At 69.8% G+C, this 55806-nt stretch carries 49 protein-coding genes and 6 tRNA genes (2 of these 55 only partly in view); 22 read left to right on the forward strand and 33 right to left on the reverse strand.

The window, feature by feature from the left end; translation table 11 throughout:
* The 3 genes from tssH to ABIC63_RS20230 all read right to left on the reverse strand — a co-directional run.
* Positions 1-259, reverse strand: partial view of a type VI secretion system ATPase TssH gene (tssH, locus tag ABIC63_RS20220; protein WP_354321105.1) — the beginning only. Its footprint begins 2456 nt before the window's first position; 259 of the gene's 2715 nt are visible here — the first part of the coding sequence; the start codon lies at positions 257-259; its stop codon lies off the left edge, out of view.
* Between the two features lie 441 nt (positions 260-700).
* Entirely contained in the window at positions 701-1534 is an 834-nt protein-coding gene (locus ABIC63_RS20225) for a shikimate dehydrogenase family protein (RefSeq protein WP_354321106.1), read from the reverse strand.
* A gap of 38 nt (positions 1535-1572) precedes the next feature.
* Positions 1573-2484: a shikimate dehydrogenase family protein gene (locus tag ABIC63_RS20230; protein WP_294370064.1), complete on the reverse strand. Its 912-nt coding sequence runs from the start codon at positions 2482-2484 to the stop codon at positions 1573-1575.
* Between the two features lie 288 nt (positions 2485-2772).
* Here ABIC63_RS20230 and ABIC63_RS20235 point away from each other — a divergent pair, with 288 nt between their 5' ends.
* Positions 2773-3525, forward strand: coding sequence for an IclR family transcriptional regulator domain-containing protein (locus tag ABIC63_RS20235; protein WP_354321147.1), 753 nt, complete (start codon positions 2773-2775; stop codon positions 3523-3525).
* Between the two features lie 3 nt (positions 3526-3528).
* Here ABIC63_RS20235 and ABIC63_RS20240 read toward each other — a convergent pair whose 3' ends face one another.
* The 6 genes from ABIC63_RS20240 to ABIC63_RS20265 all read right to left on the reverse strand — a co-directional run bounded on the left by ABIC63_RS20240 (position 3529) and on the right by ABIC63_RS20265 (position 10989).
* Positions 3529-4665 (reverse strand): acyltransferase family protein, encoded by a 1137-nt coding sequence (locus ABIC63_RS20240; RefSeq protein WP_354321107.1) that lies wholly within the window; start codon positions 4663-4665, stop codon positions 3529-3531.
* The gene (locus ABIC63_RS20245; protein ID WP_354321108.1) at positions 4662-5624 is read right to left on the reverse strand and encodes an NAD(P)H-dependent flavin oxidoreductase; all 963 of its coding nucleotides are present in this window, start codon (positions 5622-5624) and stop codon (positions 4662-4664) included. The genes ABIC63_RS20240 and ABIC63_RS20245 overlap by 4 nt, the downstream gene beginning before the upstream one ends.
* A 106-nt stretch (positions 5625-5730) precedes the next feature.
* Entirely contained in the window at positions 5731-7521 is a 1791-nt protein-coding gene (locus ABIC63_RS20250) for an acyl-CoA dehydrogenase (protein WP_354321109.1), read from the reverse strand.
* A gap of 145 nt (positions 7522-7666) precedes the next feature.
* Positions 7667-8599, reverse strand: a complete 933-nt coding sequence (locus tag ABIC63_RS20255) for an electron transfer flavoprotein subunit alpha/FixB family protein (RefSeq protein ID WP_294370180.1) — start codon at positions 8597-8599, stop codon at positions 7667-7669.
* 32 nt (positions 8600-8631) lie between these two features.
* The gene (locus ABIC63_RS20260; RefSeq protein ID WP_294370181.1) at positions 8632-9381 is read right to left on the reverse strand and encodes an electron transfer flavoprotein subunit beta/FixA family protein; all 750 of its coding nucleotides are present in this window, start codon (positions 9379-9381) and stop codon (positions 8632-8634) included.
* Positions 9382-9654: 273 nt separating this feature from the next.
* Entirely contained in the window at positions 9655-10989 is a 1335-nt protein-coding gene (locus ABIC63_RS20265; protein ID WP_354321110.1) for a mechanosensitive ion channel family protein, read from the reverse strand.
* A 142-nt stretch (positions 10990-11131) separates the two neighbouring features.
* Between ABIC63_RS20265 and ABIC63_RS20270 the strand changes: the two genes are divergently transcribed.
* The gene (locus ABIC63_RS20270) at positions 11132-11467 is read left to right on the forward strand and encodes a hypothetical protein (RefSeq protein WP_017761807.1); all 336 of its coding nucleotides are present in this window, start codon (positions 11132-11134) and stop codon (positions 11465-11467) included.
* An 11-nt stretch (positions 11468-11478) separates the two neighbouring features.
* On the opposite strand, the gene ABIC63_RS20275 is transcribed toward ABIC63_RS20270, so the two are convergent.
* The gene (locus ABIC63_RS20275; RefSeq protein WP_354321111.1) at positions 11479-12438 is read right to left on the reverse strand and encodes a histone deacetylase family protein; all 960 of its coding nucleotides are present in this window, start codon (positions 12436-12438) and stop codon (positions 11479-11481) included.
* Positions 12439-12515: 77 nt separating this feature from the next.
* Between ABIC63_RS20275 and ABIC63_RS20280 the strand changes: the two genes are divergently transcribed.
* The 6 genes from ABIC63_RS20280 to ABIC63_RS20305 all read left to right on the forward strand — a co-directional run bounded on the left by ABIC63_RS20280 (position 12516) and on the right by ABIC63_RS20305 (position 19843).
* Entirely contained in the window at positions 12516-13436 is a 921-nt protein-coding gene (locus tag ABIC63_RS20280; RefSeq protein ID WP_354321148.1) for an AAA family ATPase, read from the forward strand.
* Between the two features lie 18 nt (positions 13437-13454).
* Positions 13455-14423, forward strand: a complete 969-nt coding sequence (locus ABIC63_RS20285; RefSeq protein WP_354321112.1) for a DUF58 domain-containing protein — start codon at positions 13455-13457, stop codon at positions 14421-14423.
* Positions 14424-14430: 7 nt separating this feature from the next.
* Entirely contained in the window at positions 14431-16431 is a 2001-nt protein-coding gene (locus ABIC63_RS20290; protein ID WP_354321113.1) for a transglutaminase TgpA family protein, read from the forward strand.
* A 33-nt stretch (positions 16432-16464) separates the two neighbouring features.
* Positions 16465-17577: a lytic murein transglycosylase B gene (mltB, locus tag ABIC63_RS20295; protein ID WP_502935895.1), complete on the forward strand. Its 1113-nt coding sequence runs from the start codon at positions 16465-16467 to the stop codon at positions 17575-17577.
* Positions 17578-17594: 17 nt separating this feature from the next.
* Entirely contained in the window at positions 17595-18236 is a 642-nt protein-coding gene (locus tag ABIC63_RS20300) for an HD domain-containing protein (protein ID WP_354321114.1), read from the forward strand.
* Positions 18237-18403: 167 nt separating this feature from the next.
* On the forward strand, positions 18404-19843 hold the full coding sequence (locus tag ABIC63_RS20305; protein ID WP_354321115.1) for a sensor histidine kinase: 1440 nt from the start codon (positions 18404-18406) through the stop codon (positions 19841-19843).
* Between the two features lie 22 nt (positions 19844-19865).
* Here the strand turns inward: ABIC63_RS20305 and glpD are convergent, their stop codons facing one another.
* Complete coding sequence (gene glpD, locus ABIC63_RS20310) at positions 19866-21476, reverse strand: glycerol-3-phosphate dehydrogenase (protein ID WP_354321116.1); 1611 nt, start codon at positions 21474-21476, stop codon at positions 19866-19868.
* Positions 21477-21549: 73 nt separating this feature from the next.
* Here glpD and ABIC63_RS20315 point away from each other — a divergent pair, with 73 nt between their 5' ends.
* Entirely contained in the window at positions 21550-22314 is a 765-nt protein-coding gene (locus ABIC63_RS20315; protein ID WP_294370199.1) for a DeoR/GlpR family DNA-binding transcription regulator, read from the forward strand.
* 42 nt (positions 22315-22356) lie between these two features.
* The gene (gene glpK, locus ABIC63_RS20320) at positions 22357-23961 is read left to right on the forward strand and encodes a glycerol kinase GlpK (RefSeq protein WP_354321117.1); all 1605 of its coding nucleotides are present in this window, start codon (positions 22357-22359) and stop codon (positions 23959-23961) included.
* 31 nt (positions 23962-23992) lie between these two features.
* Here glpK and ABIC63_RS20325 read toward each other — a convergent pair whose 3' ends face one another.
* The 3 genes from ABIC63_RS20325 to ABIC63_RS20335 form a co-directional block, all read right to left on the reverse strand.
* The gene (locus ABIC63_RS20325; RefSeq protein WP_017761237.1) at positions 23993-24949 is read right to left on the reverse strand and encodes an alpha-E domain-containing protein; all 957 of its coding nucleotides are present in this window, start codon (positions 24947-24949) and stop codon (positions 23993-23995) included.
* Between the two features lie 35 nt (positions 24950-24984).
* Positions 24985-26538 (reverse strand): circularly permuted type 2 ATP-grasp protein, encoded by a 1554-nt coding sequence (locus tag ABIC63_RS20330; RefSeq protein WP_354321118.1) that lies wholly within the window; start codon positions 26536-26538, stop codon positions 24985-24987.
* 75 nt (positions 26539-26613) lie between these two features.
* Positions 26614-28911 carry a DNA internalization-related competence protein ComEC/Rec2 gene (locus tag ABIC63_RS20335; protein WP_354321119.1) on the reverse strand — a complete coding sequence of 766 codons (2298 nt, stop codon included), beginning with the start codon at positions 28909-28911 and terminating at the stop codon, positions 26614-26616.
* A gap of 229 nt (positions 28912-29140) precedes the next feature.
* On the opposite strand from ABIC63_RS20335, the gene ABIC63_RS20340 reads away from it, so the two are divergent.
* The 7 genes from ABIC63_RS20340 (at position 29141) to ABIC63_RS20370 (ending at position 39817) form a co-directional block, all read left to right on the forward strand.
* Positions 29141-32668, forward strand: a complete 3528-nt coding sequence (locus ABIC63_RS20340) for a transglutaminase family protein (RefSeq protein ID WP_354321120.1) — start codon at positions 29141-29143, stop codon at positions 32666-32668.
* Between the two features lie 163 nt (positions 32669-32831).
* Entirely contained in the window at positions 32832-35573 is a 2742-nt protein-coding gene (locus ABIC63_RS20345) for a circularly permuted type 2 ATP-grasp protein (RefSeq protein WP_354321121.1), read from the forward strand.
* Positions 35574-35575: 2 nt separating this feature from the next.
* On the forward strand, positions 35576-36649 hold the full coding sequence (locus ABIC63_RS20350; RefSeq protein WP_294370213.1) for a transglutaminase family protein: 1074 nt from the start codon (positions 35576-35578) through the stop codon (positions 36647-36649).
* 97 nt (positions 36650-36746) lie between these two features.
* Positions 36747-37202, forward strand: a complete 456-nt coding sequence (locus tag ABIC63_RS20355; protein WP_294370214.1) for a RidA family protein — start codon at positions 36747-36749, stop codon at positions 37200-37202.
* 4 nt (positions 37203-37206) lie between these two features.
* Positions 37207-37506 carry a hypothetical protein gene (locus tag ABIC63_RS20360; RefSeq protein ID WP_294370215.1) on the forward strand — a complete coding sequence of 100 codons (300 nt, stop codon included), beginning with the start codon at positions 37207-37209 and terminating at the stop codon, positions 37504-37506.
* Positions 37503-38576 carry a PLP-dependent cysteine synthase family protein gene (locus ABIC63_RS20365; RefSeq protein ID WP_354321122.1) on the forward strand — a complete coding sequence of 358 codons (1074 nt, stop codon included), beginning with the start codon at positions 37503-37505 and terminating at the stop codon, positions 38574-38576. The genes ABIC63_RS20360 and ABIC63_RS20365 overlap by 4 nt, the downstream gene beginning before the upstream one ends.
* 134 nt (positions 38577-38710) lie before the next feature.
* On the forward strand, positions 38711-39817 hold the full coding sequence (locus ABIC63_RS20370; protein ID WP_354321123.1) for a lipocalin-like domain-containing protein: 1107 nt from the start codon (positions 38711-38713) through the stop codon (positions 39815-39817).
* Between the two features lie 82 nt (positions 39818-39899).
* Here ABIC63_RS20370 and ABIC63_RS20375 read toward each other — a convergent pair.
* The 12 genes from ABIC63_RS20375 to folC all read right to left on the reverse strand — a co-directional run bounded on the left by ABIC63_RS20375 (position 39900) and on the right by folC (position 47603).
* Positions 39900-39976: transfer RNA gene (locus ABIC63_RS20375), tRNA-Asp, on the reverse strand.
* A 47-nt stretch (positions 39977-40023) separates the two neighbouring features.
* Positions 40024-40099 (reverse strand) — tRNA-Glu (locus tag ABIC63_RS20380).
* A gap of 21 nt (positions 40100-40120) precedes the next feature.
* Positions 40121-40196 (reverse strand) — tRNA-Ala (locus ABIC63_RS20385).
* A gap of 60 nt (positions 40197-40256) precedes the next feature.
* Positions 40257-40333 (reverse strand) — tRNA-Asp (locus ABIC63_RS20390).
* Positions 40334-40380: 47 nt separating this feature from the next.
* Positions 40381-40456, reverse strand: a tRNA-Glu gene (locus ABIC63_RS20395).
* A 46-nt stretch (positions 40457-40502) separates the two neighbouring features.
* Positions 40503-40578 (reverse strand) — tRNA-Ala (locus ABIC63_RS20400).
* Positions 40579-40642: 64 nt separating this feature from the next.
* A complete protein-coding gene (gene gltX, locus ABIC63_RS20405; protein WP_354321124.1) occupies positions 40643-42037 on the reverse strand; it encodes a glutamate--tRNA ligase in 1395 nt (464 codons plus the stop codon).
* Positions 42034-43260: an O-succinylhomoserine sulfhydrylase gene (locus ABIC63_RS20410; RefSeq protein WP_354321125.1), complete on the reverse strand. Its 1227-nt coding sequence runs from the start codon at positions 43258-43260 to the stop codon at positions 42034-42036. The genes gltX and ABIC63_RS20410 overlap by 4 nt, the downstream gene beginning before the upstream one ends.
* Positions 43261-43262: 2 nt before the next feature.
* Positions 43263-44783 carry an amidophosphoribosyltransferase gene (gene purF, locus ABIC63_RS20415; RefSeq protein WP_354321126.1) on the reverse strand — a complete coding sequence of 507 codons (1521 nt, stop codon included), beginning with the start codon at positions 44781-44783 and terminating at the stop codon, positions 43263-43265.
* A 22-nt stretch (positions 44784-44805) separates the two neighbouring features.
* A complete protein-coding gene (locus tag ABIC63_RS20420) occupies positions 44806-45291 on the reverse strand; it encodes a CvpA family protein (protein WP_295527666.1) in 486 nt (161 codons plus the stop codon).
* Between the two features lie 12 nt (positions 45292-45303).
* The gene (locus ABIC63_RS20425) at positions 45304-46224 is read right to left on the reverse strand and encodes an SPOR domain-containing protein (protein WP_354321127.1); all 921 of its coding nucleotides are present in this window, start codon (positions 46222-46224) and stop codon (positions 45304-45306) included.
* Between the two features lie 71 nt (positions 46225-46295).
* On the reverse strand, positions 46296-47603 hold the full coding sequence (folC, locus tag ABIC63_RS20430) for a bifunctional tetrahydrofolate synthase/dihydrofolate synthase (RefSeq protein ID WP_354321128.1): 1308 nt from the start codon (positions 47601-47603) through the stop codon (positions 46296-46298).
* A gap of 161 nt (positions 47604-47764) precedes the next feature.
* Here folC and ABIC63_RS20435 point away from each other — a divergent pair, with 161 nt between their 5' ends.
* The 3 genes from ABIC63_RS20435 (at position 47765) to ppnP (ending at position 49180) form a co-directional block, all read left to right on the forward strand.
* Entirely contained in the window at positions 47765-48118 is a 354-nt protein-coding gene (locus ABIC63_RS20435) for an ArsC family reductase (protein WP_294370230.1), read from the forward strand.
* Between the two features lie 79 nt (positions 48119-48197).
* The gene (locus ABIC63_RS20440; protein ID WP_354321129.1) at positions 48198-48770 is read left to right on the forward strand and encodes a hypothetical protein; all 573 of its coding nucleotides are present in this window, start codon (positions 48198-48200) and stop codon (positions 48768-48770) included.
* Between the two features lie 86 nt (positions 48771-48856).
* On the forward strand, positions 48857-49180 hold the full coding sequence (gene ppnP, locus ABIC63_RS20445) for a pyrimidine/purine nucleoside phosphorylase (protein ID WP_354321130.1): 324 nt from the start codon (positions 48857-48859) through the stop codon (positions 49178-49180).
* Positions 49181-49188: 8 nt separating this feature from the next.
* Here the strand turns inward: ppnP and murB are convergent, their stop codons facing one another.
* Complete coding sequence (gene murB / locus ABIC63_RS20450; RefSeq protein WP_354321131.1) at positions 49189-50244, reverse strand: UDP-N-acetylmuramate dehydrogenase; 1056 nt, start codon at positions 50242-50244, stop codon at positions 49189-49191.
* A 103-nt stretch (positions 50245-50347) separates the two neighbouring features.
* Here murB and ABIC63_RS20455 point away from each other — a divergent pair, with 103 nt between their 5' ends.
* Together ABIC63_RS20455 and ABIC63_RS20460 are read left to right on the forward strand one after the other, a co-directional pair.
* Positions 50348-50833: a YajQ family cyclic di-GMP-binding protein gene (locus tag ABIC63_RS20455; protein WP_234194989.1), complete on the forward strand. Its 486-nt coding sequence runs from the start codon at positions 50348-50350 to the stop codon at positions 50831-50833.
* A 264-nt stretch (positions 50834-51097) separates the two neighbouring features.
* Entirely contained in the window at positions 51098-51757 is a 660-nt protein-coding gene (locus tag ABIC63_RS20460; protein WP_354321132.1) for a retropepsin-like aspartic protease family protein, read from the forward strand.
* Between the two features lie 30 nt (positions 51758-51787).
* Here the strand turns inward: ABIC63_RS20460 and ABIC63_RS20465 are convergent, their stop codons facing one another.
* The 6 genes from ABIC63_RS20465 to ABIC63_RS20490 form a co-directional block, all read right to left on the reverse strand.
* Complete coding sequence (locus ABIC63_RS20465) at positions 51788-52543, reverse strand: hypothetical protein (RefSeq protein WP_354321133.1); 756 nt, start codon at positions 52541-52543, stop codon at positions 51788-51790.
* A 56-nt stretch (positions 52544-52599) separates the two neighbouring features.
* The gene (locus ABIC63_RS20470; RefSeq protein WP_354321134.1) at positions 52600-52953 is read right to left on the reverse strand and encodes a RidA family protein; all 354 of its coding nucleotides are present in this window, start codon (positions 52951-52953) and stop codon (positions 52600-52602) included.
* 11 nt (positions 52954-52964) lie between these two features.
* Positions 52965-53609 carry a glycerol-3-phosphate 1-O-acyltransferase PlsY gene (gene plsY / locus ABIC63_RS20475; RefSeq protein ID WP_476345714.1) on the reverse strand — a complete coding sequence of 215 codons (645 nt, stop codon included), beginning with the start codon at positions 53607-53609 and terminating at the stop codon, positions 52965-52967.
* Between the two features lie 129 nt (positions 53610-53738).
* Complete coding sequence (locus tag ABIC63_RS20480) at positions 53739-54236, reverse strand: aminoacyl-tRNA deacylase (RefSeq protein WP_354321136.1); 498 nt, start codon at positions 54234-54236, stop codon at positions 53739-53741.
* A gap of 1 nt (position 54237) precedes the next feature.
* Positions 54238-55299 carry an aldo/keto reductase gene (locus ABIC63_RS20485; RefSeq protein WP_354321138.1) on the reverse strand — a complete coding sequence of 354 codons (1062 nt, stop codon included), beginning with the start codon at positions 55297-55299 and terminating at the stop codon, positions 54238-54240.
* A 121-nt stretch (positions 55300-55420) separates the two neighbouring features.
* Positions 55421-55806, reverse strand: the 3' portion of a protein-coding gene (locus ABIC63_RS20490) for an XdhC family protein (RefSeq protein ID WP_354321139.1). The gene runs 628 nt beyond the window's last position; only the last 386 of its 1014 coding nucleotides appear in the window; the start codon falls outside the window, past its right edge; its stop codon occupies positions 55421-55423.

The following is a 55806-nucleotide window of genomic DNA, read 5'->3' on the forward strand; positions in this document are numbered from 1 at the left end:
TGTCGGAGAGCGAGCTGGCACCAGCGGGCAACTCGGCCAGCGACGCCGCCAGGCCCGCCTCGATGTCTTCGGGCCGGAGATCGAAGTGGCGGACGATGCGGTGCAGGTCGCTGTCACCGGCCTGCCAGAGCTGATGCAGCCAGTGCGTGAGTTCGACGTAGGGATTGCCGCGCAGCCTGGCAAAGGCTGCGCCGGATTCGATGGCGCGGAACAGCGTCGTGTTCAGCCTGCCGAAGAGCGCCTTGCGGGAAACGGCCATCGCACAATGCTCAGCGGGGCGCTGTAAGGTTGTGCGTGGCGCACGCTGCCACCTTGCGCCGGGACATGCGCGGCGCCGCCATCATGGTTGTATTCACGAGATCCTCCCTGCCATCGAAACCATGCACCTCGCTTTCGGGTGCTCGCTTCGATTTAAGCCGAGATGCGCAAGGATTCGGCGCCGCGGCCCCAGTAATGAAGAGACTTCGTGAAGTAGTCCACCAGGCTTTACGCGCCGATGTGGCGAAGCGCCTCAGGCGATGTGAAGGAAGGTTGCCGCAGCGTAAGAGGGCATGGATGCGCGCGTGGAAACCGGACACATCCCCTGCGCCTGACGAAAAAAAATGCCGCCGACCTTCACAGGCCAACGGCATCGATGCGGGCCCTGGCGGACCCGGTGCCCACGCCATCCCTGGCGGATGGCCGAGCGACGCTCGAGCGCTCAGTACTTCAGCGTCGCACTCTCACGCAATTCGTCCGCGGTCGCGGTGCCGAAGCCGAAGAACTCCAGGTACGCAGGAATCATCTCGAACAGCATGTCCGTGCCCACCTGCACCTGGCAGCCGCGCGCCATGGCGGCTTTCAGGAGCGGCGTGTACTCGGTCTTCATCACCACCTCGCCGACGAAGGTGGTCGGTGCGATACGCTCCACGTCGAAGGGCAGCGGATCGCTTTCCTTCATGCCCAGCGGCGTGGCGTTCACGACCACGTCGTAGCCAGCCGGGTCGTTGGAGCCCGTGCTCACCGTCAACTGCGGATAGTGGGCGCGCAGGCGCTCGGCCAAGCCTTCGACGGACGCCGTGTTCAGGTCGAACAGCGAGAGGTGCGCCGCGCCCGCCGCCGCGATGGACGCCGCAATGGCGCAGCCCACGCCACCCGCGCCGGAGACGAGCACGCGCGCGCCACGGAAGCTGCGCCCCTTGCGCTCCACGCCGCGCACGAAGCCGGCGCCATCGAACTGGTCGCCGAGCAGGGTGCCGTCCTCGCGCAGCAGCACGGCGTTGCAGGCACCGGCGATGCGGGCCGTGGGCGTGGTCTCGTGCACCAGTGACATGGTGGTCACCTTGTGGGGCATGGTGACCAGCGCGCCGCGGATGTTGCTCATCCTGAACAGCAGCGGCAGGAAGGCCACGTAGTGTTCGGGCTTCACGCCCATCGGCACCACCACCGCGTCGATGCCCTTCTTGTCGAACCAGGGGTTGTAGATCATCGGAGCCTTGAAGCTCTCGGTGGGGTAGCCGATGTGGGCGATGAGGGTGGTCTTGCCGGAGATCATGGAAGCAGTGATGGGGGGCGGAAGAACGCGAAAAGCGATCAGCCCTGGCGGCCCCGTGGCGCCTGGGCGATCTCGGCCTGAAGTTCGGCCGGATAGATGATCTGCCGCAGAAAGCCGGCGTCCTCGCGCACGAGGGCCGCGGCCTGCGGCAGGTCGAAGTAGTCGAAGTAGTGCGCCATCTGCTGGATGAGCATCTCGAAGCCGGGCTGGGCCTGGAGGCCGCGCGCACGCGCGGCGCGCACCAGCGGCGTGGGCTGGCCGCGCAGCAGGATGTCGAACACGGCCGCGTGCGGCGCCATTCGGGTGACGTCGCAGGGCAGCGCTTCTTCGCCCTTCAGGCCGACCTGGGTGGCATTGATGACCAGGTCGTAGCCCGACGGATCGGCCGAGGGCGCGGCCACTACCTCGGCGTCGAAGGCGGCATCGATGCGGGCTGCGGTGCCCGCGGCCTTGCCCGCGGCCGGGTCATAGAAGGCGATGTGGCGCGCGCCGTCGTCGCCGCCCCCTTCAGCCAGCGACACGCCGATGGCGGCGGCGCTCACGCCCGCGCCCAGGATCAGCACCCGCTGCCCGCGGAAAGGAATGCCGAACCAGTCCAGCGCACCCACGATGCCTTCGCCATCGAACAGGTCGCCTTCGAGCTCTCCGCTTTTCGTCCGCCGCACGATGTTGACCGAGCCCGCCACCCGAGCGAACAGGCCACAGCCGTCGAGCAGGTCCACCGCCAGCGGCTTGTGGGGCGGCGCGATCAGCATGCCCCGGACGTTGTGGCCGAGGAAGCTGGCCTTGAGCCACACGGCGAAATCACGGGCGCGCACCTGCACCGGCACCATCACGGCGTCGATGCCGCAGCGCTCGAAGACGGCGTTGAACATGCGCGGCAGGCGCACATTGGTGACGGGATCGCCAGGGATGAGGTAGAGGTCGGTCTTGCCGGTGATGGAAGCCATCGGGTCGTTCACTCCAAGAGTCGGATGCGCCAGTCGGATCGGGATCGCCGCCGCAAGAACAACGGCCCGGACTGTAGACAGCAGGGTGCGGGGCCGTCAGTCGGGGGCGGATCGTGGCGTTCGATAATCGCCCAGCACTGAACGATCAACGAACGTCTTAAGGGTTTGTACGTGGTCTCTCGCCGCCTTGCCTCCACCCCCGTCTCCGAGCCATCGCACGAGGACGAAAGCCCCGATTCTCCGTCCTCCCCCGCAGGGGATGCACAGGACGGTCAGGCGCCCGCCGGCCTGGACCGGCGCGACTGGATCGCCGGCCTGGAGCGCGGCGTCGGCATCATCGAGGCCTTCGACGACGCCCATCCCCGCATGACGGCCAGCGAGGCCGGCCAGCGCACCGGCCTCACGCGCACGGCAGCGCGGCGCTACCTGCTGACGCTGCAGCACATGGGCTATGTGGCCAGCGACGGCAAGCTGTTCTGGCTCACACCGCGCGTGTTGCGGCTCGGCCAGTCGTACCTCGATTCGGCGCGGCTGCCGCGCATTGCACAGCCCTTCCTGCAGCGCGTGGCCGTCGGCACGCACGAGACGGCATACCTCAGCGTGCTGGACGGCGACGATGTGGTCTACATCGCCCGCAACGGTCCGCAGCGGCAGATGAGCACCGGCTACGTGCTGGGCGCACGGGTGCCCGCGCAGGTGACGGCGGCCGGGCTGCTCATGCTGGCCCTGTTGCCCGAGGCCGCTTCGGCGGCCTGGTGGGCCGCACGCAAGCTGCAGGTCTTCACCTCCTTCACGCTGGCCGACCCCGCCGACCTGCGGCGCGAGATGGCCCGCGTCAAGGCCCAGGACTGGGCGCTGTCCGAACAGCAGCTGGACCTGAATTCACGCGGCATCGCCGTGCCGCTGCGCGACCGGCGCGGCGACGTGCATGGCGCCTTGAACATCACCATGCCCATGGGCCAGGAGAGCACCGAGGCTGCCGTCGCCCGCGTGCTGCCGGTGCTGCGCGAGGCCGCGCAGGCGATGCGCAATCTGATCTGAACCTCAGAGGCCGACGGCCAGGCCGCTCAGCAGCAGGCCGGTTCCCCAGACCGCCGGCATGCGCCACGACGTGGCCCGTGCCTCCACCCGTTCATGCAGCGTGCGTGCCGCGCCCAGCGAGAGCACGAAGGCAGCGACCAGCGCGCCGAGCGCCTGCCACGGCGCCATTTGCTCCAGGTTGATCTGCGCCGAAGCGCTCACAAGCAGCAAGACAGGGAAATGGATGAGGAACAGCGCATAGGACCACGCCCCCATGCGCTGAAGCGGCGACCACACCTGCACGGCGAGCCAGCCACGAGGCTGCGCCAGAACAAGAAACAGACTGGCGAGCAAGGCGATGGCGACGCGGCTGCGCCAGTCGATCCACAACGCAAGGCCGCCAAGCAGGGCCAGGACCAGCAATGCAGCGATGCGCCCGCGTCGCGCTCGCAGCCGCCCCGCCCAGAAGGCCAGCACTCCGAGGCCATAGCTGCCGAAGAAGTAGAGGCCCGTCTCGTCGAGCACGCTGTGACGATTAAAAACCACCAACGAGGCTGACGTCAGCCCCGCCACCATGAGCACCGTCAGCGCACGGACCACCTTGGCATCGAGCCGACCCTGCCGCCGCCACAATGCCGCCACCCAGAACAGCAGGAGCGCCAGCCCATACAGCTGGAAGTCGACGGCCACGTACCACACGCCAGTGGACAGCGCGGGCTGGTTCAGCAGGTCCTGCAGCAGCAGCGCATGGGCCACCATCTGGACGAACGACGGCTGGCCCGGCACGTCGTCGCCCGGCAGCGCCGGACGCACGAGGGCTTCCACGAGCACGCAGGCCACCAGGGCCGCCAGATAGGGCGAAGCCAGCCGCACGTAGCGCTGGACAAGTCGCAGGCAGGGATGCCCCGCACGCAACTCACCCTCGGGTGCCAGGCTGGCCGCCGTCAGGAAGCCACCCAGCACCAGGAAGACCTGGACCGCCAGCCGGCCCTCGCGCCCCAGGACCTCGAACAGCGTCGGCGCCAACGACCAAGCCGCCACGGGCAAGGGCCCGTAGCGGCTGAAGTGATGGGCCACGATCAGCAGGCAGGCCAGTGCCTTGAGTGCGTCGATCAGGGGCCAGCGAGGCGGCGGCGCGCGGCCGCCGGTGGCAGGGTTCAAAGTGCCAGGCGACGGCGGGCTTCTTCGTACTCGCGCCGCAGCGTGGCGACGAAGTCGGCCGTGGGCTGCACCTTCTTGATGGCGCCGATGCCCTGGCCGGAGCCCCAGATGTCCTTCCAGGCCTTGGCCTTGCTGCCCTCACCCGACGCGAAGTTCATGGTCTTGACGTCGCCCTCGGGCAGGTTGGCCGGGTCCATGCCTGCCGCCACGATGCTGGGCGCCAGGTAGTTTCCATGCACGCCGGTGAACAGGCTGGAGTAGACGATGTCGTCCGAGTTGCTGTCGACGATGGCCTGCTTGTAGGCGTCGCTCGCGCGGGCTTCGTCGGTGGCGATGAAGGCGCTGCCGATGTAGGCGAAGTCGGCGCCCATGGCCTGCGCGGCCAGCACGGCACCGCCGGTGGCGATGGAGCCCGACAGCGCGACGGGGCCATCGAACCACTCGCGGATCTCCTGAATCAGCGCGAAGGGGCTCTTCACGCCCGCATGGCCACCGGCACCGGCCGCAACGGCGATCAGGCCGTCAGCCCCCTTCTCGATGGCTTTCTTGGCAAAGGTGTTGTTGATCACGTCGTGCAGCGTCACGCCGCCGTAGCTGTGCACCGCCTCGTTGACGTCGGTGCGCGCGCCGAGGGACGTGATGATGATCGGCACCTTGTACTTCACCACCAGCTCCATGTCGTGCTCGAGCCGGTCATTGCTCTTGTGGACGATCTGGTTGATGGCGAAGGGCGCGGCCGGCTTGTCGGGGTTGGCCTTGTCGTAGGCCGCCAGTTCCTCGGTGATCTCGGCCAGCCATTCGTCCAGCTGCGCCGCGGGCCGCGCATTGAGCGCAGGCATCGAGCCGACGACGCCGGCCTTGCATTGGGCGATCACCAGCTTGGGGTTGCTGATGATGAACAGGGGCGAGCCGATGATGGGCAGCGGCAGGTGGGCGAGTGCGCCAGGCAGTCTGGACATGGGAAAGTCTCCTCTCGTGTGAATCGATGGTTCGGGCGAAGTTATAGGGGCCGGCTGCCGCGCCTGCCGTCCGATGGGCGACAGGTGGGCATGGCCGGCGGCGGCCTCAGAAGGCTTCGAGCGGCAGGGCCGTGACGCTGGACGCACCGCCGACGATGGCGTCGCGCGTGGCACCGGCCTTCACCAGGATGTGTTCGGCGTAGAAGCGCGCCGTGGCCACCTTGGCCTGCATGAAGGCCGCGTCCTGCGCCTGGGCCTCGGGCGTCAGCGCCACCAGCAGCGAGCGGCCCAGTTGCCAGCCAGCCACCAGGTTGCCGGCCAGCATCAGGTAGGGCACGCTGCCCGCGTACACCGCATTCGGGTCGCCCTTGGCCTGGCCGGCGATGAAGTCCACCACGTCCAGGTAGGCCTCACGCGCGGCCTTCAGGCGCTGCGCCACAGCTTTCGCGTCGTCGCTGGGGCTGGCCAGCAGTTCGGCCTCGGTCTTCTCGACCTGCGCCGCGATGGCACGCGCGGCCTGGCCGCCGTCACGCGCCGTCTTGCGGCCCACCAGGTCGTTGGCCTGGATGGCGGTCGTGCCTTCGTAGATGGTCAGGATCTTGGCGTCGCGGTAGTACTGGGCGGCACCGGTCTCCTCGATGAAGCCCATGCCACCGTGCACCTGCACCCCCAGCGAGGTCACCTCCAGGCTCATCTCGGTGCTGTAGCCCTTGACCAGCGGCACCAGGAATTCATAGAAGGCCTGGTTCTGTTTGCGCACCTCGGCGTCCTCGTGGTGGTGGGCGGCGTCGTAGGCCGCGGCCGCCACGCTGGCCATGGCGCGGCAACCTTCGGTGTACGCCCGCATGGTCATCAGCATGCGGCGCACGTCGGGGTGGTGGATGATCGGCGCGCTCTTCGTCATCGAGCCATCGACGGGGCGACTCTGCACCCGCTCGCGGGCATAGGCCACCGCATGCTGGTAGGCCCGCTCGGCCACCGCGATGCCCTGAACGCCCACGGCATAGCGGGCGGCGTTCATCATGATGAACATGTACTCCAGGCCGCGGTTCTCCTCGCCCACGAGATAGCCGATGGCGCCCCCGTGGTCGCCGTACTGCAGCACGGCTGTCGGGCTGGCCTTGATGCCCAGCTTGTGCTCGATGCTGACGCAGTGCACGTCGTTGCGCGCGCCCAGCGAGCCGTCTTCATCGACCATGAATTTGGGCACCACGAACAGGCTGATGCCCTTGACGCCCTCCGGCGCGCCGCTCACCCGGGCCAGCACCAGGTGCACGATGTTCGGCGCCATGTCGTGCTCGCCGTAGGTGATGTAGATCTTGGTGCCGAAGACCTTGTAGCTGCCGTCGGGCTGCGGCTCGGCGCGGGTGCGCACCAGGGCGAGGTCGCTGCCGGCCTGCGGCTCGGTGAGGTTCATGGTGCCGGTCCATTCGCCGCTCACCAGCTTTTCCAGGTAGGTTGCCTTGAGCTGCTCCGAGCCGGCCGTGAGCAGCGCCTCGATGGCGCCGTCGGTCAGCAGCGGGCACAGCGCGAAGCTGAGGTTGGCGCTGTTGACCATCTCGCCGCAGGCCGCGCCGATGGTCTTGGGCAGACCCTGGCCGCCGAAGTCGACCGGATGCTGCAGGCCCTGCCAGCCGCCTTCGGCGTACTGGCGGAAGGCGTCCTTGAAGCCGGGCGTGGTGCGCACCGCGCCGTCCTTGAAGGACGAGGGGTCGCGGTCGCCGGCCACGTTCAGCGGCGCGATCACGTCCTGCGTCAGCTTGGCGCACTCTTCCAGCACGGCGGCGGCGGTGTCCAGGCCGGCGTCGCCAAAGCCCGGCATCTGGGCGATCTTGTCGATGCGCGCCAGATGCTGGATGTCGAACAGCATGTCCTTGATGGGCGCGGTGTAGCTCATGGAAGTCTCCTCGGATGAAAGTGGCGGAACGGGTGAACGCCCAGGCGCAGGCGATCCCGCGGGGCATGCCGCCCCGCTGCCGGCGATGAAAAAAGGGCATCGCGAACGATGCCCTTGAAGTTGCGCTTCGGCGGTGGCGAGGGCCTCAGAGCGCCTTCACCAGCTCCGGCACGGCCGTGAACAGGTCGGCTTCGAGGCCGTAGTCGGCCACGCTGAAGATCGGCGCTTCGGGGTCCTTGTTGATCGCCACGATCACCTTGGAGTCCTTCATGCCGGCCAAGTGCTGGATGGCGCCCGAAATGCCGGCGGCCACGTACAGCTGCGGCGCCACGATCTTGCCCGTCTGGCCCACCTGCAGGTCGTTGGGCGCATAGCCCGCGTCCACCGCGGCGCGGCTGGCGCCGATGGCGGCGCCCAGCTTGTCGGCCAGCGGCGTCATCACTTCCTGGAACTTCTCGCTGCTGCCCAGCGCGCGGCCGCCCGAGACGATGATCTTGGCCGCCGTCAGCTCCGGACGGTCGTTCTTGCTCACCTCGCGGCCCACGAATGCACTCTTGCCGCTGTCGGCAGCGGCGTCCTTGGTCTCGACCTGCGCGCTGCCACCGGTGGCAGCGGCGGCGTCGAAGCCCGTGGTGCGCACGGTGATCACCTTCTTGGCGTCGGCCGATTGCACGGTGGCGATGGCGTTGCCGGCGTAGATCGGGCGCTCGAAGGTGTCGGGGCTGTCGACCTTCGTGATGTCGCTGATCTGCGCCACGTCCAGCTTGGCGGCCACGCGCGGAGCGACGTTCTTGCCCGCGGCGGTCGCCGGGAACAGGATGTGGCTGTAGTCGCCGGCCAGGGCCAGCACCTGGGCCGCGACGTTCTCGGCCAGGCCCTCGGCCAGGCTCGCGCCGTCGGCATGGATCACCTTGGCCACGCCGGCGATCTGCGCGGCGGCCTGGGCGGCGGCGCCCGCGTTCTGGCCGGCCACCAGCACATGGACATCACCGCCGCAGGCGGCAGCGGCCGTGACGGTGTTCAGCGTGGCGGGCTTGATCGACTGGTTGTCGTGTTCTGCAATGACGAGTGCGGTCATGTCTTGTCTTTCCTTCGTCGTGTCTGTGCCGATCAGATGACCTTGGCTTCGTTCTTGAGCTTGTCGACCAGGGTGGCGACGTCGGGCACCTTCACGCCGGCACCGCGCTTGGCCGGCTCGCTGACCTTCAGGGTCTTCAGGCGCGGCTTGACGTCCACGCCCAGGTCCTCGGGCTTGACGGTGTCCAGCGGCTTCTTCTTGGCCTTCATGATGTTGGGCAGCGTGACGTAGCGCGGCTCATTGAGGCGCAGGTCGGTGGTGACCACGGCCGGCAGGCTCAGGCTGATGGTTTCCAGGCCGCCGTCGACTTCGCGCGTGACCTTGGCCTTGTCGCCTTCGACCTCGACCTTGCTGGCGAAGGTGGCTTGCGGCAGGTCGGCCAGGGCGGCGAGCATCTGGCCGGTCTGGTTGGCGTCGTCGTCGATGGCCTGCTTGCCCAGGATGATGAGCGCGGGCTGTTCCTTGTCGACCAGGGCCTTGAGCAGCTTGGCCACGGCCAGGGGCTGCAACTCTTCGGTGGTCTCGACCAGGATCCCGCGGTCGGCGCCGATGGCCATGGCGGTGCGCAGCGTTTCCTGGCACTTGGCCTCGCCGCAGCTGACGGCGATGACCTCGGTGGCCACGCCCTTTTCCTTCAGCCGCACGGCCTCTTCGACGGCGATCTCGTCGAAGGGGTTCATGCTCATCTTGACGTTGGCGATGTCCACCCCGCTGCCGTCGCTCTTGACGCGCACCTTCACGTTGTAGTCGACGACCCGCTTGACGGGGACCAGAATCTTCATTGGCTTGACTCCGTTGATTGCAAAAGGCGTGTTGCTGCGCAACTCAGCAAAACATTCTAGGGCGACCCCTCCGGCGGGCGTGCTTTGCCCGCTGGGGCGACGCGGGCGGCCAGCGCCGGCGCCATAAAAAGAACGATCGTGCTTTTTTGAAGATTATAGTGACGGATTCCTCGTGCGCTGCAGCATTGGCGACACGAACCGAGGGACAAGGCCGGCGCTGGAAAGGCCGTTCATCACCGGTCGGGCCCCTTTCGCGGCCCGCAACGGCCTCGTTCAGGCGCCTCCGGTGGCGCTCCGGTCCCCAGCCGAGGGCTGGCTGTCGCCGCCCCCGCCCGGGGGCGTCTGCGGGCCCGCACCGGCCGGCAGCGACGCCACCCGCACGACGCGCTGTGGAAAAGGAATGTCGATGCCGGCTCGCCGCAGTCCTTCCAGCACCGCGATGTTGACCGCCGAGCGCACGTTGTCCCTGCCCTTGTCCGGATCGCTGATCCAGTAGTTGAGCGTGAACTCCAACCCGTCGGCACCAAAGTTGGTGAGGAAGGCCACCGGCTTCGGGTCGGCCAGCACCCGGTCCTGCGCGGCGGCGGCCTCGCACAGGATCGCCTGCACCTGCGTCGGCTCGCTGTCGTACCCCACGGCGATGACGGTGTTGAGATTGGTCTTGAGGTCCGCGAGCGTCAGGTTCTCGACGCGGCCCGTGATGATCGACTCGTTGGGCACGATGGCCTGGCGCCCGTTGCCGGCGCGGATGAGCGTGTAGCGGGTCTTGATGTCGGTGATGCGGCCTTCGAACGTGTCGACCTTGACGCTGTCGCCGATGCGGATCGAGCGCTCCAGCAGGATCACGAAGCCGCTCACATAGTTGGCCGCGAGCTTCTGCAGACCGAAGCCCAGGCCGACCCCCAGCGCACCGCCGAGCACCGAGAGCGCGGTCAGGTCCACGCCCACGGCCGAAAGCGCGAACAGCAGCCCGACCAGCAGCAGCCCGGCGCGCACCGCGTTCGAGGCCACCTTGCGCATCGACAGGTCACTCACCGCCGGCGTGAGCAGCCGCTTCTCGATGGTGGACGAGATCCACAGCGTGATCATCAGCACCACGCCGCACGACAGCACGCCTTCGAACAGCGTGCGCAGGCTGACCCGCGTCTTGCCGAAACCGAGGTTGATCGCCTCCAGCTCGTCCAGCACGGGCGGCAGCAGCCCCACGATCCAGAGAATGGCGGCCGCCCACGCCACCCATGAGATGGTGCGCTCCACCAGCCGCACCAGCGCAGAAGCCGGGAACACCCGCCGCAACACCCGCGCGAAGAGCCGGATGGCCAGCAGCGCCAGGAAGATCGACACCGCCACCCGCAGCAGCAGCGTGGGCTGCACCGTCAGCAGCAGCCGCCGCGCCAGATCCGTGAAGGCCAGCGCCAGCAGGGGAAAGAGCAAGCCGTCGAAGCTCTTCTCGCCGAACCACAGCGAATCACCCGGCTGGTCGCGGCCGAACCACCGGGTCACGCCCCAGGCCAGCAGCAGGCACAGCACCAGCGCGGCGATCTCGGTCCACAGTGTGCGGGCATGCACCTCGGAGAGGCGCTGTACGAATCCATTCCAGTCGAGCATGCGCTGGCGGCTTCCCCTGCGGGGAAGATCACGGGAGTTGCAGGAGGCGCGAGGGTAACAAGCGGCGTTGGCTTGGCGAGCAGACGTCGATGTCAGCCGGCAACCTTCGGCATGCGGGGTGCCGACGCACAATCATCGGCCCATGCCGCGCCGCCGCTCACGAGACCACCACCACGTCTATGTCGTGCTGCTGTCCGAGCGCGTGTGGAACGAGCCGGCCTTCCGGCGCGCCAACCCGGACCACGACATCCTCAAGCCCTGCGTCTACGTCGGCATGACCGGCCTGGACCCGGACCTGCGCTTCGACCGCCACATGGCTGGGGTGCAGGCCAATCGCTTCGTCTTGAAGTACGGCGAGCGACTCATGCCCGAGTTGTACGAGGCCTACAACCCCATGCCCTACCGGGCCGCCGTCGAGATGGAGGTGGAACTGGCCATCGGCCTGCGCGAAGCCGGCTATGGCGTCTGGCAAGCCTGATCGGGCCGGGCTCAGAGGTCGGCCAGCACCCGCACGTGCGCCTCGACGCTGCGCGCCAGCGCGTCGAGGTTGTAGCCGCCTTCGAGCATCGAGACGATGCGGCCCTTGGCATGGCGGTCGGCCACTTCGCGGATGCGGCTGGTGATCCAGATGTAGTCGTTCTCGTTGAGGCCCAGTTGGCCCAGTTCGTCCTCGCGGTGGGCGTCGAAGCCGGCACTGACGATGAGCAGCTCGGGCCGGAAGGCCTCCAGCCGCGGCATCCATACAGCCTCGATCATCTCGCGCACGTCCATGCCGCGGGTGTAGGCCGGGATGGGCACATTGACCATGTTGTCGGCCGGATGGTCGGTGCCGCTGAACGGGTAGAAGGGGTGCTGGAAGATGCCCACCATCAGCACGCGCGGATCACCGGCGAGGATGTCCTCGGTGCCGTTGCCGTGGTGCACGTCGAAGTCCACCACCGCCACACGCGAGATTCCATGCTCGTCCAGCGCATGCCTGGCGGCGATGGCCACGTTGTTCAGGAAGCAGAAGCCCATGGCCTGCTCACGGCAGGCATGATGGCCCGGCGGGCGCACGGCGCAGAAGGCGTTCTGCAACTGCCCGCCCATCACTGCGTTGGTGGCCGCGATGGCGGCACCGGCCGCGCGGCGTGCCGCCAGCAACGTGCCACGGCAGAGCGATGTGTCGGGGTCGACGGGGGCATGGTCAGGGCCGCCGGCGGGCGCATCGGCCACCAGGCGCTGGGCCAGGGCTTCGAGCCGCTCCATGTGCTCTGCGCTGTGGGCCCGGGTGATCTGGGCCAGCGTGGCCAGGGGAATGTCGTCGTCGTGGCGCTCCAGCGCGTCGGCCACGCCGGTGACGAGCAGGCGGTCCTCGATCGCGTCCAGGCGCTCGGGACATTCCGGGTGGCCGCGACCCATTTCGTGCTTCCAGAAATCGCGGTGCGTGTAGTAGCCGGTGTTGCCCATGTCTCGTGTTCTCGTGCATGGCCCCAGGCGGCGGCCGGCCGGGGCGCATGCGCTATCTTCTGCGGATGGATACCAAAATGGACGTGGCCGCCAAGCTCGCCGCCTTGCTGAATCAGCTTAACACGGTGATCGTCGGCAAGGCCGCCCAGGTGCGCGACGGCGTGGCCTGCCTGCTGGCGGGCGGGCACCTGCTGATCGAGGACGTGCCGGGTGTGGGCAAGACCACGCTGGCGCACGCGCTGGCCCACACCTTCGGGCTGCAGTTCTCGCGCGTGCAGTTCACCGCCGACCTGATGCCCGGCGACCTGTCGGGCGTTTCCATCTACGACCGGGGGCAGCAGGGCTTCGTGTTCCATCCCGGGCCGGTGTTCGCGCAGGTGCTGCTGGCCGACGAGATCAACCGCGCCAGTCCCAAGACCCAGAGCGCGCTGCTCGAAGCCATGGAGGAGAAGCAGGTCACCATCGAAGGCCAGACGCGGCCGCTGCCCGAACCCTTCTTCGTCATCGCCACGCAGAACCCGCTGGACCAGCTGGGCACCTTCGCGTTGCCGGAATCGCAGCTCGACCGCTTCCTGATGCGCATCTCGCTGGGCTATCCGGACCGCGCGGCCGAGCTGGATCTGCTCTCCGGCGCCGACCGCCGCCAGATGCTGGGCACGCTGCCCGCGTTGCTGACCGCGGGCGAGCTGCGGGCGATCCAGCAGCGCGTGCTGCAGGTGCATGCCGCGCCCGCACTGCTGGCCTATCTGCAGGACCTGATCGAGGCCACGCGCTCCGGCCGCTGGTTTTTGCAGGGGCTGTCGCCGCGTGCCGGCATCGCGGTGCTGCGGGCCGCCAAGGCGCAGGCGCTGCTGGCCGGGCGCGACTATGTGGCGCCCGACGACATCCAGGCCGTGCTGCCGCAGACCATCGCCCACCGGCTCAACCCGGTCGGCGATGCGGGGCGCGGCGCCGTCGAGCAGGTGCGCGCCATGATGGCGGCCGTGCCCCTGCCCTGACCCGGGCGCCGACCGTCCATGGACCTCCCCCTGCGCCAGCGCATGGAGACCTGGCTGCTCGCGCGCCGGGCGCCCAGCGACCAGGTCACGCTCACGCAAAGGCAGGTGTACATCCTGCCGACCCGCGCCGGGCTGCTGCTGGCCGCCACGCTGCTGGTGCTTCTGGTGGCCTCGATCAACTACCAGCTCAACCTGGGCTACCTGCTGACCTTCCTCATCGCTGGCTGCGCGGTGGCGGGCATGCATGTGGGCCACGGCACGCTGCGCGGCCTGCAGATGCACCTGCTGCCGCCCGTGCCCGGCCATGCGGGCACGGCGGCCGTGCTGCGGGTGGTGCTGCACAACACGGGCCGGCGCACGCGCTTCGGCATCGGGCTGGCCGTGCGAGGCAGCGGGCATTGGTCGTGGACGGATGTGCCCGCGCAGGGCGAGACCCCGGTGGACATCGGCTTCCTGCCGCCACGCCGCGGCCTGCATGCCGTGCCCATGCTCACGGCCGAGACGCGCTTTCCGATGGGCGCCTTCCGCGTCTGGACCGTCTGGCGCCCGGCGGCGCAACTGCTGGTCTGGCCTGCCGCCGAGGTGGGTGCGCCGCCGCTGCCCACCGGCCCCGCCGATGCGGACAACACCAGCCCGGCCCGGCGCCAGGCCGGCGGCAGCGGCTTCGAAGGGGTGCGCGTCTACCAGCGTGGCGACCCGCTGCGCCAGCTGGTGTGGAAGCGCGTGGCCCGCGCGCAGGCGGCCGGCTCCGAGGAACTGGTCAGCCGCGACAGCCAGCAGTCCTCGCGCCATTCGCTTTGGCTGGATGCCGCCGCCACCGGCCTGCCCGATGCCGAGGCGCGGCTGTCCCGCCTGACTGCCTGGGTGCTGCAGGCCGACCGGCTGGAGCTCGACTACGGCCTGCGCATCGGCGGGCGCAGCCTGGGGCCGTCGCGTGGCGAAGCCCACCGACGTGCCTGCCTCGAAGCCCTGGCCCTTGCCCCGTGATGCCGCCATGACCGCCCTGTCCCCGCGCCTTCGCGCGCGCGCCGCCGGCCTGCCGCGCGACGCGCGCGACACGCTCTTCCTGCTGGCCGTCATCGCGGTGGTGCTGCTGCCGCAGGTGCCAACGCTGCCCCTGTGGACCAGCGTCCTGGCCGGCGCCGTGCTGGTGGGGCGCGGGCTGCTGGCCTGGCGCTCTGCGCCGCTGCCGGGGTGGCGCTGGCGCGTGGGCATGTTGCTGCTCGCGCTGGCGGCCACCTGGCTGAGCTACCGCACGCTGATCGGTCGCGAGGCCGGCGTCACGCTGGTGGTGGTACTGCTGGCGCTCAAGACGCTGGAACTGCGCGCCCGGCGCGACGCCTTCGTGGTGTTCTTCCTGAGCTTCTTCGTGATGCTCACCAGCTTCTTCCAGTCGCAGTCGCTGCTGACGGCGGCGCTGATGCTGTTGGCGCTGATGGGGCTGCTCACTGCGCTCGTCAATGCCCACATGCCGGTTGGCCGGCCGCCGCTCGCGCAGTCCGCGCGCATCGCGGCCTTCATGACCCTGGCCGGCGCGCCCGTCATGCTGGCCTTGTTCCTTTTCTTCCCGCGGCTGGCGCCGCTGTGGGGCACGCCCAACGAGGGCATGACCGGCCGCAGCGGCCTTTCGGCCACCATGCGCGTGGGCACCATCGCGCAGCTGGCGCTGGACGACGGCATCGCCGCGCGCGTGCGCTTCGACGGCGACGCCCCGCCCACTCGCACCGCGCTGTACTTCCGCGGGCCGGTGCTGTCGCGCTTCGATGGCGTCGAATGGACATCGCCCGAGCCCTGGGAGCGCGGCCTGCCCCAGCTGCGCAGCCGCGGCGAGCCAGTTGGCTACGAGATCACGCTGGAGCCCAGCAACCGCCCCTGGCTACTGGCCCTGGACGCCATGCGCACGGCGCCCGCCCTGCCCGACGGCCTGCGCGCGCTCCAGGGCGGCGACCTGCAGTGGAGCACCAACCGCCCCATCGGCGACCTGCTGCGCTACCGCGGCCAAAGCCAGTTGGATTTCACGAGCGGCCCGGTGCGCCGAGCCGGCCTGCCCGGCTTCTACCTGGCGCTGCCGCCCGGCAGCAATCCGCGCACAGCCGAGCTCGCCCGCCAGTTGCAGGCCCAGGCCGGCGGCAGCACGACCGCGCTGGTCGACGCCGTGCTGCAGCGGCTGCGCACGGGTGGCTACGTCTACACGCTGGAGCCCGGCGTCTATGGTGCACAGACGGCCGACGAGTTCTGGTTCGACCGCAAGGCCGGCTTCTGCGAGCACATCGCCTCGTCCTTCGTGATCCTGATGCGGGCTGCGGGCGTGCCGGCGCGCATCGTCACCGGCTTCCAGGGCGGCGAGATCAACCCGGTGGATGGGTACTGGACGCTGCGCAACAGCGACGCCCATGCGTGGGCCGAGGTGTGGGAGGAAGACAAGGGCTGGTGGCGCGTGGACCCGACGGCGGCCGTGTCGCCGGGCCGCGTGGGCCAGTTCCAGCGCCTGGTGCCCCTGCCCGGCTTCTTCGCCGGGGCCATCGGCGCCATGAGCCCGACGCTGATGCAGCACGCCCGCGCGCTGTGGGAGGCGGTCAACAACGCCTGGAACCAGCGGGTGCTGAACTACACGCAGACCCGGCAGCTGGACCTGCTCAAGGCCCTGGGCATGGACAGCCCCGACCCCGCCGATCTGGCGCGCGTGCTGCTTTTTGCGCTGATAGCGGCCAGCCTGGGCGGCGCAGCCTGGGCCTGGCGCGAGCGTCGACGCACCGACCCGTGGCTGCGGCTGCTGGCCCGGGCGCGTGCCCGGCTCGCCCGGGCCGGCGTGAGCGTGCCGCCCGACAGTCCGCCGCGGCGCATGGCGGAGCTGCTCGCCGCGCGTTTCGGCGAGGCCGCCACACCGACGCGCGACTGGCTGCTGCGGCTGGAGGCCCAGCGCTACGCACGCGATCCGGCCGACGACCTGGCCGCGTTACGGCGCGACTTCCGGCGCCTGCGCTGGCCAGGGTGAGCGATGCGCGCACCCTTCGGCACAATCGGCCGGATGCGCTCCTTCCCGTTCCTGCCGCTCGCGCTGTGCGCGTCGCTGGCCCTGCCGGCCCTCGATGCCGGCGCCACGTCCAGGCGCGGCGACGCTGCCCGCTCCGCCAAGCAGGGCGGCAAGCAGGCCGCCAAGCGCACCGCTGCCGTCGGCGAGGCCTATGCCGGCCGCGCCGATGCCATGGCCTTTGCCGACGAGATCGCTGCCCGCCAGAGCCTGGACCCCGCCTGGGTCCGCGCCACGCTCGGCCAGGCCCGCCTGCTGCCCAACGTGCCGCGGTTGATGCTGCCCGCACCGGCCGGCAGTGGCACCAAGAACTGGGCCGCCTACCGCAGCCGCTTCGTCGAGCCGATCCGCATCGGCGCCGGCGTGCGCTTCTGGCGCGACAACGCCGCCACCCTGGCCCGCGCCGAGCGCGATTTCGGGGTGCCCGCGGACATCATCGTGGGCATCGTCGGCGTCGAGACCATCTACGGCCGCCAGATGGGCAGCTTCCGCGTGCTGGATGCGCTGGCCACGCTGGCCTTCGACTTTCCGCAGGCCCATCCGCGCGCCGCGCAGCGCCAGGCCTTCTTCCGCGGCGAGCTGGAGAACTTCCTGACGCAGGAGGGCCGCACCCACGCCGACCCAACGACGCCGGTCGGCAGCTACGCCGGCGCCATGGGCATGCCGCAGTTCATGCCCAGCAGCATCGCCAAGTACGCGGTGGACTACGACGGCGACGGCCGCATCGACCTGGTGAACGATCCGCAGGACGTGATCGGCTCGGTGGCCAACTACTTCAAGGCCTTCGGCTGGCAGCCGGGCCTGCCGGCCACCTACGGCGTGCGCGTCGATGCGGCCCGCGCCCAACTGCCCGTGCTGCTGGCGCCCGACATCGTGCCCAGCTTCAGCGCCGATGCCTTCGTCGCCGGCGGCGCACAGCTCGACGCCGACGGCCTGCGCCACCGGGGCCTGCTGGCCCTGATCGAGCTGCAGAACGGCCCGAGTGCGCCGGCCAGCTACGTCGCCGGCACGCAGAACTTCTACGTCATCACGCGTTACAACTGGAGCAGCTACTACGCCATGGCGGTGCTCGAGCTGGGCGCCGCCGTCCGCGCCGCGATGGCGCAGTGAGCGAAGAAGCCGCCGCCATGGACCGCGACACCTTCCTTGCCCGCCATGGCGCCGGCTGGCTGCAGGCCTGGACCGAAATCGGCACGCGAGCACCGGCTGGGCTGCTCGAACAGCTCTGCACCCGCTATGTCGAGCCCCAGCGCCACTACCACACGCTGCAGCACCTGGACGAGTGCCTGCACCTGCTGGCCGCGCACCGCGATCTGGCCGAACGGCCCCCCGAGGTCGCGCTGGCCCTGTGGTTCCACGACGCCGTGTACGACGTGCAGGCCGGCGACAACGAGGCGCGCAGCGCCGATTGGGCACGGGATGCCCTGATCACGGCGGGCGCGCCCGCCGAAGCGGCCGGACGCGTGCATGCCCTGGTGATGGCGACGCGCCACGGCCAGCCCGGCGCACAGGCGCCGCAAGACCTAGACACCCGGCTGCTGCTGGATGTGGACCTGGCCATCCTCGGCGCACCGCCCGCCCGCTACGCCGAGTACGAGCGCCAGATCCGCGCCGAATACGCCCATGTGCCGCCCGAGGTGTTCGAGCCGCGGCGCCGGCAGTTGATGGCGGGCTTCCTGGCGCGCCAGCCGCTCTACCTCACGGCCGGCATCCGTGCCGAACGGGAGCCGCAGGCGCGGTGCAACCTCGCTGCCGCCGTGGCGGGCTGACCGCCAGCGCACGCCGACACGGCAGGCGGCGGGCGGCTGGCCAGGTCGGCCTCTTGTCCCACTCGAACTTTGGTGTTCATCGTCCGTCCGGAGCCGGGCACCCCCGCCAATGTCCTACAAAGGCGCGACACTGGCCGCCTCCGCCCCCTCGGACCCACTTTCCACCCATGAGCGCTGACGCCCTTTCCTTCCCGACGCCCGGCGCGGGACCCCAGCGCATCACCGGCGCCTCGGCTGCGGCGCTCTGCCCGCCTGAATCCGAGATCGACCTCGCCGTCCGCGAACCTGCCCGCGTCGCGCTGACCGCAGCACTGGGCCTGCTCGACCGCGACGTGGACGAAGCCGTCGGCCATGCGGTGTCCCTGGTCCGCAGGCTCACGCATTCGCCAGTCTCGTTCTTTGGCGCCATCGGGCCCGAGGTCGACCACTACAAGGCGATCGAAGGTGCGGGGCCTCCGCTGTCCGACACCCGCACCATGGCGGGACGCACCTTCTGCCACTACACCCATGCGCTCGGCCGGACACTGGCCATCGAGGACACCCGGGCCGAGTCGCCGTGGCGCGAGGTGCCGACGGTACGCACGCTGGGCGTGGCCGCCTACCTGGGCGTGCCGGTGCGGCACCAGGGGCAGGTGGTCGGCAGCCTGTGCGTCATCGACCAGGTGCCGCGGCGCTGGGGCGAGCAGGAGATCGACCTGCTCGAGGCCATGGCCCAGTCCATCGAGCGTGAACTGGCCTTGCGGGCCACGCTGCGCGGGGCCCGGGAGGACATGCGGCGCCAGGCCGAGCTGGTGCTCGAACGCGAGACGCTGGTGGCCAACGTGCTGCACGACCTGGCCACGCCCATGTTGTCGCTGCAGCTGAGCCTGGCCATGCTGCGAAAGCGCCATCCCGGCGAGGCCGACGCCCTGGCCGGCCTGGGCCATGCCACCGACATGCTGCGCGAGCTGGTCGGTGCCCTCAACGGCCGGCGGCTGGCGCGTGGCGGCGGCGCCGACATGCCCCCGATGCCCGCCGAGCCCACATCGCCCACCAAGGCGGGCCTCGCCTCGCGCGAGCTGCAAGCCACGGTGCCTGCGGCCGACGAGCCGGCCACCGGCCCCCTTGCGCTCGACGCCGTGCTGGTGGACGTCGCCCGCATGGTCCAGCCCATCGCGGCCCGCGACGGGCTGCGCCTGCAGACCCATCTGGACAGCGGCGGCCGGGTGGCCGTGGGCCGCGGCGAATTGCTGCGCGTGGCGGGCAACCTGCTCAACAACGCCATGAAGTTCAGCCGGCCCGGTGGCACGGTCACCCTGGCCAGCGGCCGCGACGCACAGCCCGGCTGGGTCTGGATGGCAGTGCGCGACGAGGGCGTGGGCATGACGCCAGAAGAGGTCGCCCGCTGCACCGACCGCGGCTACAGCAACGGCAAGGGCCGCGCGCACAGCACGGGGCTGGGCCTGGCCATCGCCCGGCAGTTCGCCCTCGAAGGGGGTGGCGAGCTGCGGGTGCGCAGCGAGGTCGACCGCGGCACCGAGGTGCTGATCCGCTGGCCCGACAGCCGCCCCTCTGCGCAATCCGGCGCATCCTGGGGCACGCCGGCCCAGTCCTCGACCGTCGGCTGAGGGCCAAGGGGCGCGCCCGGGCTCAGTGGGCTGCGCGCAGGCTGGGCCCGATGGCGAACTGGCGCATCCAGGCGTCCACCGCCTCGCGCTGCGACGGATCCAGGTGCAGGCCAAGCTTGGAGCGGCGCCAGAGCACATCGTCGCCGGTGCGTGCCCATTCCTCGTCGGCCAGGTAGCGCAGCTCGCGCTCGAACACGCCGGGCGCCACGGCGGCCCCCAGATCCGCCATGGCCGCCGCATCGCCGAGCACCTGGGCGATGCGGGTGCCGTAGGCGCGCGACCAGCGCCGCGCCAGCGCCGCCTCGAGCCAGGGATGGCGCCGCTGGACTTCCTGCACGAAGCGCTCGAACTGTGCATCCGGCGGCAGCCGGCGACTCTCCGGGGGCAGCCAGCTTGCCAGGTCGCCGCCGGCCAGCGGGGCGGCCTCGGTCCAGGCCGGACGCCGGTCGTGCAGCATCTCGCCGACGGCATCGGCCGCATCCTCGGCCAGCTTGCGGAAGGTGGTGATCTTGCCGCCCCAGACCGACAGAAGCGGCGCGGCCTCGGTGTGGCGCTCCAGCAGGTAGTCGCGCGTGACCGCGGAGGGATCGCCCGAGGCGTCGTCCAGCAGCGGGCGCACGCCGGAATAGGTCCACACCACGTCGGCCGGCGTCACGGCACGCTCGAAGTAGCGGCTGGCCTGTTCGCACAGGTAGTCGATCTCGCCCGGGGTGATGCGGCCGGCCCGCGGGTCATGGCCTTCCAGTTCCAGGTCGGTGGTGCCGATCAGCGTGAAGTCCTGCTGGTAGGGGATGGCGAAGATGATCCGCTGGTCAGGGTTCTGGAAGATGTAGGCATGGTCGTGCTCGAACATCCGCGGAACGACGATGTGGCTGCCCTGCACAAGGCGCAGGCTGCGCTTGGCCAGCGACTCGCCGCCCGCGGGCGTGGCCGCGCCGCGCAGGAATGCCTCGGCCCAGGGGCCGGCGGCGTTGACGAGCGCCTTGGCCTGCACGGCGCGGGCGGCATGATCGGCCGTCTCCAGCGTGCAGGTCCAGCCCTCGGCGCTGCGACGCGCCGCCACGCAGCGGGTGCCGGTGAGGATCTGCGCGCCGCGCGCCCGTGCGTCGAGGGCGTTGAGCACCACCAGTCGGGCGTCGTCCACCCATCCATCGGAATAGACGAAGCCGCGCTTGTAGCGCGACTTGAGCGGCGCACCGGCCGGGTGGCGGCGCAGGTCGACGCTGCGCGAACCCGGCAGCACTTCCCGCTTGGCCAGATGGTCGTAGAGGAAGAGGCCGGCGCGGATCATCCAGGCCGGCCGCATGGCCGGGTCGTGCGGCATCACGAAGCGCAGCGGCCACATGATGTGCGGTGCGCTCTTGAGCAGCACCTCGCGCTCGGCCAGCGCCTTGCGCACCAGCGAGAACTCGTAGTACTCCAGGTAGCGCAGACCGCCATGGATCAGCTTGGTGGAGGCCGAGGAAGTGTGCGCGGCCAGATCGTCCTGCTCGCACAGCACCACCTTGAAGCCGCGGCCGGCCAAGTCGCGCGCAATGCCGCAGCCGTTGATGCCGCCACCGACGACCAGCACGTCGCATTGGATGGGATCGAGTTCGAAGCTGGCAGCGCGAATGTTTTCGGATTCGTTCATTTCGATTCCTTTTGGCGCGATTTTGCCGCAAATTTTTGCCCTTATCATTTCGTTTGTTTTCGGATCGACGCGCGTGAACCACTCCAACCCTCGCCAAGTACAGCTGCTGGACACCGTCCGCACCCGCGGAAGCGCCACCGTGGAGGAGCTGGCGGAGGAACTGGGCGTGACGCTGCAGACGGTGCGCCGCGACGTGCAGCGCCTGGCCGACGCCGGCCTGCTGGCGCGCTTCCATGGCGGCGTGCGGGTGCCGGTTTCCACCATCGAGAACATCGCCCATCCGCAGCGGCAGATGCTCCATGCCGAGGCGAAGGCCCGCATCGCGCGGGCCGTGGCGGCGCAGGTGCCGCACGACTGCTCGCTGATCCTCAACGTGGGCACCACGGCCGAGGCCATTGCCCGCGCACTGCTGCAACACCGCGGCCTGCGCGTCATCACCAACAACCTGCATGTGGCGCACATCCTGGCCGGCAACGAGGCCTGCGAAGTGATCGTGGCCGGCGGCACGGTGCGCGCCCGCGACCGCGCCGTCGTCGGCGAGGCGACGATGGATTTCATCCGCCAGTTCAAGGTGGACATCGCCCTTGTTGGCTGCTCGGGCATCGAGCAGGACGGCACCGTGCGCGACTACGACCTGCGCGAGGTGAAGGTGGCCCAGGCCATCATCGGCCAGGGTCGGGAAGTGTGGCTGGCGGCCGACGCCAGCAAGTTCAATCGGCCGGCGATGGTTCAGGTGGCAACGCTCACGGCCATCGACCGGCTCTTCACCGACGCCGAACCGCCGGCGCCCTTCCCCGACCTGCTCGCGCAAGCGCAGGTGCGCTGCGAGATCGCCTGAACGGCGGCGACCCAGCGCCAACCATTCAACGGAGACGACACCATGGCATCCCCCACCGACTACCTGCTCGCCCTGGACCAGGGCACCTCCAGCTCACGCAGCATCGTGTTCGACCGCGGCGGCCGCATCGTGGCCATGGCCCAGCGCGAACTGCCGCAGATCTATCCGCAGCCGGGCTGGGTGGAGCACGACCCGATGGAGATCTGGCGCGGCCAGTTGGCCACCGCCCGCGACGCGCTCGCCAAGGCCGGCCTGAAGGCGGCCGACGTCCGTGCCATCGGCATTACCAACCAGCGCGAGACGACCGTGCTGTGGAACCGCCGCACCGGCCAGCCCGTGCACCACGCCATCGTCTGGCAGGACCGCCGCGCCGAGCCGCTGTGCGCGGAACTGCGCGCCAGGGGCATGCAGGCCGAGATCCAGCGCAAGACCGGTCTGGTGATCGACGCCTACTTCTCCGCCACCAAGCTGCGCTGGCTGCTGGACGAAGTGCCCGGCCTGCGCGCCCAGGCCGAGGCCGGCGAGCTGGCCTTCGGCACCGTGGACAGCTGGCTCATCTGGCAGCTGACCGGCGGCCGCGTGCATGCGACGGACGTGACCAACGCCTCGCGCACCATGCTCTTCGACGTGCATCGCAACGCCTGGGACGAGGAACTGCTGGCCGCGCTGGACATCCCCGCCGCGCTGCTGCCGCAGGTGCAGCCCTCCAGCAGCCTGTTCGGTGAGACCGACCCGGCGCTGCTGGGCGCCGCCCTGCCCATCGGCGGGGTGGCCGGCGACCAGCAGGCCGCCCTCTTCGGCCAGGCCTGCTTCGACGCCGGCATGGCCAAGAACACCTATGGCACCGGTTGCTTCCTGCTGATGCATACGGGCGAGCGCTTCCAGCCGTCGAGCAATGGCCTGGTGGTGACCAGCGCTGCTCAGTTGACGGTAGCGCCTGCCGGCCGTGGCGCCGCGCCGCGGGCCACCGGAATCCAGAACGGCCTTGTCGCTGGAGGCGGCGCGCCGGGCGCGGCTACAGCCCAGGCTGCGGTCGCCCAATACGCGATGGAAGGCAGCGTCTTCGTCGGCGGTGCCGTGGTGCAGTGGCTGCGCGACGGCCTGCAGGCCATCAAGGGCAGCGCCGAGGTGCAGGCCCTGGCCGAGAGCGTGCCCGATGCCGGCGGCGTGATGATGGTGCCCGCCTTCACCGGCCTGGGCGCGCCCTACTGGAACGCCGACGCCCGCGGAACCATCACCGGCCTGACGCGCGGCACGACCGTGGCCCACATCGCCCGCGCCGCGCTGGAGAGCATCGCCTACCAGAGCGCCGCGCTGCTCGCCGCCATGAGCCGCGACGTCGAGGCCGCCGGCGGCACGCCCGTCGCCGAGCTGCGCGTGGACGGCGGCGCCTGCGTCAACGACCTGCTGATGCAGTTCCAGGCGGACCTGCTGGGCATTCCGGTGGTCCGCCCTGCGGTGGTCGAAACCACGGCCCTGGGCGCCGCCTTCCTGGCCGGCCTGTCGAGCGGTGTCTACGCCGGCACGGAAGAGCTGTCAGCTCTGTGGAAAGCAGAGCGCCGTTTCCTGCCCACACTCAGCCGCACGCAGGCCGAGGCGGCCATGGCGCGGTGGGAACACGCCGTACGGCAAGCGACGGCAGGCTGAGCAGCCACCGCAAAGCGGCTGAGGGGGTTCCTTAATTCGTCGGAACCAGGAAATCCTGGCTGACGCGCATCCCCAGCTCATTGATGCGATCCAGGAATTGCGTGAGATACGCATGCAGCCCGGTGGCCAGGATCTCGTCCACGCGCCCGTACTGCAGTTCGGCCAGCAGCTTGCCGGCGCGGCGCAGGGTCTCGGCGCTCTGGTCGTTGGCGACCTTGCTCAGGTTGTTGACCACCTCCACCAGGCTGGCATGCAGCGAGCGCGGCATGTCGGCGCGCAGGATCAGCAGTTCGGCCACGCGCTCCGGCTTGATCACGTTGCGATAGACCTTGCGGTAGACCTCGAAGGCAGAGACGCTGCGCAGGATCGCGCTCCAGTGGTAGAAGTCGTATTCCTGGTGCTCCTCGGTGCCGCCGCCGAAGAACTCGCTGTTCATGGCGTGGAACTTCACGTCCACCAGCCGGGCCGTGTTGTCGGCCCGCTCCAGGAAGGTGCCCAGGCGCAGGAAGTGGTACGCCTCGTCCTGCAGCATGGTGCCCTGCGTGACGCCGCGCGACAGGTGCGAGCGGAACTTCACCCATTCGAAGAACTGGCCCGGGTCACGCTCGAACTCGCCCTGGCGCAGCATGCGCACTACGTCCAGCCAGGTGGTGTTCTGCGTCTCCCACGACTCGGTGGTGAGGGCGCCCCGCACCGCGCGGGCGTTCTCGCGCGCGGCCTTGAGGCAGGACACGATGGAGGACGGATTGCTCTCGTCCTTGACCATGAACTCCATGACGCCCTCGGGCGTGATGGCGTCATGCTTCTGGAAGTAGGCGGGCCGCAGTTCGCTGATGGACAGCACGCCCTGCCAGCCCAGCTGGGCCACTTCGGCCGACTGGGGCAGCAGGGAGGTCTGGTAGTTGACGTCGAGCATGCGCGCCGTGTTCTCGGCCCGCTCGGTGTAGCGCGACATCCAGTAGAGGTGGTCGGCGGTACGGGACAGCATGGGTCTTGTCTTTCTCGAAATCGAAGGGTGCTGCCTCAGGCCGCGGAAGAGGACGAGTTCATCGACTGGCTCTGGGACTGCGACTGCCCCTGGCCACCCTGGGTCTGCGACTGGCTCTGACCGTTCTTGCCGGCGAAGCGGCGGTCGGGCTCCAGCACCCAGGTGTCCTTGGTGCCGCCGCCCTGCGAGGAGTTGACGACCAGCGAGCCTTCCTTGAGCGCCACGCGCGTGAGGCCTCCCGGCACCATCTGCACTTCCTTGGCCGACAGCACGAAGGGCCGCAGGTCGATGTGGCGCGGCGCGATGCCGGCGTCCACGAAGGTGGGCGAGGACGACAGGCTCAGCGTGGGCTGCGCGATGTAGCCATCGGGCTTGGCCCGCACCACCTCGCGGAACTCGTCGATCTCGGCCTTGGTCGACGCCGGGCCGATCAGCATGCCGTAGCCGCCGGCGCCGTGCACCTCCTTGACGACCAGGTCTTCCATGTGCGCGAGCACATAGTCCAGGTCGTCCTTGTTGCGGCACATCCAGGTGGGCACGTTCTTCAGGATCGGCTGCTCGCCGAGGTAGAACTCCACCATCTTGGGCACGTAGGGGTAGATGGACTTGTCGTCGGCGATGCCCGTGCCCACCGCATTGCAGATGACCACGTTGCCCGCCTTGTAGGCGCGCATCAGGCCGGCGCAGCCCAGCGTCGAATTGGGGCGGAACACCTCGGGGTCGAGGAAGTCGTCGTCCACGCGGCGGTAGATCACGTCGACGCGGCGCGGGCCGCGCGTGGTGCGCATGTAGACGAAGTCGTCCTTGACGAACAGATCCTGGCCCTCGACCAGTTCCACGCCCATCTGCTGGGCCAGGAAGGCATGCTCGAAGTAGGCGCTGTTGTACATGCCGGGCGTGAGCACCACCACCGTGGGCTCGGCCGTGGCCGGCGGCGCGCTGGCGCGCAGCGTCTCGAGCAGCAGGTCGGGATAGTGGGCGACGGGCGCCACGCGGTTCTGCGCGAACAGCTCCGGAAAGAGCCGCATCATCATCTTGCGGTTCTCGAGCATGTAGCTCACGCCGCTGGGCACGCGCAGGTTGTCTTCCAGCACGTAGTACTCGCCCTTGCCGGCGCTGTCGGGCGCCCGGACGATGTCGATGCCGGAGATGTTGGAATAGATGTTGTTGGGCACGTTCACGCCCATCATCTCGGGGCGGAACTGGGCGTTGCCCTGGATCTGCTCGGCCGGCACGATGCCGGCCTTGACGATCTCCTGGTCGTGGTAGATGTCGTGGATGAAGCGGTTGAGTGCCGTCACGCGCTGCACCAGCCCCTTCTCCATCGACGCCCACTCGTCGGCCGGGATGATCCGCGGCAACAGGTCGAAGGGGATGAGGCGCTCGGTGCCCGAGCCATCCTCGTCCTTGGCGCCGTACACGGCAAAGGTGATGCCGACCCGGCGGAAGATCATCTCCGCCTCTTCACGGCGCGAACGCATCACCTCGGTGGGCTGCTTCGCAAGCCATTGGTCGTATCGCTGGTAGTGCTGTCGGATCGCGGCCCCTTCGTAGGGGAGCCGCTCATACATTTCATCGAACTTGTGCATGGAACGACCAATCTCCTTGAGCCATAGCTTAGCAAGTTCAAGGCCATCTCCCGGCCCCACCGTGCGCAAAAGTTTTCATTCTTGACCTTCGGGCGGCGGCGGTCGGTGGTGCCAGTAGCGGGCCGTCTGCACCCGCTCGCAGCGGACGGCATCCGGCTCGGTGCTGCGCCAATGGGCCGCTCCGCAGCGCGCGGATTCGAAGAAGGGGATGCCCTCGGACAGGTAGCGTGCCCGCACCTCGGGCGCCGGGTGGCCGAAGGGATTGCGCCAGCCGTTCTGGGCGACGGACACGCGTGGCCGCACGGCACGCAGCCAGGGCAAACTGGACGAGCTGCGGCTGCCGTGGTGGGCCACGATCAGCAGGTCGGTGCGAAGACTGTCGCCCCTTTCCTGCACGAGTTGCAGTTCCTGCGACTGCTCGACGTCGCCGGTCAGCAGGGCGCTGGCGCGGCCGTTGTCGATGCGCAGCACGCAGGAATCGGCATTGCGCTGGGCCAGCGGCTGGGCGGCCTCGGGCGCGGGGTGCAGCACCTCGAAATCGACGCCTTCCCAGCGCCAGCGCAGGCCGCGTGCGCAAGGAGCGCCGAAGTCGGCCACCGCCGGCTGGGCGGCGCGCACGGACTCGGCGCCGCCGGTGTGGTCGGTGTCGCGGTGACTCAGCAGGAGCCGGTCCAGCCGCAGGCCCAGGGCGCGCAACAGCGGCACCAGCACCCGCTCGCCGGCATCGCTGCGCGGGCCATAGCGCGGGCCTGCGTCGAACAGCAACACATGGCCCGCCGTGCGCACGACGATCGCACTGCCCTGCCCCACGTCGGCCGCCAGCACCTCGAAGTCGCCGGGCGTCACGGGCTCGGCCTTCCACAGCAGCACCGGCAGCGCCAGCGGCAAGCCGAGCAGCCGCCAGCGCCAGGGGCCGGGCATGACCAGCAGCATGCCGCCGAGCACGCCCGCGGCCGCCGCCCACAGCGGCGGTGCGGCCGCACTGAAGGTCGCGCCAGGCAGCGTGGCCGCCCAGGCCAACGCACTGCGCAGCGCCTCCACCGCCAGTGCCGCCATATCCCAGCAGGCCGGCACGGCGATGCCTGCCATGGCCAGCGGGGTCACGACCAGCGTGACGGCTGGAATCGCGAGGAGGTTGGCCGCCAGGCCCACCACCGAGACCTGCTGGAACAGCATCAGCCCCAACGGCGCCAGCGCGACGGTCACCACGCCCTGCTCGCGCAGCAGGCGCCGCAATGCCGCACCCCGCCCCTGCGGGCCCACGGCCGGCCCCGCATCGGTGGCGAACAGCACGGCGACCGCGACGAAGCTGAGCCAGAAGCCCGCCTGCATGAGCCCCCACGGATCGATGGCCACCACCAGCGCGAAGACCACCAGCCATGCCACCGGCCAGGGCCAGCGCCGGGCCGACAGCCGCAGCAGCACGGCCAGCGCGAGCATCCACACCGTGCGCTGCGAAGGCAGCCCCCAGCCGCTGAAGGCCGCGTAGAGGGCCGCCAGCAGCACGCCGCCGGCCAGACCGGCATGCTGGGCCGGCCAGCGCAGCATCAATCGCGGGCTGAGCCGCCAGAGCCAGCCGACCACGGCCGCCGCCAGCCAGGCGAACATGGTCACGTGCAGGCCCGAGATGCTCATCAGGTGGGCGACGCCCGTCAGGCGGAAAACGGTCCAGTCGGCCGGCGCGATGGCCGACTGGTCGCCGGTGACCAGCGCCGCCACCACCCGGCCCGCGCTGCTGCCGCCCGTGCGTTCGAGGATGCGGTCGCGCACGGCCTCACGGGCACGCTCGAGCGGCAACTCCCACCACGAGGGCGTCTGCAGTCGCAGGGGAGCCGGCGCAGGTCGTACCGAGCCGGTCGCCTGGATGTCCTGCTCGAACAGCCAGAGCTCGTAGTCGAAACCGTGCGGATTGAGCGTGCCGTGCGGTGCACGCAGCCGTACCGGCAACCGCCAACCCTCGCCCACATGCAACGGCGCGGGCGACGCGACGGCGTCCGGCCAGAACAGGATCAGCCGACCGGGCAGCGGCGCCTCGCCCTCGGTCGTGAACTCGAAGCGCAGGCCGCCATCGCGCCGCTGCGGCATGCCCGTCACGCGCCCCTGGAGGATGAGATCGCGGCCTTCGAGGGCCGGCGCCAGCGCCCCGGCCAGGCGATCAACGGCACGCCAGCCCGTCTGGGCGAATCCCCCCGCCAAGCCGGCCACCAGCGCCAGCAGCAGGCCGGCGCGATGGCGCTGCACAGGCAGGAGGCCAGAGAGCAGCCAGGCCGCCAGCCCCACCAGCGCCGCCACGGCATAGGGCCCGACCGGCCAGAGCGCGGGCTGCCGCAACTGCAGCGCGATGCCGACGATGGCGCCGGCCAGCCCCGCCATCAGACCCGGCCATCCCTTGCCCCGCCATGACCCCGTCACGGCGCGCAGGCACCCTCCTGCGCGCACCGCCACCCTGCCTGTGTTCAAGCCTGTTTCTCTCCCTGAACGGCCCGCCGCATGGGGGGTCCGATGGCGCAGTCCTTGCTTGCTTCTCGGCTAGCATGCGCCCTCGGGCCCGTCATTGCTGCACGCGCGCCGTCACCAGAATAAGCCCAAACCACCGAGTCCCATGTCGATCCACGCCGCCCTCCACCACGTCACACGCTACAAGTACGACCGGCCCGTCCAACTGGGCCCGCAGGTCGTGCGGCTGCGCCCCGCGCCGCACTGCCGCAGCAACGTGATCTCGTACTCGCTGCGCGTCGAGCCGGCCGAGCACTTCATCAACTGGCAGCAGGATCCCTTCGCCAACTACCAGGCACGGCTGGTCTTCCCGAAGAAGACCACGGAGTTCACCGTGACGGTCGACCTCGTGGTCGAGATGGCGGTCTACAACCCCTTCGACTTCTTCCTGGAGCCGCATGCGGAGACGGTGCCCTTCAAGTACTCGAAGGCGCAGGCCGAGGAACTGGCGCCCTACCTGGTGACGGAGCCGGCCACGCCGCTGGTGGCGGCCTACCTCGAGAAGATCGACCGCAGCGAGAAGCGCACCATCGACTTCCTGGTCCAGCTCAACCAGCAGGTGCAGCAGGACGTCAAGTACCTCATCCGCATGGAGCCCGGCGTGCAGACGCCGGAAGAGACGCTCGAGAAAGCCAGCGGCTCCTGCCGCGATTCCGGCTGGCTGCTGGTGCAGTTGCTGCGCCACATGGGCCTGGCGGCGCGCTTCGTGTCGGGCTACCTGATCCAGCTCACGCCCGACGTCAAGTCGCTCGACGGCCCGAGCGGCACTGAAGTCGACTTCACCGACCTGCATGCCTGGTGCGAGGTCTACCTGCCCGGCGCCGGCTGGATTGGCCTGGACGCCACCTCCGGCCTGCTGGCCGGCGAAGGCCACATCCCGCTGGCCTGCACGCCCAACCCGTCGAGCGCCGCGCCCATCGAGGGCCTGGTGGACGAGGCCGAGGTCGAGTTCGACCACGAGATGGTCGTCAGCCGCATCTACGAATCGCCGCGCGTCACCAAGCCCTACACCGACGACCAGTGGGCCGAGGTGCTGGCCCTGGGCGAGGCGGTCGATGCCCGCCTGGCCGCTGGCGACGTGCGCCTGACCATGGGCGGCGAGCCCACCTACGTGGCCACCAGCGACCGTGACGCCGCCGAATGGAACACCGACGCCCTCGGCCCCACCAAGCGCGGCTATGCGACCGAACTGGTGGACCGCCTGCGCGCCGAATACGGCCACGGCGGCTTCCTGCATTTCGGCCAGGGCAAGTGGTACCCAGGCGAGCAGTTGCCGCGCTGGGCACTGTCGATCTTCTGGCGCGCCGACGGCCAGCCGATCTGGCACAACCCCGCCCTCTTCGCCGACGAACGCAAGCCCGCCCACTACACCAGCGCCGACGCCGAGCGCTTCACCCGCACCCTGGCCGGCAAGCTGGGTTTGTCGGAGCGCTTCATCCAGGCCGGCTACGAGGACGTCTACTACTACCTCTGGCGCGAGCGCCGGCTGCCGGTCAACGTCGACCCCTTCGAGTCCAACCTGGATGATGAGCTGGAGCGCGCCCGCCTGCGCCGCGTGTTCACGCAGAAGCTCGACGCCGTGATCGGCTACGTGCTGCCGCTGGAGCCCTCCTCCAACGCGACGGACAACCCGTCCCTGGCCGGTGCCGGCTGGAAGACCGGCCCCTGGTTCCTACGCGACGACCGCATGTACCTGATCCCGGGCGATTCGCCCATGGGCTACCGCCTGCCGCTGGATTCGCAGCCCTGGGCGGCCAAGGGCGACTTCCCCTACCTGATCGACCGCGATCCGCATGCGCCGCAGGCCGCGCTGCCCCCGGCCGCCGAACTGCGGGCCCGCTATGCCGAAGCCTGGGGACAGGGTGGCATGGGCGCCGCAGCCGGTGACGTGGCCTATGTGCAAGGCGCACCGCGCAGCGCCAGTGCCACGGTGCGCCTGCAACCGCCGAGTGCGACCGGTGCCACCGGCGGGGACGTGGCCCCCGGCGACGGCAGCGCGCGCCATGTGGCGGACGGCGCCAACGTCCGCTTCCCGAGCCGCGGCGAATCGGCGCACTGGATCACGCGCACGGCCCTGTGCGTGGAAGCACGCGACCCGCGCCGCGCCAACGGCCCGGCCGCCGAGAAGGTGGGCCAGGCCTCGGGCGTGCTCTACGTCTTCATGCCGCCCCTGGCCTTCCTGGAGGACTACCTCGACCTGCTCTCCGCGGTCGAAGCCACGGCCGAGGAGCTGGGCATGCAGATCGTGCTCGAAGGCTACCCGCCGCCGCGCGATGCGCGCCTCAAGATGCTGCAGGTCACGCCCGACCCGGGCGTGATCGAGGTCAACATCCACCCCGCGCACAACTGGGGCGAACTGGTGCAGCACACCGAGTTCCTCTACGACGCGGCCTTCCAGACGCGCCTGACGGCCGAGAAGTTCATGACCGACGGCCGCCACACCGGCACCGGCGGCGGCAACCACTTCGTGCTGGGCGGCGCGACGCCGGCCGACAGCCCCTTCCTGCGCCGGCCCGAGCTGCTCGCCAGCCTCGTGCTGTACTGGCACAACCATCCCTCGCTGTCGTACCTGTTCTCGGGCCTGTTCATCGGCCCGACCAGCCAGGCACCGCGCGTGGACGAGGCCCGCAACGACCAGCTCTACGAGTTGGAAATCGCCATCAAGGAGATCGTGCGCAACCGCGAGCTCTACGGCCAGGGCATGCCGCCCTGGCTGGTGGACCGCACGCTGCGCAACATCCTGATCGACGTCACCGGCAACACGCACCGCAGCGAGTTCTGCATCGACAAGCTCTACTCGCCCGACGGCCCGACCGGCCGCCTGGGCCTGCTCGAGTTGCGCGCCTTCGAGATGCCGCCCCATGCCCGCATGAGCATCGTGCAGCAGCTGCTGCTGCGCGCCCTCATCGCCCGCTTCTGGGACACGCCCTACCAGGCGCCGGCCACCCGATGGGGCACCGAACTGCACGACCGCTTCCTGCTGCCCACCTTCGTCAAGATGGACTTCGACGACGTGATCGCCGAGATGCGTCAGGCCGGCTTCGCCTTCGAGGCCGAATGGTTCGCGCCGCATTTCGAGTTCCGCTTCCCGCTGGTCGGCGAGGTGCAGGCCATGGGTGTGGAGCTGTCGCTGCGCAACGCGCTGGAGCCCTGGCACGTGATGGGCGAACAGGGAGCGCCCGGCGGCACGGTTCGCTATGTCGATTCGTCGCTGGAGCGGGTGGAGGTGCGCGTCACCGGCCTCAACCAGAGCCGCTATGCCGTCACCGTCAACGGCAAGGTGCTGCCGCTGCAGCCCACCGGCGTGGCCGGCGAGTACGTGGCCGGTGTGCGCTACAAGGCCTGGAACCCGCCCTCGTCGCTGCACCCGACCATCCATCCGCATGCGCCGCTGACCTTCGACATCGTCGACACCTGGATGAAGCGCTCGCTGGGCGGCTGCCAGTACCACGTCGCCCACCCGGGCGGGCGCAACTACACCACCTTCCCCGTCAATGCCTACGAGGCCGAAAGCCGGCGCCTGGCGCGCTTCTCGCGCATGGGCCACACGCCCGGCATGCTGCGCACGCCGCCGGCCAACATCGAGGTGGTGGGCAGCCGCGAGTTCCCGTTCACGCTGGACCTGCGGCGGTGATCGCCGGGGCCGCGGCCTGGCCCGCGGGCGGCCGGTGCGGCCGCCCCTGGCGTGCGCCGCGGCTCTGCGCCACGCCGGGCCGTCGTGCAATCGATCACGGTCAGCGGGCCGCCCTCGGGCGCCCGCCGGTCCTCTGTGAATCCGATGTGACAATCCGCCGGCTGTGGATCCGCTGAACGACTCTCTCTTCGACGCCCAGGGGCTGGAAACACCAGCCGCCTTCGCGGCCGCCTTGGCGCCCGCGGCGGAGCCGGGCCACTTCGACGAACTGCGTGGCCGCACGAGCCCGCAGCGGCCGGCTGTGCCGCCGGCCGGCCCGGCTTCCACCGCTGCCCCCGCGCTTGCCCTGGCCACCGCAGAGCCCGTCGCCGATGAGGCCGACGAAGCGCCCACGCCCCCGGACGAAGCAGCCGGCACACTGACGCCGGCCTGGACGCAATTCTTCGAGGAACTGGGCCCCGAAGGTTTCGCCGACCTGCCGCGCCGGGCCCTGAGCCTGGAACGCCAGATCCGCGACAACGGCGTCACCTACAACGTCTATGCGGACACCGACGGGCCGCAGCGGCCCTGGTCGCTGGACCTCTTCCCGCTGATCGTGCCGCCCGGCAGCTGGGCGCAGATCGAGACCGGCGTGCTGCAACGCGTGCGCATCCTCGACCGCGTGATGGCCGACGTGTACGGCCCGCAGGCCCTGCTGCAGGAAGGCCTGCTGCCCGCCGCCCTGGTGCGCGGCCATCCCGGCTATCTGCGCCAGATGCACGGCGTGAAGCCGCCCGGCGACACGTGGCTGCGCATCGCCGCCTTCGACCTGGCGCGCGGGCCGGACGGCAACTGGTGGGTCGTCTCCCAGCGCACCCAGGCGCCCTCGGGTCTGGGCTACCTGCTGGAGAACCGGCTGGCCGTGTCGCGGCAGTTTCCACAGGCCTTCGAGTCGCTGCAGGTGCAGCGCCTGGCCGCCACCTACACGGCCATGATGGACGGCCTGCAGCGCATGTGCCCGGCCGGCTCGCCGCCGCACATCGCCCTGCTGACGCCGGGGCCGTACAACGAAACCTACTTCGAGCACGCCTATCTCGCGCGCTACCTGGGCGTGACGCTGGTGGAGGGCAACGACCTCACCGTGCGCGACGAGCGCCTGTATCTCAAGACGCTGCAGGGCCTTCGCCCGGTGCACGGCCTCATCAAGCGGCTGGACGATCCCTTCCTCGATCCGCTGGAGCTGCGGCCCGACTCCACCCTGGGCGTGCCCGGCCTGCTGCAGGTGATCCGCGCCGGCAACCTGCTGATCGCCAACATGCCGGGCTCGGCCTTCCTCGAATCGCCCGCCCTGCTGGGCTTTCTGCCGGCGCTGTCGCGGCGCCTGCTGGGCGAGGAACTGGCCCTGCCGGCCCTGCCCACCTGGTGGTGCGGCGAGCGCGCGGCCATGGAAGCCGCCCTGCCCCGCCTGGCCGAATGCGCCGTCAAGCCGACCTATCCGGGCTCGACCATCCATCCCAGCTTCGAGGCCGTGCTCGGCACCCAGCTGGACCAGCGCGCGCTGGACGAATGGGCCGGCCGCATCATCCGCCAGAGCGACGCCCACACGGTGCAGAGCTACCTCCCGCTGTCCCAGATGCCCACCTGGGCGCAGGACCTGGGGCCCGGCCGCATCGCGCCCAAGGCGGTGATGCTGCGCGTCTTTGCCGTCAACGACGGGCCGCAGAGCTGGCGCGTGCTGCCCGGCGGTCTGGCCCGACTGGCCGGGCAGGATGCGCAGATCGCCTCGATGCAACGCGGCGGCAGCAGCGCCGACGTGTGGGTGCAGACCGAGGGCGAGGTGGACCGCAGCACCCGCCTGGCGCCGCAGAGCACGCCGGCTTCGCTGCAGCGCCACCGCGCGCCAGTCACCAGCCGCGCGGCCGAGAACATGTACTGGCTGGGCCGCTACACCGAGCGGGCCGAGAACACGCTGCGCCTGGCCCGGCTCACGCTCGAGAACCTGAGCGGCGAGGACCAGTTCTCCCGCCCGCTCGTGGCCTGGCTGCATGAGATGGCCCTGCGCAACGCCCTGGTGCCGCGCGAGGTGCCCGGCCTGGCACGCCAGCACGAAGGCGCCCGCGCCGCGCACAGCCGGCGCCTGTTCGAGCGCGCGCTGATCGCCGAACTTGGTCAGGCGCAGAACGGCCGCAGCGTGGGCTTCAACCTGCGCTGCCTGCGCGAGGCGGCGCAGGCCGTGCGCGAGCGCCTGTCGCAGGAGCACTGGAATCACATCGTGCGCGCCGAGGCCGACCTCGTGCGCCGCTTCCAGGAGCAGGCCGGCGAGAGCGGCGAAGGCCGCTATGCCGTGGGCGCCACGCTGCGCACGCTGGAGGCCACGAGCGCCGCACTTGCCGCCATCACCGGTGCCCAGACCGACCGCATGACGCGCGACGACGCCTGGCGGCTGCTGTCCATCGGCCGTCACATCGAGCGGCTGGCCTTCCTGGCCAGCGCGCTGGCCGCGGGCTTCGAGCACGGCACCGTGCACGAGGCCAGCGGCTTCGAGGCGTTGGTGGGCCTGTTCGACAGCACCATCACCTTCCATGCCCGCTACCAGCAGCGGCGCGACGTGGCCTCGCTGGTCGATCTGCTCGTGCAGGACGGCGACAACCCGCGCTCACTGGCCTGGGTCACGCACACGCTACGCAAGCGCCTGGCGAAGCTGGCCGGCAGCGCGCCCGACCGGCTCACGGCGCTGTCGTACGAATTGCCCAATCCGGACGACTGGTCGCTGGAGCTTCTGTGCGACCCCGGCCCCGACGGCCGCTACGGCACGCTGATGCAGACGCTCGCACGCTGCGAGACGGCGGCCTACCACGTGTCGGACGCCATCGGCGTGCGCTACTTCACCCTCACCTTCGAGACCGTGCGCTCGGTGGGCGTCTGACCATGCTGCTGCACGTCACCCACGAGACCCGCTACGACTACGCGCCCGCCGTCGAGACGGCCCAGCACATGGCGCACCTGCGCCCACGCGACCTGGGCTGCCAGGCCGTGCTGGACCATCGCCTGGCCATCTCCCCCGCGCCCGTGCACCGCAGCGAATCGGACGACATCTACGGCAACCGCCGCACCTTCTTCGCCCTCGAGTCCACGCACGACCAGCTGGTGGTCACTGCGGAAAGCCTGGTGCGCACGGCGCAACCGGCGCTTTCGCCGCAGGCCGACACACGCCTGGCCTGGGACGTGGTGCGCGAGCGCTTCCGCTACCGGGCGGGCCAGCATGACGATGCGGCCTCCGACTTCGTCTTTCCGTCGCGCCACGTGCCGCCGCACGACGACTTCGCCGCCTATGCGCGGGCCAGCTTCCCGCCGGGCCGGCCGCTGTTCGAGGCAGCCATGGAGCTCACGCTGCGCATCCACCGCGACTTCGAATACGCCAGCGGCAGCACCGAGATCAACACGCCGGCCGTGCAGGCGCTGGCGCAGCGCCGCGGCGTCTGCCAGGACTTCGCCCACATCATGATCGCCTGCTGCCGCGCGCTGGGCCTGCCCGCGCGCTATGTGAGCGGCTACCTGTTGACGCAACCGCCGCCGGGCCAGCCGCGGCTGGTGGGCGCGGACGCCTCGCACGCCTGGGTGGAGGTCTACCTGCCCGGCGCCGGCGCCGGCGCCGATGCGCAGCATCCGGCCTCCGGCCTGGGCGACTGGGCCGGCTTCGACCCCACCAACGGCCGCCAGCCCGGCCCGGACTATGTGGTGCTGGCCGTGGGCCGCGACTTCGCCGACGTCTCACCCATGCGCGGCGTGCTGCACGGCGGTGCCCGCCATGTCCTGGACGTGGGCGTCACCGTGCAACCCTTCGACGAACTGCCGGCCGCCCGGCGCGAAGGCCTTGCGGCGGCGCTGGCACAGGACGTGGCCGCGACGTCGGCCGTTGCTGCTTCCTCGATCGCGCCTGCCGCGGCCGGTGCCGAGGACCGCGACGGCGGCCGGCCCGCGCCCATGCCGGACAATCGCTGACCCTGCGCCTGCCGCCCGACGGCGGGCAACCCTGCCGGCGACGGCGCCCGTCCCGGCCGCGACCCTACTTTCTCCATCCCGAATCCCGGAGTCCTCCATGTCCATCCAAGACACGCTCAAGCAACTCGGCATCGAACTGCCGCCCGTCGCCGTTCCCGCCGCCGCCTACGTGCCCTTCGTGCAGACCGGCAACCTCGTGTTCCTGTCCGGCCACATCGCCAAGAAGGACGGCAAGCCCTGGGTGGGCCAGCTGGGCGTGGACATGGGCACCGACGAAGGCAAGCAGGCCGCCCGCGCCATCGCGATCGACCTGCTGGGCACCCTCCAGGCTGCCGTGGGCGACCTGGAGCGCGTGCGCCGCATCGTCAAGGTGATGAGCCTGGTCAACTCGGCCCCCACCTTCACCGAACAGCACCTGGTGACCAACGGCGCCAGCGAACTCTTCGCCGCGGTCTTCGGCGAACGCGGCGCCCATGCCCGCAGCGCCTTCGGCGTGGCGCAGATCCCGATGGGCGCCTGCGTCGAGATCGAGCTGATCGCGGAAGTGGGCTGAGCCGATGCGCGTACGCCTTCTCGCGCTGGCAGGCACAGCCGCGCTTCTTCTCGGCGCCTGTGCGGCGCCGGCGGACGGCCCGCGGCCCGTCGATGCCATCCCTCTCGCGCCCCCGCCACCGCGCATCGTCGGCGCGGACGGCAACGGCGCCACCGAGGGCCCGCAAAGCTGCAAGATATCGGCCGGCTACCTGTGGTGCCAGGCCGTCCAGCGCTGCGAGCGGCCCTGGGAGCTGGCCCGGGACAAGGGCTTCCCCAACACCCTCGAAGGTTTCCAGGCCTTCTGCCAGCCGCCTGCGAAATGAGTCAGTTCTCGCAAGACAGCGCGCGTGCCTGGCTGAACAACGCGATGCGCCGCATCGAGGCCGATTACCAGCGCAGCGCCGACACCCACCTCATTCCCCTGCCGCTGCCCGCCTTCGAGGCGGCCGGCATCGACCTCTACCTGAAGGACGAATCCACCCACCCGACCGGCAGCCTTAAGCACCGGCTCGCGCGCTCGCTCTTCCTGCACGCGCTGGTCAACGGCTGGGTGCGCGAAGGCACCACGGTGATCGAGGCCTCCAGCGGCTCGACGGCTGTGAGCGAGGCCTACTTCGCCCGGTTGCTGGGTCTGCCCTTCGTGGCCGTGATGCCGCGCAGTACCTCGGCCGAGAAGGTGGCGCAGATCGCCTTCTACGGCGGCCGCTGCCACTTCGTGGACCACGCGTGGGAGGTCTACGACGAGGCGGAAGACCTGGCCCATGAATGCGGCGGCCACTACATGGACCAGTTCACCTATGCGGAACGGGCCACCGACTGGCGGGGCAACAACAACATCGCGGACAGCATGTTCCAGCAGATGGCGCAGGAGCGGCATCCCGTGCCGGCCTGGATCGTGGTGGGCGCCGGCACGGGCGGTACCAGCGCGACCATCGGCCGCTACGTGCGCTTTCGCGGGCATGCGACACAGTTGGCGGTGGTCGACCCCGAAGGCTCCGCCTTCGCCGAGTTCCACGCCACGGGCGACTGGGACTGCGAAGGCGCCGGCTCGCGCATCGAGGGCATCGGCCGTCCACGCGTGGAGCCGAGCTTCATCCCCAGCGTCGTGGATCGCATGATCCCGATGCCCGACGTCGCCTCCATCGCGGGCATGCGGGTGCTGTCCAATCTGCTGGGCCGCAAGGTGGGCCCGTCGACGGGCACCAACTTCGTCGGCATGCTGGCGCTGGCGCACGAGATGCGCGAGCAGGGCCGCAGCGGCTCGGTGCTGTCGCTGCTGTGCGACTCGGGCGAGCGCTACCTTGCGACCTACCATGACGGGCGCTGGGTCGACGACCGGTTCGGCGACTGCGCCGAGGCTGTCCGGGGCATCGAAGCGGCGCTGCACGGCTGAGGGACTCGAAGCGGGCCACCGCCGATGCGCTCGGCAGGCCCGTGCCGCGCGCACTCACCGTCCCACGCCTCCGGTGAGAGGATGGTGCTACCCCGCTTCTGCCGCGGGCGGGCGCCATCGGCGATCATCCACCGATGCCTTTTGTGCCCTTGAGTCCGCTGCTCGCCGGCCGGACCGCCACCCGGCGACGCGTGTTGGCCCTGCTGGCTGGCGGGCTCCTGCCATTGCCTTCGTCCTGGGCGCTGCCTGCGCGCACCCTGCACTTTCCCCGTGACCACGGCAGCCATCCCGGACTGCGCACGGAATGGTGGTACGCCACGGGCCATGCCGAGTCGCCGCAAGGCGCACGCTACGGCTTTCAACTCACCTTCTTCCGCTCGCGGGTGGACGGCACGCAGTCTCTGCGGTCGGCGTTCGCGGCACGGCAACTGCTGTTCGCCCATGCCGCGCTGACCGACCTGCAGGCTGGCAAGCTGCACCATGACCAGCGCATCGCCCGTGCCGGCTTCGGCATCGCCGAGGCTGCCGAGGACGACACGCACGTGCGGCTGCGTGACTGGTCGCTGGTGCGCAATGCCGACAGCGGTGCCTATGCCGCCGAGGCGCCGGGCGCCGATTTCGGCCTCTCCCTGCGCCTGCAACCCACCCAGGCCGTGTTGTTGCAGGGGAAGGCCGGCCTTTCGCGCAAGGGCCCCGAGGCGGCGCAAGCCAGCTACTACTACAGCCAGCCGCAACTGGCGGTGCAAGGTCGCATCGCCGTCAAAGGACAAGCACCCCTGCGGGTGGAGGGACGGGCCTGGCTCGACCACGAATGGAGCGAGGCGCTGCTGCACCCGCAAGCGGTAGGCTGGGACTGGATCGGCATGAACCTGGACGACGGAAGCGCCCTCACGGCCTTCCGCCTGCGCCGTGCGGACGGCAGCGCGCTCTGGGCGGGCGGCTCGTGGCGGCCGGCGGGCGGGCAAGCGCAGGCCTTCGAAGACAAGGACGTGCGATTCGAGCCGCTTCGGTTCTGGACGAGCCCGCTCTCGCGGGCACGCTACCCGGTGCAGTGCCAGGTCTATACACCCGCCGGCCGCTTCGAGGTCCGCGCCCTGGTCGACGACCAGGAACTGGACAGTCGCGCCTCGACCGGCGCCATTTACTGGGAAGGCCTGAGCGATCTGCTCGACACGACCGGTCGCCGCGTCGGCCGCGGCTACCTCGAAATGACGGGGTATGCGCAGGCATTGAGGCTTTGAACGGCGGCAAGGCCCCTGCAGTGCACTGCGCAGGGCCCAAAGAAAAAGCCCTTGCTGCAGAACGGCAAGGGCTTTGGATGACTGGCGGAGTGGACGGGACTCGAACCCGCGACCCCCGGCGTGACAGGCCGGTATTCTAACCAACTGAACTACCACTCCTGGCAGGCAGCATTGCGCTCTGTAGACAGAGCCAAGCGCTACGAACTTGGCGACCCTACGGGGATTCGAACCCCGGTACTCACCGTGAAAGGGTGATGTCCTAGGCCTCTAGACGATAGGGTCAAAACCTGGACTGGTTTGAAGTGGTGGAGGTAAACGGGATCGAACCGATGACCTCTTGCATGCCATGCAAGCGCTCTCCCAGCTGAGCTATACCCCCACTGATCTTGGCTTTCACCGAGACCTTGAGTTCGAAGGCTTGCGCCTGCGAACTGGAATCTGGCGGAGTGGACGGGACTCGAACCCGCGACCCCCGGCGTGACAGGCCGGTATTCTAACCAACTGAACTACCACTCCTGGCAGGCAGCTTTGCGCTCTGCTGACAGAGCCAAGTGCTACGAACTTGGCGACCCTACGGGGATTCGAACCCCGGTACTCACCGTGAAAGGGTGATGTCCTAGGCCTCTAGACGATAGGGTCAAAACCTTGGACGAAAGTCTTGCGACTCTCTACGACGACACCTTGATGGTGGAGGTAAACGGGATCGAACCGATGACCTCTTGCATGCCATGCAAGCGCTCTCCCAGCTGAGCTATACCCCCGTTTCGACCGACGCTTTTGACGTCGACCCTGTCAGGTGTCGAGCCTTGCATTATATGCAGGTTTTTACGCGTTGCGCAATCTTTCTTGCACGGTGTCCGGAGAAAAAAGCGCGAGCACGGCGTCGAGCGAAGGCGTCTGCGGCGTGCCCATCACCAGCACGCGCACGGGCATGGCCAGGGCGGGCATCTTGAGGCCGTGCTGGGCCAGCACTTCCTTGATCGTCGCGGCGATGGAGGGCTTGTCCCAGGCCGCCACTCCGGCCAACTTCTCGGCCAGCGAAGTGATCGCCGGGCGCACAGCGTCGGTGATGTGCTGCGCGCGGTCCGCCTCGCTGGCGGTGACGGGCGCGTAGAAAGCCGCGCTCCAGTCGGCCAGTGCCACGGTGGTGTCGCAGCGATCCTTGAACAGGCCGCAGATGGCTGGCAGGCGCTCGTCCGCCGTGATGCCGCGCTTGGCAAGCTGGGCTGCCACCAGCGGCGCGAGTTGGTCGTCGGCCATGGCCTTGAGGTGCTGGGCATTCACCCAGCGCAGCTTGGCCTCGTCGAACTGGGCGGCGCTGCGGCCCAGGTGGTCCAGGTCGAACCATTCCAGGAACTGCGCGCGGCTGAAGATCTCGTCGTCGCCATGGCTCCAGCCCAGACGGGCCAGGTAGTTGACCATGGCGTCAGGGAGGTAGCCCTCGTCGCGGTACTGCGTCACCGGCTTGGCGCCGTTGCGCTTGCTCATCTTCTCGCCCTGCTCGTTCAGCACGGTGGGCAGGTGGGCATAGACCGGTGGCTCCTTGCCGAGAGCGCGGAAGATGTTGATCTGCCGCGGCGTGTTGTTCACGTGGTCGTCGCCGCGGATGACGTGGGTGATGGCCATGTCGATGTCGTCGACAACCACGCAGAAGTTGTACGTGGGCGTGCCGTCGGGCCGGGCGATGACCAGGTCGTCCAGCTCGTCGTTGCGGATCTCGATGCGGCCCTTGACCTTGTCGTCCCAGGCGACGACGCCGCCGACGGGGTTCTTGAAGCGCAGCACCGGTTGCACGCCCTCGGGGACTGCCGGCAGCGTCTTGCCGGGCTCGGGCCGCCAGGTGCCGTCGTAGCGCGGCTTTTCCTTGGCGGCCATCTGGCGCTCGCGCAGAGCGTCGAGCTCCGCCACGCTCATGTAGCAGGGATAGACCAGGCCCTGGGCCTGCATCTCCGCCAACACCGCCTTGTAGCGGTCCATGCGCTGCATCTGATAGAAGGGACCTTCATCATGGTCCAGGCCCAGCCAGGCCATGCCTTCGATGATCACGTCGACGGCGGCCTGGGTCGAGCGCTCGAGGTCGGTGTCCTCGATGCGCAGGATGAAGTCGCCGCCAGTGGAGCGGGCGAAGGCCCAGGGGTACAAGGCCGAGCGGATGTTGCCCAGGTGGATGAAGCCCGTCGGCGACGGGGCGAAGCGGGTCCGGGTGCGTGCGTTCGTCATGCGGGAAGGGAGCTCAGGCCGCGGTCGAGGTCCGCAGCGACATCGTCGGTGTGTTCGAGGCCCACGGCCACGCGAATCAGGCCCTGGCCCACGCCAGCAGCCTGGCGCTGCGCCTCGGTCAGTCGACCGTGCGAAGTGCTGGCCGGGTGCGCGCACATGGTCTTGGTGTCGCCCAGATTGGTGGCCAGCGACAGCCACTGCATCGAATCCAGCACATGGAAAGCGCGGCGGCGCGCCTGGTCGGCGTCAGCGGCCTTGACGTCGAAGGACAGCACGGCGCCGCCGCTCCCCGATTGCTGCGCCATGGCCAGTTCATGCTGCGGATGGCTGGCAAGGCCAGGGTAGTACACGCACCCGACGCCGGGATGCGCCTCCAGCCAGCGCGCCAACGCCAGCGCCTTGGCGGCCTGCGCCTTCATGCGGATGTCCAGCGTCTCCAGGCCCTTGAGCACCACCCAGGCGTTGAAGGGCGCGAGCGTCATGCCCGCACTCTTGAGCACCGGCAGGAACTTCTCCGTGACCATCTTCTGGCTGGCGCACAGCGCGCCGGCCATCACGCGGCCCTGGCCGTCGAGATACTTGGTGCCGGAGTGCATGACGATGTCGGCGCCCATGGCCATGGGCCGCTGCAGCGCGGGCGTGGCGAAGCAGTTGTCCACGGACATCAGCGCGCCGTTCTCGTGCGCCAGATCTGCCAGGGCGGCGATGTCGCACACCTCCGTCAGCGGATTGGTGGGCGTCTCGGCGAAGAGCAGCCGCGTGGTACCTGGCCGCACGGCGGCCTTCCAGGCCGCGATGTCGGTCTGCGGCACGAAGCTCGACTCGACGCCAAACTTGGCCAGGTCCGAGCCGATCAGCTTGATGGTGGAGCCGAACATCGACTGCGAGCACACCACGTGGTCGCCGGCCTTGAGCAGGCCCATGCACATCATCAGGATGGCCGACATGCCCGAGGCGGTGGACATGCAGGCCTCGGCGCCCTCGAGCGCGGCCAGGCGCTGCTCGAAGCTGGCGACCGTCGGGTTGCCGTAGCGGCCGTAGGTGAAGCCTTCCTCATCGCCGGCGAAGCGGCGGGCGGCGGACTCTGCCGACGGCTGGACGTAGCCGCTCGTCAGGTACAGCGCTTCGGAGTTCTCGCCGTACTGGCTGCGCGCCGTGGCGCGGCGCACGGCCTCGGTCTCGGGATGCAGGCCGGCCGGCAGGTCGCGTTCTTGCGGGCTCATGGTCATTCGCTGTGGTTGGGCAGGGTCAGGCGCGAGGCGTCGATGTCGGTTTCCTCGATGCGCGGCCGGTTGCCGTTCATGCGGCTGATGGCCTCGGTGTCGATGTCGCCGGTGACGTACACGCCGTCGAAGCAGGAGGCCTCGAAGCCGCCCAGCGGCACGGCGCCGGGCGTCTTGGGCGCGGCCTTCATCACGGCGCGCTTCATGGCGTCCACGTCCTGGTAGATCAGCGCGTCGCAGCCGATGATCTGGCGGATCTCCTCGATGGTGCGGCCGTGGGCCACCAGCTCGTCCTTGGTTGGCATGTCGATGCCGTAGACGTTGGGAAAGCGCACCGGCGGCGCGGCGCTGGCCATGTAGACCTTGCGGGCGCCGGCGTCGCGCGCCATCTGCACGATCTCGCGGCTGGTGGTGCCGCGCACGATGGAATCGTCCACCAGCAGCACGTTGCGGTCCTTGAACTCGCTGGCGATCACGTTGAGCTTCTGGCGCACCGACTTCTTGCGCACCGCCTGGCCCGGCATGATGAAGGTGCGGCCCACGTAGCGGTTCTTGACGAAACCCTCGCGGTACGGCACGCCCAGCAGGTGCGCGAGCTGCGTGGCGCTCGGGCGGCTGGACTCGGGAATCGGCACGATCACGTCGATCTCGCTCGGCGGCACGGTCGAGACCACGCGCTGCGCCAGCGTCTCGCCCAGGTTCAGGCGGGCCTGATAGACGGAGATGCCGTCCAGCGTGGAATCGGGCCGCGCCAGGTAGACGAACTCGAAGATGCAGGGATGCAGGCTGGCATCGGGCGCGCACTGGCGGGCATGCACCTGGCCTTGCAGGTCGATGAAGACGGCCTCGCCCGGCAGCACATCGCGCTCGAAGGTGAAGCCCGAGCCTTCCAGCGCCACCGATTCGCTGGCCACCATCACGCCGCCGTCGGCACTGCGGCCCAGGCACAGCGGGCGGATGCCGTACGGGTCGCGGAAGACCAGAAGGCCGTGGCCAGCGATCATCGAAATGACGGCGTAGGAGCCGCGCAGCCGACGGTGCACCGCCTCGACGGCCGTGAAGATGTCCTGGATGTGCAGGGGGATGCCGCGCGTGGCGCGCTCGATCTCGTGCGCCAGCACGTTGAGCAGCACCTCGGAATCGCTCTCGGTGTTGGTATGGCGATGGTCGGTCGAGAACAACTCGGCCCGCAGCGCATGCGCGTTGGTGAGGTTGCCGTTGTGCACCAGCACGATGCCGAAGGGCGCGTTGACGTAGAAGGGCTGGGCCTCTTCCTCGCTGTAGGCATTGCCCGCCGTCGGATAGCGCACCTGGCCCAGGCCCGTGGTGCCCGGCAGCGCGCGCATGTTGCGGGTGCGGAACACGTCGCGCACCATGCCCTTGGCCTTGTGCATGAAGAACTTGCGCTCCAGCATCGTCACGATGCCGGCGGCGTCCTGGCCGCGGTGCTGCAGCAGCAGCATGGCGTCATAGAGCAGTTGGTTGACGGGCGCGTTGCTGAAAACGCCGACGATTCCACACATGGGAGATCCTTGATTTCCTGAACTACGGAAGGTAGCTGGCCAGTTTCTGCGGCAGCGCGGGCTTGAGGCCCTGCAATGCCGCATCGATGAAGGGCGCGCCGGCCGACTCGCGCCACCAGGCCTGGTCGTGCCAGGCCATCACATGAACCACCACGGCGATCGCCAGCAGCGCCACGGCTGCGCGGGCGGCGCCGAATAGTGCGCCGAGCGACCGATCCACCGGCCGCAACCCGGCCACCGTGACCAGGCGCCGCGTCATCGAGGCAATGGCGCCGCCCACGAAGGCGACGACGATGAAGATGAGCGCAAACGCCACCCCGTAACGCCAAGGTGCCTCCGGTTCACCGAAAGGCAAGACCGCAGCCAGACTGCCCGCCAGCCACTGCGCACACAGGAAGGCCGCGACCCACCCCGCCAGCGACAGCACTTCATAAACCAGCCCGCGCCACAGGCCCATCAGCATCGACACCGCGATCAGCATCACGGCGATCCAGTCGAAGAGCGCCATGGCGCAGCGCGATCAGAGTGTGAGCACGGCAGCCGGCAGGGCCAGCGCCTTGATGCGGGCGGCGGCCTTGTCGGCGTCGGCACGCGAGGAAAAGGGCCCGACCCGCACCCGGGTGCGCTCGCCCTGGGGCGTCTTTGCCACATGGGTGTACGTCTTGAGACCGGCACGCTCCAGCTTCTGGCGCGTTTCCTGGGCCTTGGCGGCGTCGGCGAAGGCGCCCACCTGGACCACAAAGCGTCCGGCGACCTCGGCGGGTGCTGCGGCCGCGGGCTGTGCCTGCGCCACGACCTGCTGCTGCGGGGCCTTGCCTTCGAGCAGGGCGCGGGCGCGGGCGCCGTCGTCGCGGCCCGGCGCCGGCGAGGCTGGCTTGGCGGGCTCGGGCTTCGAGGGCTCGGCCTTGGCGACCTCGCTCTTGGCTTCGGTCTTGGGGGCCTCGGACTTGGTCACCGGCGTCTTGGCCGGTTCAGGCTTGGCGTCGACACGCGCTGGCTCCGTGCGCGGTGCCTCGCTCTTGGCCGGTTCGGAACTGGCAACGGCCTCGCGGCGCGGCTCCGGTACCGCGGCAGGGGGCGCCACCGCCACCTCACTGCCATCGGCGCGTTCCGTGATCACACCATTGGCGGGCGGCGGCAAGGCGATGCCGCCGGAAGCGCTGCGCGAGGTGTCGGCCGCCGGCGCCTCCGCCTGTGCCAGCGGCTTGACCTTGGCCCGGTCCGGCATTTCGATGGGAATGTCGACGGCCACGGGCCGCGGCTGGGTGTCGAACAGGAGGGGAAAGCCGATCACGCCGAGCAGCACCAGCACGGCGGCGCCGACGAGGCGGTGTCGCGCGCGGCGGCGCAGCGATTCGACGCTTTCGGCCGGTGCGGCCGAGACGTTGCCGCGGCCTTCCTTGCCCGGGGAACCTTTGGATCGAAGCTTGAAGAAAGCCATGTGGACGTCGAATCCCCGAGCGGAGCGGCTGTCTGGCGGACGAAGGGCGAATAGCGCCGCAGCGACCGAATTCAGGTACCCGGCTGCAGATGCCGGGCTGTCAGCCGGGGCACACCGTGCGCGAGAACACCGCCGACGGTGAAGAAAGAACCAAAGACGACGATTCTATCAGCCGGGTCTGCCGCCGCCGTGGCCGCGGAGAGCGCCGCCATGGGGTCGGCGTGCAGGGAGGCACTGGCGTCCGTGCGGCGGTTCAGCGCCGTCCACATGCGCATCAGGTCCGCGGCCCGCGCGGCGCGCGGCGTGGGCAAGTCCGTAAAGTACCAGCGGTCCACCAGGGGACCCAGGCGTTCGAAGATGGGCGCCAAGTCCTTGTCTGCCATGGCGCCGAAGACGGCATGCGTGACCGGAAAGAAGCCCATGGCGTCCAGGTTCTCGGCCAAGGCCGCCGCCGAATGCGGGTTGTGGGCCACGTCCAGCACCAGCGCCGGCTGGCCGGGCACGATCTGGAAGCGGCCCGGCAGCTCGACGGTGGCAAAGCCCTGGCGGATGGCCTGGGCCGACACCGGCAGCCGCGGGCGCAGGGCCTCCAGCGCCGCCAGCACGCCCGCCGCATTGATCAGCTGGTTGGCGCCGCGCAACGCCGGATAGGCCAGACCCGCATAGCGGCGCCCACGGCCCGACCAGGCCCACTGCTGCTTGTCGCCGCTGACGGTGAAATCGCGGCCGGAGAGCCACAGGTCGGCGCCCAGGTCCTCGGCGCGGGCCACCACGCTGCGCGGCGGCATCGGATCGCTCACGATGGCGGGCCGGCCCGCGCGCAGGATGCCGGCTTTTTCCGCGCCGATGCTTTCACGGTCGGTGCCGAGGAATTCGATGTGGTCGATGTCCACGCTGGTGATCACGGCGCAGTCGGCATCGATGATGTTGACGGCGTCGAGCCGGCCGCCCAGGCCGACCTCGAGGATCGCGGCATCGAGGCCCGAGGCTGCCATGCACGACAGGATGGCGAGGGTGGTGAACTCGAAATACGTCAGCGCAACGGCTTCGCCGCCGGCCGTGCGCGCGGTCTCGACGGCGTCGAAATGCGGCAGCAGCGCCTCGCCCTCGACCGATTGCCCGCCGATGCGCAGGCGCTCCTCGAAATGGACCAGGTGCGGCGAGGTGTAGACGCCGGTGCGGTAGCCGGCCTGGGCCAGGATGGCCTCCAGCATGGCGCAGGTGGATCCCTTGCCGTTGGTGCCGGCCACGGTGATGACAGGGCAGGTCAGCGCGAGGCCCATGCGCCGTGCCACGGCCTGGACCCGGTCCAGCCCGAGGGCGATGTTCTTGGCATGCAGTTGCTCGGCGTAGGCGAGCCAGTCGGCGAGGGTCTTCATAGGAGGGCGGCATTGTCGCCGAGCCCTCTGACGCGCTCCCCGGCCCCGAACCAATGACCGGCCAAGCGACGGGAGATGCCCCGGGACGGCGCTCGCCGCGCCGCGGCAGGGGGCGCGCCGCGCGCCACGGGCCGCCAACGGCTGAGGCATCATCGCGCCCCATGATCGACGTCTACGGCATCCCCAACTGCGACACCGTCAAGCGCGCCCGCACCTGGCTCGACAGCCAGGGCCAGGCCTACACCTTCCACGACTTCAAGAAGCAGGGCGTGCCCGAGACGGCCCTCGCCCGCTGGCTGGCGGCCCTCGGCTGGGAGCCGCTGGTCAACCGCCGCGGCACCACCTGGCGGCAACTGGACGAAAGCGCGCGCCAGGCGGTGGTCGACGCCGATTCGGCCGCCGCCGCCCTGCGCGCCAACCCCAGTCTGGTGAAGCGCCCGGTCGTCGAATGGCCGGGTGGCGCGGTTACCGTTGGTTTCGATGCCGACACCTGGAAGGCCCGCATCGGCCATTGAGGGATTGAACCCGCCGCAACGGGTGGCGTCCAATCGAGGTTGCGGCGCGTCCGCCGCCTCTCACACGCAGGAGATGTCCATGACCTTCCCCCGTCCATCGCTCGGCGCCCTGGCCTTGGCCGTGCTCGGCAGCCTCGCCGCCCCGGCCTTCGCCCAGAGCCAGCCCCAGTACGCCGAGGGCCGCGTGCTCTCGAGCACCCCGGTCGTCGAGAACGGCCGCACCAGCTACAGCGTGCGCTACGAGTACAACGGCCGCACCTACACCACCCGCACCGACACGCCGCCCAGCCAGACCATCGGCCTGCAGGTGAGCGACCTGGGCGTCAGCACCTACCCAGTGACGCCGCAGCCGAGCATGCAGACGGGCCAGGTTCCGCCTCCTGCCAGCAACACCTACGCCACCCGCGCCCCTTGGGAGCAGGTGGCCCCGGAGCCCGGGGTCGTGGTGTCGAATGCACCGATGCCCGTTGCCGCGCCCCAGGCCGTCGTGGCGCCCGGCTATCCCGTCTACACGACCACGTACCCGGCGCCCGTCTATTACCCCGCCCCGGTGGCTGCGCCGGTCTATGCCTACCCGTCGCCTTATGTTTACCCGCCGGTGGGCCTGTCGCTCAACTTCGGCTACTCGCGCGGCTGGCATCGGCGCTGGTGAGCAAGCCCGGCAGGGCTGCGCCGGTGCGCGACCGACCGGCCCCTAGAATCCGCGGCCCTGTTCCATCCTCCTCATCGCTGCAGTCCATGAGCATCCAGAAGACCCTCGACGGCGTGTCCGTCGCCACCTCGGCCAATGTGTATTTCGACGGCAAGTGCGTCTCGCACGGCGTGACGCTGGCCGATGGCCGCAAGTGCACCGTCGGGGTGATCCTGCCGTCTTCGCTGACCTTCAGCACCGGCGCGCCCGAGATCATGGAATGCACCGCCGGCAGCTGCGAATACCGCCTCGACGGCGAAAGCGACTGGAAGCGCTCCGCCGCCGGCGAGACGTTCAGCATCCCCGGCAACGCCAAATTCGAGATCCGCGTGAGCGGCGAACCCTACAGCTACATCTGCCACTTCGGCTGAACGCGCGTTCAGACGACGACCGGCTCCGGCTCCAGCCGGATGCCGAAGCGCTCGTAGACGCTGGTCTGGATGGCCTTGGCCAGCGTCATCACCTCGCCACCGGTGGCGGGGTGCGTGTTTCCCCCGCGGTTGACCAACACCAGCGCCTGCTTTTCGTAGACGCCGGCATTGCCCACCGACTTGCCCTTCCAGCCGCAGGCATCGATCAGCCAGCCTGCGGCCAGCTTCACCGAGCCGTCGGGCATGGGGTAGTGCACGATGCGGGGCTCGCGGGCGATGATGTCCGCGCACTGCTCCGGCGTGACCGTCGGGTTCTTGAAGAAGCTCCCGGCATTGCCCAGCACGCGCCAGTCAGGCAGCTTGGCCTGACGGATGGCGCAGACCCAGTCGAAGACCTGCATGGGCGTGGGCTCGGCGATGCCGCTCTCGGCCGCCTTGCGCGCCAGGTCCAGATAACCCAGCTCCGGCTTCCAGGGTCGCGGCAGGCGCAGCCGCACCCGCGTGATGAGCGCGCGGCCGGCGAGGCCGAAGTCGTTGGGGCCGCTGCCCGGCGGATGCTTGAACACCGAATCGCGGTAGCCGAAGGCGCACTGGGCCGCGTCGAGGGTGAAGCGGCGGCCAGTTTCCAGGTCGATGCCGTCGAGCGACTCGAAGCGGTCCTGCAGCTCGACGCCGTAGGCGCCGATGTTCTGCACGGGCGCGCCGCCCACGGTGCCCGGGATCATGGCCATGTTCTCCAGGCCCGGGCAGCCCTGCTCCAGCGTCCAGCGCACCGTGTCGTGCCACAGCTCGCCGGCGCCGATCTCGACGATGCAGCCCTTCGGCGTGTCTTCGACCACGCAGCGACCGGGGATCTCGACCTTGAGCACCAGTGGCTTGACGTCGCCGGTGATGACGATGTTGCTGCCGCCACCGAGGACGAACTTGGGCATCTCGCGCCAGTCCTCGCGGGCCAGCACCTCGGCGATATCGTCCTCGCTGCGGATGCGGACGAGCTGCTGGGCGCGGGCGACGATGCCGAAGCTGTTGTGGGGTTGAAGGGGGACGTTGCGCTCGGCGATCATGGGAGAATTTTCGCATCCGCCGCCTCGTGGCCTTGCCCGCGGGCGGCGCCCTCTTCCGTCCCGGCGCATGCGCCGGGGCGCGACACCTTCAGGAGAACACCCCATGCCGTCTTTCGACACCGTCTGCGAGCCCAACATGGTCGAGGTGCGCAACGCCATCGACACCGCGTCCAAGGAAATCGCCACCCGCTTCGACTTCAAAGGCACGCCGGCCTCGGTCGAGCTCAAGGACAAGGAAATCATCCTGATCGGCAACGCCGATTTCCAGCTGGCGCAGATCGAGGACATCGTGCGCGGCAAGCTCACCAAGCGCAACGTGGACGTGCGCTTTCTGGACAAGGGCGACGTGCAGAAGATCGGCGGCGACAAGGTCAAGCAGGTCTTCAAGGTCAAGAGCGGCGTCGACTCGGACACGGGCAAGAAGATCCAGCGCCTGCTCAAGGACAGCAAGCTCAAGGTGCAGGCGGCCATCCAGGGCGATGCCGTGCGCGTGACCGGCGCCAAACGGGACGACCTGCAGGCGGCGATGGCGCTGATCCGCAAGGATGTGGCCGATCTGCCGGTCTCTTTCGACAACTTCAGAGATTGATCTTTTGAACCCCCCATGCCGCTTCGCGGCTCCGGGCGGCCGCCAGAGGCGGCTGCTCTTCGGGCACGTCCAAGCCTGCGCAGGCAGGCTTGGAGCCGCGACCCTCAGCCCCTCTCTTGCGCCTTCGGCTTGGAGGGGGGCGCACCCCGCGGCCTGGCAAAGCAAATTCCGCGGGTGCACTGGCATGGCCTGCTCCGCGGCCTTCGGCACAGGGAGCGATGCTGTGCCGTCGGCGGTGTCGATGCGTTGCGGCGGATCGCGGCGATGAAACGGACACGCGCACACATCCTCGCCGCATTGCTGGCAGCGGGTTTTGCGGTCGCCACGCAAGCGCAGGCTCAGACCCAATCGATCACGCTGACCGGCACCATCGGCAGCCGCGCGATCCTGATCGTGGGCGGGGGCGCGCCCCGGACGCTGGCGCCCGGAGAGAGCCTGCAGGGCGTGCGGCTGGTGAGCGTGCAGGACGGCGAGGCCGTGGTGGAGTCCGGCGGCAAGCGGCTCACCCTGCGCATGGGCGCGCCGGTGAGCGTCGGCGGCTCTGGCGGCGGCGGCGGCAGCCGCATCGTGCTGACGGCGGACAGCCGCGGTCACTTCGTGACGGCCGGCGGGATCAACGGCCGACCGGTGACCTTCATGCTGGACACGGGCGCCACCGCGGTGGCCCTGTCCATGGCCGACGCGCAACGCATCGGCCTCGATCCCACACGCGGGCAGCCGGTGACCATGAACACGGCCAACGGCACGGCGCCGGGCTGGCGGATCAAGCTGGATTCGGTGAAGGTGGGCGACGTGACGGTGTACGACGTCGATGCCGTCGTCTCGCCACAAGCCATGCCCTATGTGCTGCTGGGCAATAGCTTCATCAACCGCTTCTCGATGCGGCGCGACGCCGACCAGATGGTGCTGGAACGGCGCTACTGACTCGCCCGGACCGCTGGCGACGGGCGCGTATCAGAGTTTGGCGACGATGAGCTGACCGAAGAACTGCAGCATCAGGATGGTCATCGTGGCCGCCGTCGCGAAGGCCCACAGCCAGTTCATCTCGGCCCGCAGCACCAGGCGTGCGCGGGCGTCGAACCGTCCTGCGTCCCGCCGGCGCCGCTGGCGGTGGGTCAGCGCGACGGCCAGCAGCCCGAAGACGACCAGGGGCAGGTAGCCGAAGAGCAACATCGGCAGTTGCCGCCGGGTGGCCGTGCCCGAGCCCAGCCGCCAGACCAGCCGCACCAGCTCGACCTGGTGTTCATAGGGCATGAAGCCGTACAGCAAGCCGGCAAGCGTGAGCACGTAGAGCAGCGCATGCCGCGCGCGCAACGTCCACGGCCAGGACACAGGCGGCGCCGGGGGCGTGGATCGAGGACCGGGCGGCGGCACCCGATCGCCCGGCCGCCATTCACCGCGAGCCATGGCGCGTTCCTGGTTCCAGAGCAGCCGGTACATCATGCGCTGGATCAGGAAGAGCATGACCACGGCGATGAAGGGCACCAACACGTACAGCAGCGCCACCGCCCCGGCATTGCGGTCCGTCGAACCGCGCCACAGCGCCACTCCGATCCACGAGGCGAACAGCCCACTGAAGAACACGACGAAGATCACCGCGCCCACCACAGCGCGGCGCAGCGGGCGGCCTTCCATCCAGGCCCACAGGCGGTCGATGCGCTGGGGCGGGCCGACCTTCAGCGCCTCGTCATCCGGGCCGCTGCCGTGCATCGCCGTCCGAAGCCTTCACGTCCCCAAAGGGCTCGCGCGCCGTCGCGGCGTGGCGGTCAGGCCAGCGCGGCCGTGACGACGATCTCGATCTTGTAGGCCGCATTGGCCAGCGCCGCCTGCACGGTGGCACGCGGCGGCGTACGGCCGGCGGGCACCCAGGCGTCCCACACCTCGTTCATGGCGCCGATCTCGCTGATGTCGGTCAGGAAGATCTGCGTCATCAGGATGCGGGTCTTGTCGCTGCCGGCCTCGGCCAGCAGGCGGTCGACCATGGCCAGCACCTGGGCCGTCTGGCCGCGGATGTCCTGCGTGATGTCGTCCGGCACCTGGCCGGCCAAGTAGACGGTGCCGTTGTGGACGGCCATCTCCGACAGACGGGGGCCGACGTGGAAGCGCTTGAGTTCTGGCATGGGAATCCTGATCAGGAGGAGGAAGTCTTGGCCTTGGCCTTCGCCTTGGAACCAAGCCGCGATTCGGTGCCGGCCAGCAGCCGGCGGATGTTCTCGCGGTGGCGCCACACCAGCAGCAGGCCCATGACCACGATGGCCGCCAGCACGCCGCGGTGTAGCGGCCAGGCGATGCCGCCGCCCAGCAGGTAATAGGCCGGCGCGAAGAAGGCCGCCACCAGCGCGGCCAGCGAGGAGTAGCGGAAGAAGAAGGCGATGATGATCCAGGTCAGCCCCGTCGCCAGGCCCAGCATCCAGTCGATGCCCAGCAGCACGCCAGCGGCCGTGGCCACGCCCTTGCCACCCTTGAAGCCGAAGAACACCGGGTACAGGTGGCCCAGGAAGGCGGCCAGGCCAGCGAGTGCGGCCACGCTCTCGTCCAGCCCGTAGGCCGCGCCGAAGCGCCGCACCAGGAACACCGGCAGCCAGCCCTTGGCAGCATCCAGCAGCAGCGTGGCCAGGGCCGCGCCCTTGCGGCCGGAGCGCAGCACATTGGTGGCGCCCGGGTTGCCGCTGCCATAGCTGCGCGGGTCGTCCATGCCCATCAGGCGGCTGACGATCACGGCGAAGGACAGCGAGCCGATCAGGTAGGCCGTAATGATGACGAGGATGGAGGACATGGACAGGCTCATGGAAGGACCTTCGTCGGCCGCCTCATGCGCGGCCGCTGCGCGCCGCTCGGAAGGCAGCGTCTTGGCATTCGGGAATCGTGGAAGACGTGAGGGAGGCGGCCCCGTTCGGGCCGCGCCTCATTCTGCCAGCGCGCACTGCACCGGCCGCGCGCCGAGCAACTGCACGCACAGCTGCGGATCGATGCCGACAAGGTACCCGCGCCGCCCGCCATTGATGCAGATGCGCGGCAGGTCGAGGATCGTCGACTCGATGTAGACCGGCATCGCGCGTCGCGTGCCGAAGGGCGAGGTGCCGCCCACCTGGTAGCCGCTGTGGCGCTGGGCCACCTCGGGCTTGCAGGGCTCCACCGACTTCGCGCCGATCTGCCGCGCGAGGTTCTTGGTCGACACCGTGCGGTTGCCGTGCATCAGCACGATGAGCGGCTTGGCGTCCTGGTCCTGCATCACCAGCGTCTTGACCACCGTGAAAGGGTCGAAGCCCAGCACGGCCGCACTGTGCTGCGCGCCGCCGTGCTCCAGGTACTCGTACGGATGCTCGGTGAAGGCCACCTTGGCCGCGCGCAGCACGGCCGTAGCCGGCGTCTCGGAAACATGAGCCTTGTCCTTCTTCGCCATCTCAGTTCGCGGGGTCGCGCATCTCCCAGCGGATCCTGTCGATCTCGGCCAGCAGCTCGGGCGACAGCGTGGTGCCCCAGGCGTCCAGATCCTCGTCCAGCTGCGCCTTGGTCGTGACGCCGATGATGGTGCTGGCCACCTGCCACTTGGTGTAGCAGAAGGCCAGGGCCAGGCGCGCGGGCGTCATGCCGTGGTCGCGGGCCAGCTGGTTGTAGCGGCGGGCGGCGACCAGCGCCTCCGGGCGGCCCCAACGCTGTTTCCGCACGGACTCGTAGCGGGCGATGCGGCCGCTCTTGGGCGCATCCGGGCCTTCGGTGCCGCTGGCGTCGTACTTGCCGGTCAGCAGGCCGAAGCCCAGCGGCGAATAGGCCAGCAGCGAGACGTCCAGCCGGTGCATGGTCTCGTCCAGGCCGTTCTCCAGCGCGCGGCTGAGGAGGCAGTAGACGTTCTGCACGGTGGCCACGCGCGGCAGGTTGTGCTGCTCAGCCAGCCGCACGAACTCGTGCACGCCGTAGGGCGTCTCGTTCGACAGGCCGATGTAGCGCACCTTGCCCGCCTTCACCAGTCCGGCCAGCGCTTCGAGCTGCTCGTGGATCGAGGTCTGCGTGCGTTCCTTGGTGGGGTCGTAGTACATCGTGCCGAAGGCGGGCACGTTGCGCTCGGGCCAATGGATCTGATAAAGGTCGATGACGTCCGTCTGCAGCCGGCGCAGGCTGCCCTCGCAGGAGGCCACGATGTCGGCAGCCGTCATGCCGCCTCCTTCGCGCACCCAGGGCATGCCGCGCGAGGGGCCGGCCACCTTGGTGGCCAGCGTGAGCTTCTGGCGCAGGCCGGGGTTCCTGGCGAACCAGTTGCCGAGGATGGTCTCGGTGGCGCCGTAGGTCTCCTTGCGGGCGGGCACGGCGTACATCTCGGCCGTGTCCAGGAAGTCGACGCCGCGGGCCACCGCATGGTCGAGGATGTCGTGCGCGGTGGGCTCGTCCACCTGTTCGCCGAAGGTCATGGTGCCCAGGCAGATGGGCGTGACGTGCAGATCGCTGCGACCGAGCTGGATGCGTTGCATGGCGGGAAAGAGCTGAAGCGGAAAAGCCCGGCACTGTAGCGCGACGGTTGCGGGCCTGCAGGCGCACGTGCAGTGCCCCGCACGGGCCGGCACCCCAAACCGGCGCCGATGTGGCCGCCGCCTACCCCGTCTGCGCGTTCAACTGTTCCTTGGCCTGCGCCACCGCCATCTCGCGCGGCAGGGCCACGCCGTTCTTCACGGCCAGGATCTCCGCCATCACGCTCACGGCGATCTCGGGCGGGGTCTTGCTGCCGATGTACAGGCCGATGGGCCCCCGCAGGCGGGCGAGCGATTCGGGCGTCTGGTCGAAGTGCTCGATCATCCGCTCGCGCCGCGCCTGGGCATTGCGGCGCGAGCCGATGGCGCCGACGTAGAAGGCTTCGCTCTCCAGCGCCGCCAGCAGCGCCAGGTCGTCGAGCTTGGGGTCGTGCGTGAGGGCGACGACGCAGCTGCGCCGGTCGGGCCGGAAGGCGGCGACGGCGTCGTCGGGCATCTCGGTGGACAGGT

The organism is Pseudacidovorax sp. 1753 (assembly GCF_040544975.1).
In the GTDB taxonomy this organism is placed as follows: domain Bacteria; phylum Pseudomonadota; class Gammaproteobacteria; order Burkholderiales; family Burkholderiaceae_C; genus Xenophilus.

Bases quoted from the DNA above. Each gene is read 5' to 3' on its own strand.
- ABIC63_RS20245 (WP_354321108.1), bottom strand. From the start codon at position 5,624: ATGTCCAGACTGCCTGGCGCACTCGCCCACCTGCCGCTGCCCATCATC.
- plsY (WP_476345714.1), bottom strand. From the start codon at position 53,609: ATGTCCTCCATCCTCGTCATCATTACGGCCTACCTGATCGGCTCGCTG.
- ABIC63_RS20325 (WP_017761237.1), bottom strand. From the start codon at position 24,949: ATGCTGTCCCGTACCGCCGACCACCTCTACTGGATGTCGCGCTACACC.
- folC (WP_354321128.1), bottom strand. From the start codon at position 47,603: ATGAAGACCCTCGCCGACTGGCTCGCCTACGCCGAGCAACTGCATGCC.
- ABIC63_RS20290 (WP_354321113.1), top strand. From the start codon at position 14,431: ATGACCGCCCTGTCCCCGCGCCTTCGCGCGCGCGCCGCCGGCCTGCCG.
- ABIC63_RS20365 (WP_354321122.1), top strand. From the start codon at position 37,503: ATGAGTCAGTTCTCGCAAGACAGCGCGCGTGCCTGGCTGAACAACGCG.
- ABIC63_RS20255 (WP_294370180.1), bottom strand. From the start codon at position 8,599: ATGACCGCACTCGTCATTGCAGAACACGACAACCAGTCGATCAAGCCC.
- ABIC63_RS20440 (WP_354321129.1), top strand. From the start codon at position 48,198: ATGACCTTCCCCCGTCCATCGCTCGGCGCCCTGGCCTTGGCCGTGCTC.
- ABIC63_RS20435 (WP_294370230.1), top strand. From the start codon at position 47,765: ATGATCGACGTCTACGGCATCCCCAACTGCGACACCGTCAAGCGCGCC.
- ABIC63_RS20410 (WP_354321125.1), bottom strand. From the start codon at position 43,260: ATGAGCCCGCAAGAACGCGACCTGCCGGCCGGCCTGCATCCCGAGACC.
- glpK (WP_354321117.1), top strand. From the start codon at position 22,357: ATGGCATCCCCCACCGACTACCTGCTCGCCCTGGACCAGGGCACCTCC.
- glpD (WP_354321116.1), bottom strand. From the start codon at position 21,476: ATGAACGAATCCGAAAACATTCGCGCTGCCAGCTTCGAACTCGATCCC.
- ABIC63_RS20420 (WP_295527666.1), bottom strand. From the start codon at position 45,291: ATGGCGCTCTTCGACTGGATCGCCGTGATGCTGATCGCGGTGTCGATG.
- gltX (WP_354321124.1), bottom strand. From the start codon at position 42,037: ATGACGAACGCACGCACCCGGACCCGCTTCGCCCCGTCGCCGACGGGC.
- ABIC63_RS20285 (WP_354321112.1), top strand. From the start codon at position 13,455: ATGGACCTCCCCCTGCGCCAGCGCATGGAGACCTGGCTGCTCGCGCGC.
- ABIC63_RS20305 (WP_354321115.1), top strand. From the start codon at position 18,404: ATGAGCGCTGACGCCCTTTCCTTCCCGACGCCCGGCGCGGGACCCCAG.
- ABIC63_RS20455 (WP_234194989.1), top strand. From the start codon at position 50,348: ATGCCGTCTTTCGACACCGTCTGCGAGCCCAACATGGTCGAGGTGCGC.
- ABIC63_RS20300 (WP_354321114.1), top strand. From the start codon at position 17,595: ATGGACCGCGACACCTTCCTTGCCCGCCATGGCGCCGGCTGGCTGCAG.
- ABIC63_RS20335 (WP_354321119.1), bottom strand. From the start codon at position 28,911: ATGGCGGGGCTGGCCGGCGCCATCGTCGGCATCGCGCTGCAGTTGCGG.
- ABIC63_RS20485 (WP_354321138.1), bottom strand. From the start codon at position 55,299: ATGCAACGCATCCAGCTCGGTCGCAGCGATCTGCACGTCACGCCCATC.
- ABIC63_RS20350 (WP_294370213.1), top strand. From the start codon at position 35,576: ATGCTGCTGCACGTCACCCACGAGACCCGCTACGACTACGCGCCCGCC.
- murB (WP_354321131.1), bottom strand. From the start codon at position 50,244: ATGATCGCCGAGCGCAACGTCCCCCTTCAACCCCACAACAGCTTCGGC.
- ppnP (WP_354321130.1), top strand. From the start codon at position 48,857: ATGAGCATCCAGAAGACCCTCGACGGCGTGTCCGTCGCCACCTCGGCC.
- ABIC63_RS20360 (WP_294370215.1), top strand. From the start codon at position 37,207: ATGCGCGTACGCCTTCTCGCGCTGGCAGGCACAGCCGCGCTTCTTCTC.
- ABIC63_RS20425 (WP_354321127.1), bottom strand. From the start codon at position 46,224: ATGGCTTTCTTCAAGCTTCGATCCAAAGGTTCCCCGGGCAAGGAAGGC.
- ABIC63_RS20265 (WP_354321110.1), bottom strand. From the start codon at position 10,989: ATGCTCGACTGGAATGGATTCGTACAGCGCCTCTCCGAGGTGCATGCC.
- ABIC63_RS20460 (WP_354321132.1), top strand. From the start codon at position 51,098: ATGAAACGGACACGCGCACACATCCTCGCCGCATTGCTGGCAGCGGGT.
- ABIC63_RS20465 (WP_354321133.1), bottom strand. From the start codon at position 52,543: ATGCACGGCAGCGGCCCGGATGACGAGGCGCTGAAGGTCGGCCCGCCC.
- ABIC63_RS20370 (WP_354321123.1), top strand. From the start codon at position 38,711: ATGCCTTTTGTGCCCTTGAGTCCGCTGCTCGCCGGCCGGACCGCCACC.
- ABIC63_RS20280 (WP_354321148.1), top strand. From the start codon at position 12,516: ATGGACGTGGCCGCCAAGCTCGCCGCCTTGCTGAATCAGCTTAACACG.
- ABIC63_RS20270 (WP_017761807.1), top strand. From the start codon at position 11,132: ATGCCGCGCCGCCGCTCACGAGACCACCACCACGTCTATGTCGTGCTG.
- ABIC63_RS20275 (WP_354321111.1), bottom strand. From the start codon at position 12,438: ATGGGCAACACCGGCTACTACACGCACCGCGATTTCTGGAAGCACGAA.
- ABIC63_RS20225 (WP_354321106.1), bottom strand. From the start codon at position 1,534: ATGATCTCCGGCAAGACCACCCTCATCGCCCACATCGGCTACCCCACC.
- ABIC63_RS20355 (WP_294370214.1), top strand. From the start codon at position 36,747: ATGTCCATCCAAGACACGCTCAAGCAACTCGGCATCGAACTGCCGCCC.
- ABIC63_RS20260 (WP_294370181.1), bottom strand. From the start codon at position 9,381: ATGAAGATTCTGGTCCCCGTCAAGCGGGTCGTCGACTACAACGTGAAG.
- ABIC63_RS20330 (WP_354321118.1), bottom strand. From the start codon at position 26,538: ATGCACAAGTTCGATGAAATGTATGAGCGGCTCCCCTACGAAGGGGCC.
- mltB (WP_502935895.1), top strand. From the start codon at position 16,465: ATGCGCTCCTTCCCGTTCCTGCCGCTCGCGCTGTGCGCGTCGCTGGCC.
- purF (WP_354321126.1), bottom strand. From the start codon at position 44,783: ATGTGTGGAATCGTCGGCGTTTTCAGCAACGCGCCCGTCAACCAACTG.
- ABIC63_RS20250 (WP_354321109.1), bottom strand. From the start codon at position 7,521: ATGAGCTACACCGCGCCCATCAAGGACATGCTGTTCGACATCCAGCAT.
- ABIC63_RS20470 (WP_354321134.1), bottom strand. From the start codon at position 52,953: ATGCCAGAACTCAAGCGCTTCCACGTCGGCCCCCGTCTGTCGGAGATG.
- ABIC63_RS20340 (WP_354321120.1), top strand. From the start codon at position 29,141: ATGTCGATCCACGCCGCCCTCCACCACGTCACACGCTACAAGTACGAC.
- ABIC63_RS20480 (WP_354321136.1), bottom strand. From the start codon at position 54,236: ATGGCGAAGAAGGACAAGGCTCATGTTTCCGAGACGCCGGCTACGGCC.
- ABIC63_RS20230 (WP_294370064.1), bottom strand. From the start codon at position 2,484: ATGGCTTCCATCACCGGCAAGACCGACCTCTACCTCATCCCTGGCGAT.